Source organism: Pseudarthrobacter sp. YAF2 (genome assembly GCF_052113345.1).
Taxonomy (GTDB): Bacteria; Actinomycetota; Actinomycetes; order Actinomycetales; family Micrococcaceae; genus Arthrobacter.
Genome location: NZ_JBFRDA010000005.1, coordinates 113,201 through 169,823 on the forward strand (window position 1 = coordinate 113,201; position 56,623 = coordinate 169,823).

Genomic DNA, 56,623 nt, shown 5'->3' on the forward strand with positions numbered 1-56,623 from the left:
CCGCGCGCAGATCGCTGGAGCCTACAGTTCTCCTGTCCAAAGGATTCCAGCTGTCCAACTCACCTACGTAGCACGGATGGAACGCGCCTGCCGGACGGGGAGGCTGCGCTCGAAGCAGTTGCCGAGAACTCTGGCTTCGGCATGAATGAACCCGCGGCCATCGCGGTCTACCTTCTCTCGGATGCCGCCAACCGCACTCGGGGTTTCCGTCATCCGCCTCTCCAACGAGTACTAACCGGTTAGCCAGGCCGCGCCTCTTCCGCTGGTGGGCAACCAACGTAAGGCGTCCGTACAGTGTGCCGGGCACCTGCCCCTCGGAAACGCCGCCGTCGATATCAGGGCGAACCAATCGTTGGCGTAACAGCGCTCGAGCTACCAAGGCGTCCAATTCATCCATGAATAGGAAGCTATTGCAGCTACCTATGCTCCGGTGCCGGACGCCGATAACGGATATTCCGTCAAGCTAGGGCGAGGAGCGGCGGGGGAGCGGACTATTCGCTTCTCCAGGTCAGGCCGAGCATCCGGAAGGCGTCCTTGATCGCATCGCTGTCGTGGTGCAGTTCCTCGGGCCTGGAGTGCGTTAGCTTCGGGCTGACGTAAGGGTCGCCTGGCCTTTCGAAGATTGCCCAGAGCCTCAGGTCGTCGCCATGGCGGGACGCGAAGGTAACCCCGGCGAGGTCTGTTGTCTCGTAGATCCAAGCCGCGATTGCCTGGGTCAACCGGCGCGGCCGGGCATCTTTTAGGGCTGCGGCGTCAAGGTCCAAGAGTCCGAGGCTGAGAGCCACTCCGATGAAGTGCGGATGGAGGACAGCGATGGACCGGGAGTCCGTCACCGCGCAGTAGGTGCCGGTAAGTTCGGCTGACGTCGCTGCGCGGACCTCAAGCCATTCCCGGGGCACCTGCCCGGATACCAGTGTCGGGTGCAGCACCGCATCTTCGTCATCCTCGACGATCTCGTCCAGCTCCATTGCTAGCCTCGCGTCACGGCGGAAGGCGGCGAGCACCTCGAGCAGGCATGCCCTCAGGCTGGAGCCGGCGTAGACGGTCCGGAAGTTTCCGTGCAGGTCATCCCACCGGCCGGGGAACCTGCCATCGGTTGCCCACTCCCAGCCACTCCACGCCCAAGGATCCGGGCGGAAACCAATACGCCATACCCGGGTGTCAGCAGTAGCTGTTGCCAGTTGTTGCTCGTCAAGCACCCGTCAGCCTGCTGCCGCGAATGCCCTGGCAGCGGCAAGGACCGCCTGTGCCGCCTCGTCGACCTGGCCTTCGCGCAGTAGTCGCGCTGGCGGCACGTCGTCCAGTTGTGGGTTCATTCCCTGGAACCACGCCTGGACCACCGAGCGGGAGTCCCGCTCAGCCAACAGAGCTGCGACGTGGTAGGCATGACGCAGACGGGTCATGACCTCGGCTGACGGTTTCCGCTCACCGTCGGCCCACTGACGCACGGCCCGGGTTTCTTTGACCGAGCCGATGTAGGCAACGAGCTTCGCCCCCAGGATGTCCCGCAGGTCCCGGACCAGTTCAGGCTCGGCAAGCCGAATGGAATCCTGGTGCGCTTTCAGCCCTCCACGGGCTCCTGCAACGGCTGTCATGCTTTCATGGTGTCACGAAACAGCAGTATGTATCAACGGTCCAATCACACCCGAAATCACTGGCTGGGAGCGCAAAATCCACATCCGGTCCTCCCGCCGCTTCGTGTGGTGGCGTCAGAATAGTGGCGAAATTCCGCTTTATTGACGGTGGCTCATGATGTTCTCTGATCCCACCCTGACAGTCGAAGGGGAAGGAAACGGGGTGGAGTAGCTCGAGAATCGTCGAAATAGTCCAAACAATCTGGACTGAATGAAGTCCGTTCGGGGCAGGGGTGGCTATGTCACATGTCGTGACTGGGCGGGCCGCTGAGAACAAGTAGGAACGTCGCCCCCAGGCCAAAGCCTCCCTGGTCAGGCGGTTTTGACGTCAGGATGGGGTGTGCACTAACAGGACGATCTCCCCACCCACGAGCTCACGGCTCTAATGGGATTTCGAGTAGATCGTGGCCGATGTGAAGAGAACCTGCGTAGAGTTTGCCCACCTCGGCCCAGCGCTCAGTTGGAGTTGAGGGAGGAACGAAATGATGGAGGCCGAGGCTGTGAGCCCCTGCCGCTGTGGCAACCTTGGCGAGCTCCGGAATGGACGTATGTGCTGAAAGGTGGTGCTCCACCATGGATTTTTCTTGGGCTGTCCGTCCTCCGTTGTAGCGGGAGTAGACCCATTCCTCGTCTATGACCTCGTGAAGGAGGAGGTCGGTTTTGTGTGCGAGCCGGATGAGATTCGATGACGGGGCCGTGTCACCGGAGATTGTCACGGAGCCTTTTTCCGTGTCGAAGCGGTAGGCGAATGCGGGTGCCATCGGTGGGTGCCTGACCAAGACGGCTGTAACCCGCACATTATGGTCTTCATGGATGAGCAGGGGTTCCATGGCAGGCTCAGGGTTTGAGTCAGGGTGGAAACCGAGTTCTTGAGGGATTTCTATATCTATTGCCCGGAACAGCTCTTTGGGCGGCCGCCTCAACGAGTCACGAACCCGATCGTTTAGATCGGTGGCATTGGCTCTTAGCAGATGATCCCAGTGCCCGGAAATTCCTGGGGCGAATTCTTCCGGGTACAGCAATTGGGGATTTGTTTCGGCCTGGGGTGAGACCGGCGTGCGCGTCAGACGGGGCCCGGGTCCGTAGATGGGCAGTGGATCGCCAGGCCGGTCGTTTAGTTCGAAGGCTCCAAAGGAGGCTAAACTTCCCAGGTCCACGACATGGTCAGAATGCAAGTGAGTGATGAAGACCGCTTGAATGTCACGGACGGCGATGCCTGCTGCGCGTAACTGGCGCCCAAGGCCCGTTCCGCAGTCGACTATGTAGACGGCGTTACCTACGAGGACGGCGGTAGAGATGCCGGCAGATTCTCCCCACCAGCTGGGACCTCCCGTTGTCCCTAGCATTATGATGCGGGCCAGCGGGTGGGCGGCTGTTTGATTTGAAATTGCTAACTCCTTTTTTCATTGTTGTTGTGTCTGCATGTGCTCAGCCCGTTACAGGCTGCCTGCTGTTCCGGGGGAAGTTTTCAGTAGCCGTAGGACCTTCCGAGGGTGAAGGTTGCGGCTTGGCTGTCGGCTCAGTTCATCCCGCCTTGCAGTTTCACAGTGCTAGCAGGCTTGACTCCAAGAGCTTTCAGGACAGGGTTCCTTAGCGCGTCGACGAGCGGCAGGGGTTTCCTGCCTAATAGCAAATCCAGATCGCGGGAATACGAATTCAGATAGCCGTCTCTGATGTCCGCATCGATCCCGACCAGGAAGCTGGCCACTCCTTCAATTCCGCCTTCATCAAAGGCGCGTTGGCGGAATGTGTGTCGACCGATGTCCGCAAGGGGGCCTTTCGCCCCAGAGGTCATGAGGGCCTTCCAGTGCTCCTCAGGAGTCATATCTTCATAGCTGATCTCCCGGCCGAGAAGTTCAGTCGCTGCGGCAGCAAGATCGGAGAACGTCCAGCCGGGCGCTGGTGCGAGTTCGTAGATCCTGCTCTCGCCCGGCGGGTCACTCAGCACGCGTGCAGCAGCCGCCGCATAGTCGTACCGGGTCGCCGATGCGATACGCCCGTTACCTGCGCTGCCAACGATGCTGCCCATGATGGAGGCCGTGACGACTTGGCTGAGAAAGTTTTCGCTGTACCAGCCGTTGCGGAGCATCGCATAACGCAGTCCGGTTTCGGCGATCTTTCGCTCGGTCACAGCATGGTGGGGTGCGACGGGCAGGCGGGTGTTTGTCGCTCTGATGATCGATGTGTATGCCAGAAGAGAGACATTCACATCTCGGGCTCGCTTGATGATGGCGGTGTGCTGGGCTTCGCGTCGATCCAGTTCATTTCCCGAGATCATGAGGATGCGGTCGCCTGAATTTATTACCGGCTCTAGGGTGTCGGGATCGTTGTAATCGACCCGTTCCAGACGTACGCCACGCTCGGCGAGGTCCTGGATGGACGAGAGTCGCCGTCCCGTCGCCGTGATTGAGGAAACGTCAACGCCCAGGTCGAGCAGGTTTTCGACAACGTATCGTCCGTATTCTCCGGTTGCTCCAAGAATCGTGATGGTCACTCGGCGCGGCCCTTCTGCAAGTAGTCTTGAATGGTTTGTACTGTGCTCGGCCACGATGCAATTCGCCGGTGGTAAGGGGTCCGGGGCACGACGCAACCCATTCACCTGATGGCATGCCGGGGATTTCCGTGTTCAGGCCGGGGGAAGACGAACCCGCCACCCATCTTTACGGGCGAAGATCCGCCTTCCTCCGCCGTAGGACAATCGCAGCCAGAGAATCTGGCCGTCGGCTGTAAAGTCGTCGACTATGCCGCAAGCAATGACCAGCGTGCCATCCAGTACTTCTACCTCATCTCCCCGGGTGAAGCTGTCCCAGTCCCTATTTTCAAAATTCATAGGGTTCTGAAGTCATTCATCCTGAGGTGAGGGACAGCGTCACCGTAAGTGATCGCCTTATGCCGGAGCAGGTTGCATCAATTCTGGTCATCGGAGTACTGCGATTGCTTCGACCTCGACACGAAAATCTCCGACCAGGCGTGCCTGAAGGGTACTACGTGCTGGCCGGGGTAGGGAGAAGCTTTCCTCATAGACTTTGTTGAACGCGGCAATCTGAGCGATATCGCTGAGGAAGCAGGTGGTTTTGACAACATCACTCAGGTCGGACCCGACCGCGGCGAGAACCTGTTCGAGGTTTGTTACGACTTGGCGGACCTCATCTTCGAAGTCGCGGGGGAGGGTTCCGGTGGCGGGGTCAACGCCGACTTGGCCGGAGGTGAAGACGAGGTTACCCACCGTGTATGCGGGGCTGAATGTGGTGTTCCCTTTGCGTGACTCGAGGATGACGGGAGAGGATGAGGGATTCATCGGGGGCCTTTCATGTGGGCCCAAGGGGGGCCGCACGGGTGCTGGAGCGGAGTTTGGAGAGGTCTGGGGCGCTTCTGCCGGTTCAGCGCTTGGGCCGGTCACCGTTGTCCGGGGGTCACCCACCCAGGCATTTGCTGTTGCAGTAGCTGGGCAAGGGGACTGTTCACCATTGGGCTTTGTGGGCTCCGGGAGTGGAAGGTGGCAGTGTCCACTCGGCGGGGGTTTGAGAAAATTTGGTGACTGGCGGCATATGGCGGAGCCGCCCAAAAGGCGTTTCCCGCTCAACGAGCACGGGCTCGGGCAATTCTCCGCCTGTTGCGACGTTCTGTCCAAGTCCCTGGACCCACATGATGGCTCCGGTAAGGGATACTCTGACTTCATAGCTACCGCCGTCCTCGGCTCGCCGCTTCAGTGCTGCCATCGCTCCGGCCGCCCCGAGGTAGGCGCAAAGATAATCCGCCAGCAGCGATGTCGGAACCAGGCGGGGCCGGCCGCTGCCGCCCTCCGCCGCAGCCATTCCCGACACTGATTGGGCAATCTGCTCGAACCCTTTTCGTTCCGCCCATGGGCCAGCGAATCCGAAAGCGTTTACCTGTACGTAGATGAGCCCTGGATGCCTCTTGCAGAGCTCCTCTGGTGAGAGCCCGCGTCGGCCGATACTCCGAGGGCTCCAGGACTGGACGAAGATGTCAGTGTCCTCCAACAGCGCGTCCAGCTTGTCCATATTCCCCGGGACATCCAAGTCCAGATAGGCTGACCTTTTCCCCCAGCCGGTGTCAAGCAGGAACTCTGTTGGATCCGGAAATCGGGGTGCCATAAGGCGGAGGACGTCTGCGCCGTGTTCTGCCAGTGTGCGGGTGAGGGATGGTCCGGCGATGACGTGGGTGAAGTCGATGACGCGGACGCCTTCCAACGGTCGGCTGGCTGGTCCTAGGGGCCGGGGGGCGCTGTCCTCGATTCGGCGTATTTCAATTAGGGGAGCTTGCTTTAGCGCCTTTGCCTGGGGGTGCTGGTCCCATTCTTCACGGGTTCGGACTACCGCTCCAGCAAGATTGCGTGCTGCAACTTCGTCTTCCAGTTCAAAGGAGTTCCACCTTCGTACCGCTGCAGCTATGGCTTCCTCGTTGTTGGGGCATTCGAGAAGGCTGAGCAGCCCGTCCCGCAATCCAGGGTATGGCCCTACGAGGTAGATCCAGCGTCCATCTGCGGTTTCGAATAGGTTACTGACAGCCCCTTTGGCTCCGTTGGTGTAAATGTTCATGTCGTGATCTTCGATCCATTGGAAAAGACCGCTTCGCAAGGCGTTGATCGCCTGGGTCCGATCGATGGTGATCTCCTGGTTTCCGCCGGTGCGCATGTGCCACAGGTGTGCGGCTGCGAGGGCCTGCGCGCCCAAGGCCGCGGAGGCGGCGCACTCCAGGCGGTGGGGGCTGTCGCACGGCACTTCATCGCCTTCAAGGGTCAGTGTCCCGCCGGTTGATGGCATGTCGATGCTCTTGAGCAGTGACTGCATGTGCCATTCGGCAGGGTAATGCTGGTCTTCAGCCATCTGGGGCCTCTTTCTATCGCCGTTCGCGTCGCTGCGAGTACGGACATTCGGTCTGATGTGTGCGGAGCCAGGGCTCGGCTTGCCCAGTTTCAGCTGACGAGGCGGGATCCGGGGATGGCGGCAAGGAGCTCTTGCGTGTATTCCTCGCGGGGCATCTCAAACAGGACCTCGGGGTGGCCTGACTCGACAATTTTTCCCTTGCGCATTACGTGTACTTCATCCGAAATCATTCGGACTACCGCAAGGTCGTGGCTGATGAAGAGGTAGCTCACGCCCAGCTCGCTTTGCAGGTTGCTGAGTAGTTTTAGGATTTGGTCCTGGACTAGGACGTCCAGGGCAGAGACTGCCTCGTCCAGGACGACGAGTTCCGGGTCGAGGGACAGGGCTCGGGCGATGCCAACTCGTTGGTTCTGGCCGCCGGACAGCTCATGGGGCAGTGATTTCACGCAGGAAGATGGGAGGCCGACTTGATCCAGGAGTTCGTGTACTTTGGCACGCCTGCTTATTTGGTCCCCGATCTTGTGAACAACCAGCGGTTCGGCGATGGCGTCACCAATGGACATTCGAGGGTCCAGAGACGCAAAGGGGTTTTGAAAGACCGGCTGGATCTTCTTACGGAAGTGCAGCAGGTCCGAGCGGGAGAAGGACGTGACCTTGTCGCCGTCACAGAGAATCTCGCCCGCTGTTGGCACGTCCAGTGCAAGAACCAGGTTAGCCGTTGTCGACTTTCCTGAGCCTGATTCACCGACGATGGAAACGGTCTTGCCTCGAGGCACTGAAAAGCTTACGTCGTCGACAGCCAGGAAGTGCGACTTCTTCCCGAAACCTGCGCTCCTGATTTCGAAAGACTTCGTGAGGTTTTTGACTTCAAGGATGTTTTCTGTCTGCGGCCCACGCCCAGAGGCGTCTTCAGGCGACCGCATCGGAATCGACATGGCGCTCGACTTGCTTGCGGTGTGAAGGGTTGGCGCTGCGCTGAGGAGTCTTTTGGTGTATTCATGCTGGGGATCTTCCAGGATCTGCGCTGCAGCTCCTGACTCCACGCACTCACCGCGGTACATCACGACAATCCGGTCGGCACGTTCCGCAGCCAGGGCCAGGTCGTGCGTGATGAGAAATACTGAAGTCCCCATCTTGCGGGTGAGTTCTTCGAGTTCGTCAAGGATCTTGCGTTGGACAGTGACGTCGAGGGCGGAAGTGGGCTCATCTGCTATTAGCAGTTTGGGCCGGCAGGCCAAACCCATCGCGATGAGAGCACGCTGCCTCATCCCGCCTGAAAATTCATGAGGGTACTGGTTGCAACGTTTTTCGGCGTCATGAATGCCGACCATGGAAAGGAGGTCTATTGCCGCTTGGCGCCCTGCTGCACCCTTGGCGTGCCCGTGGATGGCAAGTACCTCGCTGATTTGGTCACCGACTCGATGCAGCGGGTTCAGGCTGGACATGGGGTCTTGGGGAACCAAACCGATTCCCGCGCCTCGTAGTCGAACCATGTCCGGTTCCTTAAGCTCGACGAGATCCCGGCCCTCGAAGATGATCTTGCCGCTGGAGACTCGCCCGTTGGAAGGGAGCAGACGATTAATTGCCGCAGCCATGGTGCTCTTGCCGGAACCAGACTCGCCCACTACTGCCAAAGTCTCTCCAACGGCGAGTTCCAGGCTCACATTTCGTACTGCCTTCACGTCCCCGGCTCGGGTCGCAAAAGTCACGGACACGTCCTGCATGGATAGCAGGGAAGTATGGGTGGACATGGGAGCCTTTCGAAAAGCCATGTGCGAAATTTGTGCTTCTAAGCAGTCGGATGAATGGGTCTCGGCTGCGGAACTGATCCCTGCTTCCCGCAAACGAGTGGTGTCATACCTGTGATCAGTGACTTCACTTACTTGGAACAGTCAGGGGAGGCCGGGGCCCGTAGGCCCCGGAGCCACCACAGTTAGTCCTCAGAGAGGTAGAACTTCCACGCCATGCGGCCGTGGGCCATTCCAGCAGAAGCCCGCATGGTGGCTGTCAGCGTAATGGTCTCGGCGATCTCTTCCTTCGTGGCCCCCTGGGCTTTGGCGCCCTTACTGTGCGCTTCGATGCACCAAGCGCACTGGGTGGTCAGTGCAATCGCCAGCGCCATCAGTTCTTTCGTCTTGAGAGGAACCACACCCTCAGGATCAAAAGCGGCCTGGTTCATCTCCAGGAAGGCCTTGTTGGCCTTCGGTGAGCCTTGACGGGTGAACCTGTCAAACTTGCGGTCAGTCGGATGGTGGTAGTGCTCCAGCAGCTCGGTAGTCATTGAACTTCCTCATTTAACTAGATGTCTCATGAATGTGCGGACGTATGCAACGTCCTGTTGAACTATGCCCCCCGCTACCCCAACAGTAAAACAGATTTCCACATCCGGTGGAAGAGTCGGGGTTTTCGGCGTGCTAAATGTCACAGAAACGTGTGCATTTTCAACAGCTAGTTGATATAGTCAGGATCACGGAGCTACTAGATGTTGAAGTTCTCACTCCGTTCCCGTCACCAACCTCTCTTTGGAGCTGCGCAGCATATGACTCTCATCTCTACGGCGGCCAGCACGTTGGCCCCGCAATTTGACTCCTCACGGCTTCAGGCCATTCTTGACCGAGAAAGTGTCTCGGCGCTGATCGTTCTCAGTGGCACCAATATCTACTACGCGACCGGCACATCCGGTTTCTACGGGATGATCGCTGGCGGGGTTTCCACCGCAATTCTTACTCCAGGCCACACCGACCCCCGGCCGATGATGGTCGTCGTTGAATCCGAGATTCCGGGTATGGACATGAACTCAGTGGACGTCCGCCCCTACCCGACATTCATGTACCTCGAGGATCCCTACAACCAATCGGCCGTGCCGCTGAATGATCTGAAAACACATGGTTTTGGACTGGAGACGTCGGCGCCCGTTGTGGCGGATGCCTTACGGTCCCGCGGCGTCACGGGAAAGCTGGCCGTGGAATGGAGTGCGCTGGATGAACCTTCCGCACGCTTCCTTCGTGACGCTCTTTCCTCCTGGGAGACGATTGACGCAGGGAAGATCCTCACGGAGGCCCGGAAAATCAAGTCTCCGTGGGAGATCGACCGCTTGTCCCGTGCTGTATCCATTACCGAAGACGTAATCAGCAAAGTCATCTCGGAGGTTTCGGAAAGCAGCACCCAGCGGAGCATCACCAGCAGGTTTTTGGAGTACTCCTACGCCCACGACGATGTGGACGGCATCAGACTGTGTCTGGTCACGGTCGGACCGAACTTTGCCCCGGCAGCGATCGCCCGTGACGACCGGGCGACACCAGAATCAATTATCAAACTTGATGTCGGTGTGACCGTGGGGTTCCATGGTGCGGACATTGCACGTGCTTTCTGCGTGGGGGAGCCGGCTCCTGAAATGCAGCGACGTTATGATGCATTGCTTGCAGGCCACACCTACCTGCAGGAGACCATCGCACCAGGTGTTCCCATCTCAGACGTCTTCAACAACGCAATGAACATCATCCGGGATGCCGGATTGCCTGATTACTCCCGCGGACATCTCGGTCATTCCGTTGGCATTGGGCCCAGCCCCGAAGAGCACCCGGTCCTCGGAGAAGTGCCCGATGTATTCGAGGAGGGCATGGTGTTTTGTATCGAGACTCCCTACTACGGATTCGGTCTAGGCAGCCTCCAAATTGAGGACATGGTGGTCGTCACCAAGGACGGCATCAGCAACCTCAACAAGTTGTCGCACGAGTTGGTCCGGCTGTGACCAGCACTGAATACGCGCCTTCACCTATTAGCGCACCGATGAAAGCAGGACTGATGTACAAGAAAGCCCGACGGCTCTTTGCAGCCTCAGCAGCTGTAGCACTGCTCCTTAGCGGCTGCAGCAGTACTCCGACAGCCGATGCACCTCCGGCCGACAACATTCATTACCCCCTGAACGCCACCTTCCCCAGCCTCGACCCTATGATGTCCACTTCCAACGCGGCAGGAATTCCCGGCCACCACATCTGGGAAACTCTGGTTGCATTCGACGACAACTTCGTGCCGCAGCCCGAGCTCGCCGAGTCATGGGAATTCAATGCCGACGCTACTGAAGTGACGTTTAAACTTCGCCAGGGCGTAACCTTTCACACCGGCCAGGAAATGACCGCAGACGACGTAGTGGCCTCGCTGAACCGCTGGGCCGGTCTTGCCGCCAGAGGCAAGGCCATGATGGAAGGCCAGCAGTTCGTCGCCGCTGATAAATACACCGTCAAGGCCAATTTCACCAAGCCCCATGCCGATGTCCTCGCCCAGCTGGCGAATCCGCTGCAATTTGCCGCGATCATGCCGGCCAGTGTCATTGCAGCGGCCCAGCCATCGGGTGTGACTGAGTTCGTCGGCACCGGGCCTTACAAGTATGTGGATTACAAGACGGACCAGTCTGTGCACCTCACGAAATACGACGGATATAAGCCCCTCCCCGGAGAACCGAAAGCTTTCAGTGGTGAGAAGACTGCGCCGACCAAGGACCTCTACTTCGATGTCGTCACGGACGGGTCGACCCGGTTGTCCTCTTTCCTGAGCGGGCAGTCAAACTTCACGGATGTCTCACCGGACAACTTTGCCCAGGTCGAAAATCAGGAGGGCGTGGTGACCCAGAAAGTCTTGGCAACGTCGCAGATCCTGGTTTTCAACATGAAGTCTCCTATCTTCAGCGACCAGAAGGCCCGGGAAGCTGTAAACGCTGGCATCAAACCGGAAGAGATCCTGCTCGGTGTTGCATCGTCTCCGGATCTCTACCGGCTGAACTCCAGCTACGCATTTACTGAAAATACTGAATGGCACAGTGAGGCGGGTTCGGAGGCGTACAACAAGCCGGACGAGTCCAAAGCAAAAGATCTGTTGGGCGAGTCCACTTACAACGGCCAGACGGTGCGGATCCTCACGAGCCACGATCTTGGCGGCGTGTTTTACAAGCCCGCTGTGGTCCTTCAGTCCCAGCTCGAAGCGCTGGGCATGAAGGTCCAGCTTGATGTCTCCGATTACGCCACATTGATCAGCAAGCGCAACAACCCTGAAACTTGGGACATCTACATCGGCGCTTTCCTGGTACCGTCAACGCCCTCGCAACTGATCTACTTCGGACCCAACTACGGACATAACTCCGACCCTGAAATCCCGAAGTTAGTGGGAGCGACGGCGGCCGCCCAGACAGAAGCCGAAAAGCGCGAAGCAACTGATGCCCTTCAGTCTTACGTCTGGAAGACGCTTCCCGTCATCAACATCGGGGACACCTACAACTACCACGCAGTTCGTAACGGTGTTAAGAACTACGAAAACTTCGCAAACTGGCCGATCCTTTGGAACGCCGCCGCGCCCGCCCAATAGGGCAGTCCCCAACCGAGTCTGGTCCCGGGTGCGTGTATCCAAGGATGCACGCACCCTGGGCAGCCCCAAAATAAGGGAATCGCTACCGTGCCACGCTATCTACTAAACCGCCTCTTCCAAACAGTGCAGGTGCTTCTCGTCATCTCGCTGGTTGTCTTCCTGCTGATCTACTTGATCCCCGGAGACCCCGCGACCGTCATCCTCGGGGACAACTACTCCGAGGCCGCCTATAACGCCCTCCGAACCGAGCTGGGTTTGGACCAGGCTCTGCCTGCGCAGTTTCTCACCTGGCTCGGGCATCTTCTGACGGGCGACTTGGGGTACTCGTACTTCCTGAATGACGATGTCTCCGCTGTTCTGCTGGAGCGATTTATTCCGACCCTGCAGCTCGCCACCCTCGCGCTCGTTATCGCGCTCACGATCTCCGTCCCATTGGGTGTCGCGGCTGGTATGCGGGCCGGCGGGGTGAATGACAAACTGCTTACTGTCGTAGCAATGCTCGGCATCGCGGTGCCCGGCTTCGTTCTCAGCCTGTTCATGATCCAGCTTTTCTCACTCCAGCTGAAAATACTTCCCGTCAGCGGCTATGTCGATCCCCTGCGTAACTTCGGAGACAGCCTGAGGCACCTGATCATGCCCGCTTTCGCACTGGGCATCGTTCAAGCATCGTTTATCGGACGAATCACAAGGGCTGCCGTGGCAGATGTGGTCGGATCCGGTTTTATCAGGACAGCACGGGCAAAGGGAGTCGGCGAGCGTCGGTTGACATATCACCACGTCCTCCGGAACGCGCTCCTGCCCATTCTCACCGTCTCGGCACACTCCTTTGGCACCCTCCTGGCCGGCGCTGTGGTCATCGAAACGATCTTCAACATCCCGGGAATCGGACAGCTTCTGGTCAGCTCAATAAGTAAGCGTGATTACCAGGTGATCCAAGGCGCGGTGCTGCTCACCGCATTTCTATACGTTGCTATCAACTTCTTCGTCGACCTGATGTACTCGGCGATTGACCCACGGGTGCGACTTGCAACGAAGGGAGCGAACTCATGACCAACGCCGAACCAATCACTTCCCAGGACCTCAAGGTTCGCCCACCAATGGAGAAAGGGACCCTGCCGCGCTGGATCCGCCAGGCGCTCGGGAACTCCAAGGTCCTTGTCGGCGGCACGCTGACGCTTCTCATCCTTGCCCTGGCGTTCATAGGTCCAATTTTCTTCACGTCTGATCCGAACGCCACCGCCGTGACCCAGCAGCTGCGTCCGCCCTCAGGTGAGCACCTGTTGGGCACTGACAACTTCGGCCGGGACATACTCGCCCGCGTAATGACCGGAATCCAAATTTCGGTGGGTGTGGGCTTCTCTGTGGCAACCATCTCCGCAGTCGTGGGCGTAACCCTTGGGCTGCTGGCAGCTTACTACCGGCGACTTGACGGTGTACTCATGCGGATCTGTGACGGGTTCATGGCTTTCCCTGATATCTTGCTAGCCCTTGCCATCGTCGCGACCCTCGGGCCCAGTATTCCTAACCTGATCGCCTGCATGACCCTAGTCTTCTGGCCAGCCATCGCACGACTGATTCGCTCGGCGGCTTTGTCCGCGAAACAGCAGCCCTACGTTACGGCTCTGCGCGCCATCGGCGCACGCGACAGCAAAATAATTTGGCAACACATCCTGCCAAACACGATTTCCACCGTGATCGTCCAGGTGACCGGTTATTTCGCCGCCGCCATTGTGATTGAAACAGCACTAAGCTTCCTGGGTGCCGGGGTGCCTGCACCTACCGCCAGCATCGGCAACATGATCGCAGACGGCAAGGAGAACATTTACACTGCCTGGTGGATGACCGCGGTCCCCGCCCTGGCCTTGGTCGTACTCGTGTTGGGTGTGAATCTCCTCGGAGACGGGCTTCGGGACTCTCTGGATCCTAAATCCGGTATACGAAGCGGCAGACCCTTTAGCGCAATAACGGGTCTCATCTGGAAAAAGAGGGAACCTGTTCCACTCCGGTAAGTGCTGGCAGGTGCGACCATTGTCAAGCCGACTCCTTGCACCGCAAGGCCAGACATTTCAGACACAACGCACTACTGCAGAATGGACATGATCGTGACATCCCTCCCGGACGATCCGCAACTGTACCGTCGAACAGTTGATGGCGAGCGGCTCATAGCCGTGTTTTCCTCGCTGGTCGAACCGATCGGTCGTGCGCTGCCGGCCACGAGTGAAGTCGTCCTGCACGACCTAAGCCTCCTTCCTAACTCCCTCGTTGCTGTCTATGGGGATGTCACAGGCCGCCGCGTCGGAGACCCCGCCACTGACCTGCTGCTCGAGCAAGCCGTGAAGGGGTTCCCGGACCAAAACCTGGGATATGAAACAAAGCTCGCTGACGGACGCAAACTCCGTTCTTCAACAATGATCATTCGCGACGTAGCCGGCGTTCCCGTAGCGGCCCTTTGCATCAACACCGACGTTTCCACATGGCAATCCGTCATGAACATCGCCCAATCAATGATGGGTCGGCCCGCCACGCCTGATTCCGCGGAGCAGCTCGAAGCCACCGCAGCAATAAGACCTGTTCAGCAGTTGGCATCTGCCGAATCGGACAAAGGCGCCAAGCCCGCCGAGGTCTTCGTGAAGGATGTGGACGAACTCGCTGCCTATCTCATCCGCAACGCCATCACCGCCGAGGGCGTGCCAGTGAAGCGGATGAAAAAGGAACATAAGATCCAGGTCGTCCGAGTGCTAAAGGGACAAGGCATGTTCCTGCTTCGGGAGGCTGTCGAAATGATAGCTGAATCTTTGGAAGTATCTCGTTTCACCATCTACAACTACCTCAACGAAATTGAGGAATCCGACAATGCGGCGGACACGTCCGTCGTTGCGGACCGAAAGGCTTGACCGTGGCACTGGACCAGTTCCTACATCTGGCAGAACGTGATCTCAGGGAACGCGGCAGTAAGAAATGGACTGCTTACCCCGATTGCTTGGGCGCTTTCGTCGCCGAAATGGACTTCGGCGCTGCCCCCTGCATCATCCAATCCTTGACTGCAGCTATCCAAAACCAGTCGTTCGGCTACCTGCCCGCGGCAGTGTCCCAAAACATGTCCCAGTCGTGTGCCGGATGGTACAAAGAGTCGTTTGGGTGGGCGGTTCAGCCAGAGTGGATCTACCCGGGCCCCGACGTGCTGGGCCTGTTGCAGTACACGCTTGAATTTCTTTCCGACCAGGACAAACCGATCCTGGTGCTGACACCGACGTACGCACCGTTTCTTCCGATCGCAGCGGCTACTGGAAGGCAAGTCGTAGAGATCCCGCTGGCAGCCGATGGCTTGCAGTACGCCCTTGACTTTGATGCGCTGGAAGCGGCCTACGCCAGGTATGGTGGGGGCCTGTTGTTGCTGACAAATCCCCACAATCCGCTTGGCCGCGTCTTCACCAAGGCCGAGTTGCTGCAGCTCAGTGCAATCGTTGATCGCTACAACGGCCGTGTCTTTGCTGACGAAATCCACGCACCGATTGTGTACAGCGGGTCACGGCACGTTCCATACGCATCTATTTCTGACGAGGCAGCCAATCACTCGGTTACTGCAGTGTCTGCATCGAAGGGCTGGAATCTTGCGGGCCTGAAATGTGCCCAGATCATTCTGACAAGTGCCGCTGACCGTGAAGAATGGACCCGATCGGGCTACCTCACCATGCACGCCGCGAGCATCTTGGGAGTGGTAGCAAACACTGCCGCGTACGAAAGCGGCGGAAAATGGCTTTCAGATGTTCTCAACGTACTGGAGGACACTCGGTCCAGGCTTCAGTACTGGATGCAGGACATGCTCCCGGAGATCGGGTTCCGAGCACCGGAGGGGACATATCTCGCCTGGCTGGACTGCCGTGAGCTGGGACTTGAGTCCCCGGCCGCGTTCTTCCGTGAACGCGGCCGCGTGGCCCTCGTGGAAGGTAAAGACTGCGGCTTAGGCGGCGAAGGATTCGTCCGCTTGAACTTCGCAATGCCCCAGCCACTGGTCAAAGAAGCCGTAGAGCGGATGCGTTTAGCACTTGACAGTCGATAGAGCGCCTTCAGTGCCGGCACCACAGGTAGCGACATCCAGAATAAAGCCAGAGGTGGATGGTTTCTTGAAACTCGACACGATTGCTAACCTGTCAGGCGCCGAACTCCGTTCCCGGGCCCGCTCAGGTGCTTTTACAGGCTCTACGGCTGGCACTTGCCGGGGGATGACTCAAACTGGTCTGGCTATCCTGCCGAAGTCCGAAATGGCCGAATTTCTCGGATATTGCTCCAAGAATTCTGCAGCCCTGCCAATAATAGAAATCTTGGATATGGGCGCAACTGAGAGCTCCCTCGCCCCTGGCTCTGACATACGGACCGACTTACCTGGATACCGAGTCATTCGGGATGGCCTCGTTGTGGATGAACCACACAACATCCTCGCGTACTGGCAAGAAGACCTCATAGCCGTCCTGCTGGGTTGCAGCTACACTCTCGAATGGGCGCTGGAGGACGCCGGCGTCCCATTGCGCCATAAGACGTCCTCCATCAACCAGACAGCGATCTTTCTCAGCAATAAGCCTGCCAGCACGCCATATGGCCGGTTCAAGGGACCTGTGATGTACACGATGAGGGCCGTTCCGGCCCGGCTGGTGGCCCCTGTCGTGGAACTCACGTCACGAATGCCGCATAGTCATGGCGCCCCCCTCCATATCGGCAGCCCCGAAATGCTCGGCATCGATCTTAAAACAGACAGCATTTCCACGCCGCCGCGGATGGAAATCGGCGACGTGCCTCTCTTCTGGGGCTGTAACGGAATCTTGGAACAAACTTTTGCTTCTTCCAAAATTCCGTTCGCTATCTATCATTCACCCGGAAAAATGTTCGTCACGGACCACTTTTATGCTGCTCCGCTGCCACGCGGATGAAGTTCAGGGCTATAGCCTCCCTTGGCAACCCGGGCTTCCGCCTCTTCTGGTTAGGGCAACTGGCATCTAATATCGGCACCTGGTTTCAGAACCTTGCGCTCTCCCTGGTCGTCCTGGACATCACGGGCAGTGCCTGGACGCTGGCGCTGGTGACTGTCGCCCAGTTCGCTCCGGTTTTTTTGCTGAGCACGGCCGCGGGATACGTTGCAGACAAGGCCCGTCCGCGGACTGTCCTCTTATGGACAAGCTCTTGCTCCGGTGTTGTCATTGGGCTTCTCTGCCTCGCAGCTTCCCAGGACAATCCCTCGCTTGCAGTGATTTACTGTCTCCTCGGCCTTAGTGGCTGCATCCAGGCGTTTGAAAGGCCCGCTGCTCAAGGTTTTACTTACGAACTCGTTGGAAGCCACTACCTTCAAAACGCCGTCGCACTCATGACTGTGGCAGTCTCATCCGCACGGTCTGTCGGTCCAGCCGCGGCCGGTCTCGCCTATATTTCTTGGGGTCCTGTTGCCTGTCTGGCAATCAACGCCTGTTCCTATTTTCTGATTCTGGCTGCACTGCTCTTTATCAGGACAACGGCACTCATTTGCAGGACCAGTGTTGGCACCGGGTTGGGACCGGAATCCCTCTTAGGGCAGCTACGCGCGAGTCCGGCTCTTAGGCAACTGCTGCTTGTTGCCGCAATCATCACGTTGACTGCCATCAATTTCACCGTATCCGTGACATCCACGGTCACGATCACTTTCGCTGGGAGCGCCGTGTCGGTGGGTCTGGCTCACGCGCTAAATGCTGTCGGCGCGATTGTCGGCGGACTCATAGCATCGAGCTCCCGCGGAAGGATGCAGGCCTCTTCGCTGGGTCTGCCCTGCACCGCGTTGGCCGTTACGCTCATGTTGTCCGCCACCGCACCGTCACTGGAGCTCTTCCTCGTGTACGCGCCGCTGCTGGGGCTAGGCCTTGGGCTATACCAGGGCGTGCTTTACAGTGCTGCCCAAGCGTCCTCGCCTCCAGAATTTTTAGGGAGGGTGATGTCACTTTTCACCATGGCCACTTTCGGATTGAGCCCCTTGAGCGCCCTCCTTGCCGGCTTTTTGACAGATATCAGCTCGTCGCGCACACCACTCTTCGTCGGTGCCTGCGGCTGCGCGCTCTGCGCAGCAGTCGTCTTCTGGAGAAGGGCGGGCAGGCCCGGCAGCTAATAATTTCAACGCTGCCGGGCTCCTGCATGATGAAGTGATCAGCCGGTGTGGGAGGCGTGCTTCCGCAGATCGCTTTTGAGAATCTTTCCGCTGGCCGTCCTGGGCATTTCATCCACAAAAACTATGGATTTGGGAATCTTGTACCGTGCCAGCCGGCCGTCGAGATGGGCTTGGATTTCTTCCTCGGAAAGGTTAGATCCGGACCGCAATACGATGACCGCCCGCGGCACTTCTCCCCATTTTTGATCGGGGATTCCTATCACCGCGACACTGTATACTTCGGGCAGTTCGTTGATTATCTGCTCAACTTCGGCAGGATAAATGTTTTCACCGCCGGAAATGATCATGTCCTTGAGTCGGTCGGAAACGAATACAAACCCTTCCTCGTCAGCAAACCCGATATCGCCCGACTTGAACCAGCCATCGACAGTATAGGAATCAACCGATGCGTCGGGCCTCTCCCAGTACCGCCTGATGACGTTCGGGCCCTTAATCTGGATCTCTCCGACAGTCCCGGTCGGAACTGAAGTACCGGAGCCCTCCGCGATGCGTACGCTTGTGAAAAAGTGAGGCAGGCCCGATGAGCCCATCTTGTCCCGGGACCGGTCGGCCGGAAGCGTCGTCACTCCCGCCGCGGTCTCCGTCATCCCGTACCCGTTGGAGAAACGCAGGCCCCTCTGTTCATAAGCTTCGAGCACCCGTTTCGGGACGGCGGAGCCGCCACAGGTAAGCTTGTTGAGCGAGCTTAAATCGGCAGTATCCCAATCAGGATGCTCGCAAATCATCTGGAATGTAGTGGGTACACCGCTGAGAGTTGTGACTCGGTGCTCCCTGATCAGGCCCAGGGTGCGGGCCGGATCGAATTTCGTCTCAAGGACGACTGTTCCGCCCTTCAGAAGAGTGGGCAGGACGCCCATGGCCAGCGATGCGACGTGGAACAGGGGGGAAATCATGAGCGCCACATCGCTGGAGGAAAAGTCGAAGTCGACGATCACGTTGAAGCAGTTCCAGGCGATATTGCCATGCGTCAACAGGGCACCCTTCGGTCTTCCTGTCGTACCGGAGGTGTAGAGGATCATGGCCGGGTCATCCAGACCGACCTTTTCATCTACGTGATGGTTGCTGGCGGAGCCCAGCAGCTGTTCGAAGTCCGCGACGTGGACTGTACTTCCGTTGCCGACAGGACGGGAAGGGTGGCCGGTTGTATCATCCACAACGACTCGTATCGAGACCTGGGTGCCTTGAACAGCTGCAGATGCGAGCCGCTCGAGGCTACCGGCGTGGATAAGTGCGACCGCGCCGCAGTCCTGGATCTGAAACTGTAGTTCCGGGGGCGCAAGACGAGTGTTAAGCGGTACGAATGTGGCGCCTAAAAGCCCGCAGGCAAAGAGAACTTCCAGGAAAGCCGGATGGTTCTCCCCCAAGTAGGCAACGCTGTTGCCCTTGCCCACCCCGCAGTCCCGGAGAGCGTTGGCCAGCTTTGCGGAGCGGTCGTCGAGTTGTTCATAGGTTCTGACTTGGTTTCCGCTGATCAGAGCGACCTTGCTCCGGGACTTCGGGCGGCGTCGTTGCGGCCACGAACCAATGCCATTGTTTTCCAAGGCGTTCCTTTTCCTATACGTAGGATCCGAGGCAGCGGGAGAACAAATCTGTGAGTTGTCTGCTCACCCGCGCCCGGTACAGCTGATGACTTGAGAAGATGCGGCGCCTACCTCGACGGTCTTACTTGTAGAAGCGGGCGAGGAATTCGGCAACGACGGCGGGGCGTTCTTGCCCCTCAATTTCGATGGTGCTGGTGACTTTGATCTGGGCGCCGCCCTTGACTTCGGTAACCTCGGCGATAGCGGCTTGCATACGGATGCGGGATCCCACTTTCACCGGTGAAGTGAAGCGGACCTTGTCCAGCCCGTAATTGACCTTGGTGGTGACCCCGTCGACGTCGAACAGCTCGCCCCAGAACGGAATGATGAGGGAGAGTGTGAAGAAACCGTGTGCGATTGGCGCGCCAAAAGGGCCGTCCTTTGCCCGTTCGGGGTCCACGTGGATCCACTGGTCATCGCCGGTGGCGTCAGCGAACTTGTTGATCTGTTCTTGGGTAACAGCCCGGTACTCGGTTGCGCCGAGATCGGTTCCGGTGAGGGTGAGCAGTTTGTCAAAATCGACAACAAGGTTGGGCATTATTAATTCCTAGTTTGGTTGTGGGGTTGGCAGGTTTGAGGTCAGGGCAGCGTACTGTCCAGTCCGAGCAGTCGAACGGCGTTGTGCTTTAGAATCTTGGGCCGGATCTCGTCCTTGAGCGGGAGGTCCGCGAAGGCCCCCAGCCACTTCTCCGGCGTGATGAGTGGGAAGTCGGTTCCAAAGAGGACTTTGTCCTGGAGTACTGAGTTGGACATACGTACAAGCGACTCCGGGAAATATTTGGGAGACCAGCCGGAGAGGTCAATGAAGACATTGGCCTTGTGAGTGGCAATTGAGTTGGCCTCGTCCTGCCACGGCACCGACGGGTGCGCCATGATGATTTGAAGGTGGGGAAAGTCCGCCGCGACCACGTCAAGGAGCAGAGGATTGGAGTAGGCGAGCTTGATCCCATACCCGCCTGGAAGGCCCGCACCCATGCCGTTTTGTCCGGTATGGAAAATTGCGGGCAGGCTCAGTTCCTGGAGTGTTTCCCACAGGGGATAGAACTGCTCACTGGATGGATCGAAGCCCTGCAGGGACGGGTGAAATTTGAAGCCGCGGGCGCCCAACTCCAAGGCTTGATGCTTCGCTCCGGCAATCGCATCCTCCCCGGTGCGCGGGTCAACACTGCCGAACGGGATGAGGACGTCATTGTTCCGGGCGGCGCCGGCGATCAGTTCCGGAATGCTGTTCGGTTCGTGCCTGAGCTGGGTGCGGGCGTCTACCGTGAACACGACGGCAGCCATGTTCAGTCCGCGGTAGATGTCCGCGATACGGTCAAGCGAGGGCGTTCGGTCCTCCGCCTTAAAATACTTCGCTGAAGCTTCGGTGAGCGCGGGCGGGAGGGACTCATGACCGTGACGGTCCACTTCGAGATGGACGTGCATGTCGATGGCGGTAACCTGGGCGGCGTTGATGCCCAGTTCATAGCGTGGGGTGGACACGTCAGTGGGCCTCGACAGGCTCGGGCTTCAGTTCCTCGGGCAGCGGAAGGAACTCTTCGCCGACGCTTTGGAGCTTGTCTTCAAACAGGGAAGTGAAGGTCTCCTGGAGATCCCCGTAACTCCAACCGCCTTTACGGTATTCCGTTGCGGCCGCATGGGGGTGCGTCCAAAGCTGCAAGCGGTCACCGCCAGCGCCTATCACCTGCCCTGTGATACCGCCGGCGGCATCCGAAGCGAGGAAAGCTACAAGTCCTGCGACATCATCGGCCGTTCCGAACCCTAGGTCGTGACGGAAGAAGTCCGGCATTGCCTGGCCGCGGTCGTCCGCCTGGACGGCTTTTTGAAAGTACGGCACGGTCCTGGTCATGGCAGTAGCCGCGACCGGAATAACAGTGTTGGCAGTGACGCCGGACTTCTTCATCTCCAGCGCCCACGTTCTGACCATTCCCACGATGCCGGCCTTGGCGGCAGCGTAATTGGTCTGGCCGAAGGTTCCACGCTGTCCGGTGGGGGAGCCGATGGTGATGATGCGCCCAGCGATCCCTTGTTCCTTGAAGTAGGCGTATGCCTCGCGGACGCACGTAAAGGTGCCCTTCAGATGCACGTTGATCACCAGGTCGAAGTCCTCATCCGTCATCTTCAGCAGCGACTTGTCCCGCAGGACGCCGGCGTTAGTAACGAGGATGTCAAGTCGGCCGAAGGCCTCGACAGCCCCTTCGACCAGCGCTCTGGCAGCTTCAGTGCTGCCCACAGGAACGACAACAGCTGTGGCCCGGCCGCCATCACTTTCGATTAATGCCACTGCCTGGTTCGCGGTTTCGCCGTTGACATCGTTGATGACGACGGCGGCTCCTTGCCGGGCCAGTTCTCTGGCATAAGCCAAACCCAGGCCTTGGCCGCTTCCGGTGACGATTGCTACTTTGCCTGAAAGGCTCATCGTTACTCCTTTGTTAGCCGCTGTAAGGCGGGCTATGTTGTTTCCATCTGGAGGGTTAAATCGGCTGCGCGGCCCCAAAGGGCTTTACCCAAAAGTGTCTTGAGGGTGGAAGCCTCTTGCGGGTGGAGAGCAGCAAGTGCCACAATTCGGCTTCCCTGGCTGCCATCCGGGCTGCTTCCAGGACGCGGGCACCCTGATCAGTGGCCGTTATGGTTTTGACCCGTCTATCCCGCTTTCCGGGTGCCCGCTTCACCAAGCCCCGATTTTCCAACTCATCTATGAGCGAAACGATTTGGCTGGGGTCGAGGCTTAGGAATTCCGCCAGCTCCCGTTGTGTTGGTTCCAGCCCGCTGTTGGCCAGGGCTACCACAGCGTAGGAGCGCTCCTTGAGACCAACGCCAGCAAGTCCTCGATTGTTCAGCACCGAACCTAGCGTGTGCAGCTTGGCCAGCAAGAATCCAAGATCCTGGCATATCGCCGCTGTGGATAGCCTTCCGGCTGGCCCGATTCGTGAGTCATCCAAGGTAACTATTGGCATTTCCAACTCCAGGTAGTGTCGCTAGTGATAGACAGTTTTGGAAGTACTCCCGGGCCGCGGACGCACGGACGCAACGGTGCAAGGCGGAGGTCCTAATGCTCGGCTTCAGTCCTCTGCAGTAAAGAACTTCCAGGCCATGCGGCCGTGGGCCATGGCAGCCGAAGCCCTCATGGTGGCAGTCAGGGTTATGGTCTCAGCTATCTCCTCCCTGGTGGCGCCCTGGGCCTTGGCGCCCTTGCTATGAGCCTCGATGCACCATGCGCATTGGGTAGTAAGTGCAATGGCTAGGGCCATCAACTCCTTGAACTTCAACGGCACTGCACCTTCGGGATCAAATGCGGCTTGATTCATTTCGATGAAGGCCTTATTTCCCGCCGGAGCGCCTTGGCGAGTGAGCCGGTCGAATTTGCGGTCGGAGGGGTGGTGGTAGTGCTCGACAAGTTCCTGAGTCATTTTGAAAGTCCTTTATATTTTATAAAAAGATGGTCTTTAAGAAGGCATAGGTGTGGAGTACGGCTGGTTATCGGGACAACTTGGAGGAGTCTGCTACCCGACTAAACAGCGTCAAAGTCCGTTCAACGGTCCGCCGCGTAACATGCTCGGCCATGTCCCCATTTCTGTCTCTGGCGGCACTGATGAAATCCAGGAAGTCATGCGACAGCTGGGTTTCGTATTCGCCACCATAGGGACCCATGCGGAGGAATCGCTGATAGCGCTCGATGCGGCTGCGCCAGTTGACTGCCTCCTTCATGAGATGAGGCCGTTGTGCACGTTGGGCAATCAGATCCCGTGCATGCCACGCCGCCCGGTAGAGTTCGTCGACATTCCCGGCAGCCCCGGCGGCCGTCCGCAACTGCTGCAACTGTTGAAGTTGCTCCAGGTCGTTGTCCGTTAGGGCCGTAACTCCAAGGCGTGAAAGGCGCGATTCAACGGCCCAGCTCACTGTCACGATCAATTCGAGGTCTTCAACCGAGAGAGGGGCAACGTAGCTTCCCTTGCGCGGTACGAAAGCCACTAAACCCTCCGTCTCGAGGCGCCGGAGCGCTCCCCGCGTCGGGGTAAGGCTAGCCCCATAGCGCTCGGCAAACTCCTCTAGCCCAAGCCGGCGCCCCGGCTCGAGGCGAAGGTGCACAATGTCCTCCCGCAGGGCATGAATGACATTGTCTTCGACCGAAGGGTGGAAGTTTGATTGCTCCGGAAGATCGGTGACCTGGAGGGGAAACATACTATTTACGGTATCTGAATAATTTATCAAAGGCCTAGCTACCGGTTCCATTTCGTGCGTGTTCTTGGCCTCAGACTGCTGCTCGGGTTCCGGAGCGATTGCCGGCCACTCCTTCCGTTGCTCCATACGCCGGCGTGAGACCTCGACACCCATTTCAGCGCGATTCTAGGTCTTTGCTTGCGGTGGTGAGGACCTGTGACTCCTGATCCCTGACAACGATCATGTCTTCGATATTGAAGGCCCCTACCCCATAGCCGTAATAAGGCAGCTCCAAGGACAGGACCATCCCAGGCTGGAGGATTTCCTTATCATCCAAGCTGACGTGCGGGTTCATCTCGACCTCGAGTCCGGTGCTGTGTCCCAGATGCCCCCGCTTGTAACGCGGGAGGCCCGTGTTGGCCACCTTCATGGCATCGCTGTACAAGTCAGAGAACGGACGCCCTGGCACGGCCCCTGCCACAAGGACCTCATGAGCCGCTTTCAAGGCGTCATGTATATCGCTAGCAAGGCTGGAAGGTGCACCGATGACGAAATTCCTGGCGATATCTGCCCCATACCCGTTTACCTCCGCACCCAGGTCGAACTTGACGATATCTCCCGTGGTCCCCTCGACACGTCGGTGCGTCTGGGCCGAAGGCGAGAAATCTGCGCCAACGGTGATGAACGAGAACCTAATTCCAGTCGCATCCGGATGTGCCCACACCTCTTGGGCAAATCGGCGGTTAAGGGCTTCCACAGTGATTCCGGGCTCGATGTCCAAGGACGCCTGAAGCACGGCGGCCTGTGTAATGTCGTGGGCCGAAACCAGCTGCTCGATTTCCCATGGTGACTTAATGGCCTGGGCGGCGGAGAACACTGGTGAGGCGTTCACGAATTCTATTCCGGGCATCAGCTCCTGGAGCCTGGTCCAGGCGATGGCATGCATCTGCTGGACGTCTACACCGACCCGCCTAATACCCGGGCGGTCCCGCAGAAGTTCGGAGAGCTTGGCCAGCGCTTTGTCCAGGCTGGCCTTGCTCGTCAACTCCGGGTCCAGCTTCACGCCTGGCAAGTTATAGGGGTTATCGATGTACGTCCAGGTGGAGTAGGTGCGAATATCGAGGTCGGGTGCGGGAGTATGGCCGGGGGCCATGAACTCCATCTCCACGAGTCCTCGGCCATTTTCAGGGTCTGCGAAGAGGACCGCCATGGCGCACCCGGTAGGTACACCGTCATACAGCAACGGATGAATCATTCCTGAGACGTAGTAATGGTTCCGTGGCCCAAAGGCGACCACAGCGTCCAGTCCCTGACCGTTCATCAAACCCCGAAGCCGCTGCGCGACGTGCTCGAGGTGCCCGGATGGGGGAGCGGGGAGCGGATTAGCTGAAAGCTGTGAAGCTGGAACAGTCATCGTGATTTTGTTCTCCTTAGTGGAATAACTACGTGTGAACGTCTATGGACCGGAACCGTTTAGGAAACGGAGTGATGCTCGACGGTGATTTCGCTTGCCTTGGTGGCGTGGGTTTCCTTCATGTCACCGCGGCTGGTTTCCCGCGCGGCCGCTATTGCAATGATGCTGATGAGGCTACAGGCGGCGATTACCAGGGAGACTCCAAGGGAACTGCCCGTGCCTGCAATGATCGCGGCCGCAGAGGCGGGGCCGAAGCCGGCTGCGATCGAGCCGAGCTGGTAGCCAAGGGAGGCACCCGTGGACCGTACGGAAGCCGGAAAGAGCTCCGGAAGGATTGACCCCATGGTGCCCCACATAATCGCGTGTCCAATACCCAGATACAGGATGTATCCAAGTACGAGGAGGAATACATTCCGGGTATCGATCAGCGGGAAGAGAGCGAAGGCGAAAATCGCCATGAGAACGGCTCCTGTGATGAAGACCGGGCGCCGTCCCCATCGGTCAGAGAGCATCCCGGCGGCCAACGAGACCACAACGGCGATGGGGGTTGCAATGAGCGTTCCCAGGAGGACGTCGTTGTTCGCGTAGCCCAAGGATTTGGCGTAGCTGATGGCAAAGACGTTAGAAATAACGCTTCCAAAGAGCGGTGCGATGCAGACTCCGACTGCCAGGAGCAGGCTGATGGGCGACTGTCGCAGCATGCCGATGAAAGAGGAACCAATACGGGCGGTCTTCGGCTTGACCTCTTCAGCGAATACCGGGCTCTCGTCGATGTTTTTGCGAATGTAGAGTCCAACTGCAAGCATCACGAGGCTGAACGCGAAGGGGATCCGCCAACCCCATACCAGGAACTGGTCCCCGGTGAGGAGCGAGGAGAGAGCTACCATTCCGGTCGCCAGGAGCGGGCCTACAGGACCTCCGAGCTGGGCGATACCCGTCATAAATCCACGCTGCTTATTGGCTGCGTGCTCGGCAGTAAGTGTTACCGCGCCGCCCCATTCCCCGCCTACAGAAACGCCCTGCAGGAGGCGAAGCACGAGGAGAAGCATGGGTGCCCAGAGTCCGATGGACGCGTATGTCGGCAGCACTGCAATCACGAAAGTCGAACCGCCCATCAGCAGCAGACTCCAAACGAGCATCGTCTTGCGGCCAAGTCGGTCGCCCACGTGCCCGAAGATGACGGCGCCAATAGGCCGGGCGACATAACCGACGGCAAAAGTCGAGAGCGAGGCGATGGTCGCCGCAACTGGCGGCAGATCCGAGAAGAACAAAGAACCAAAAACGAGGGCGCTCATCGTCCCGAACAAACTGAAGTCGTACCACTCGATCGCGCTTCCAATGAAACTGGAGACAGCAGCGCGCCGCGAATTCCGGCTTGACGCGCCGGTGGGTTGAGGGTTCATCACTAGTACCTCATTTACAGGAGTTGGAGATGGGCCGCGAAGGCCCTAATGGGGAGGAGAAGCTTGGCAATGTGAGGCAGATCATCTTTGACGTTTTATAAAAAATACATTGTCAACCATCGAGAGGCAATACCTTTGCAAAAACTGAACGTTCCGATGACAGACCGCAAAGCTGCGGTGGCGGCGGCTACGGGTAGCGATCTGGAACCAGGACCACGTTGATCGGAACGGTTGGCATCCTGGTTGCTAGACCCTACCTAAGCCCGGGGCAACCTCGTTACGCTGGCCTCGCCTCTAGCCTGGCACTGATGTCTCACCAGCCGCCGCCCGTCCAGGCGGAGTACCTTGGGCAGCTCAAGGATCCCGCCGGAAAGTGACTGTGGGGAAACCTCCGCGCACTGCTCGTCGAAGCAAGCCACTTGGGCTACGCCCAGTTCGCCGGCGTCATCGACCCCAACACTTGGGGGATCGCGGTTCCCGTACTGGACGCCAAGAAGCGCGGTGGCGGCCCTCGGCGTCGTCGTTCCCCTGAAGGAGGTGCGCCTTCAAGTGCTGGTCCCTGCGCTGCAAACGTCCGGCCAAGGGACATCGCACGGCGCCTTGGCGAGATCGAGGCCAACAGCGCATTCCGTTCAACGGAATATGTGTAACGGGTTCACATTCTCCCGCGCACACTGTTAGGCAGAAACAACGCCGGCCCCGTATTCATGCAGAGGGCCCCGCAACGAAGCGAGGAACATCGTGGCAGCACGCCAGATCATCAAAACCCAGGTAGCCATCATGGGCGCCGGCCCGGCCGGCCTCATGCTCTCCCACCTGCTGGCCAAGGCCAGCATCGAATCAACCGTCATTGAAGTCCGCAGCCACAAGGAGATCTCCGAGACGGTCCGGGCCGGAATCCTCGAACATGGCACCGTTAACATGCTGGTGAACAGCGGCGTTTCAGACCGCGTGCTGCGCGAAGGCGACCGACACGACGGCATCGAACTGCGGTTCAACGGCGAGAGCCACCGCGTCGACTTCAAGGACCTGGTGGGCGAGTCCGTGTGGCTGTACCCGCAGACGGACGTCTTCCTGGACCTCGCCGCACGCAGGAAGGACGACGGCGGCGACGTACGCTACAGCGTCACAGAGACTTCGGTCCATGATCTTGAGGGCAAACCCAAGGTCTGGTTCACCGACGCCGACGGTGTGGAGCATGAGATCCAGGCGGACTTCCTGGTGGGCGCGGACGGTTCCCGCAGCCACTGCCGGTTCCAGATCCCCGAGGCGCACCGCAAGTGGTACTTCCACGAGTACCCCTTCGCCTGGTTCGGCATCCTCGCCGAAGCCCCGCGCAGCTCCGATGAGCTGATCTACGCCAACTCAGACAACGGGTTCGCCCTGATCAGCCAGCGCACCGAGACCGTCCAGCGGATGTACTTCCAGTGCGACCCCAAGGAAAACGTGGCGGAGTGGGACGACGACCGGATCTGGGCCGAGTTCCGCAGCCGGGTCAACGGCAACGGCTTAGAGCTCAAGGAAGGCCCCGTCATCGAGAAGATGGTGCTGCCGTTCCGCAGCTTCTTCCACACTCCCATGCGGTACGGCAACCTGTTCCTTGCCGGCGACGCCGCGCACACCGTTCCGCCCACCGGGGCCAAGGGCCTGAACCTGGCCATCAATGACGTTAAGGTGCTCTTCGAAGGCCTCGACAGCCATTACAACTCCGGCTCCGACCGGCTCCTGGAGACCTACAGCGACCGCGCTTTGGAGCGCGTATGGAAGGCCCAGCAGTTTTCCTACTGGATGACCACCATGCTGCACACCCCCGCCGACGCCGACGATTTTTCCCGCGCCCGCCAACTGCGCGAACTCCACTCCGTGGTCTCCTCAAAGCACGGCATGGCCTACCTCGCGGAGGCCTACACCGGCTGGCCCGGCGCCCTGTAATCCCCTGGTGGAACTCCGCGAACTGTCCTGACCGACATGGGGTAATCTCCGCCTGTTTCGCCCCGCGCCACAAACGTTCGGGGACGTCTAATGGCCGGTCATGCCCTCACCCATCCATGTTTGTGCAGAGGGCCGCCTGGGACCCTCCCCCGCCCATTTCCAACTGGCCGATAACCGAGATTCCGTAAACTTGTCTCTCTCGGCCACGTCGGCCGGCGACGACGTCGCGCGGGAGTTGGCAGAGGCCTTTCCTCTCCCCGATTGATAGGGGAGGGGGAGGAACAGCACCGCTTTTTGGGGAATTCTTCCCGTGTCCTGTACGTTGCAGGACCGGTAACCCACCCCAACAGAGAAGAGATGCACCGCCGTGGCAACCGATTACGACGAACTGCGCACCGACATTAAGGAGTCCCAAGAAAATTCGCTGGAGGCCCTGAAGTCCGCCAAAGCACCGGATGCGAAGTCCGTGGTTCAGGAACTCGACGAGGCTGACACCCTCGACGGCCTCACCCCGGGCGGCGAGTTCATTGCCGAAGAGCTCGTTGTCCAGGTCATTCCGCAGGCTGATGATGAGTTCACCTGTTACTCGTGCTTCCTGGTCCGCCACCGTTCGCAGAAGGCGCGCGAGAAGGACGGCCATGCCTATTGTGTCGAATGTGAGGGCTGAGCCCCGCTACTGGCCGGCTGTCCCGGAGCGGGTCTGGGACAGCATCCGCGAAGAATTCACCCTGCCAACCGCGGCAGCATGGAGACGCACTTGCTCTCTCTTGGCGAGCCCGACGGGATGCGCCGCACCGTCCGGGTATTTATCGGCGAGGAAACCTGCTGTCCGGGCTTCCAGCTCAAAGACGGGGCTCTCCACGAACCCGTACTGCGGCTCTTCGACCACGCCATGGCGCTGAAGGTCCCGCACAACGTGTTCGCCGCGTGGATGGTCAGCCCGCTGTCAGCCGGGGCGTGCTCCAGACCCGTGGACATGCTGGACAGCATGACGCTGCTCCAAAGCTCCCTCGCTGCTTTCGCAGACAGATACCGCCCGGTCGAAAAACGACGCTGACGCCTTAATGGCGACTCTCTTGGCCGCGGGTGCATGATTCCAGGTCTTCAGCCGGTTTAGGGTTCTGATCTTCAGCCGTGCCACGTGAGGCTCAACTCTCTTAGAGCGAAAAAGGAATAGGGAAGCCTTCCCGTGCCTTGTTGCTGATGGGGCCGCTGACCGCTGGCTGCCTCATTCGAAAGGACCCTCTTGCCCACAGCTTTCATTCCCTTCACCATGCGCGCCTCAGCCCGTAATGACCACCGCGGCACCTTCCGCACTGACATTGAACGACTGAGCGCCGGACACCGGCACTGGGCGCCCCTTGACGTGCTCAGGTCCACGAATACCCAAGCTGTTTTCCGCGGTGCCGTCCCCAAGGGCGCACACACCGCGACTGATGCGAGTCTCGCACGCTTCCTCCAGGACCGTCTCGCCACTGTTGACATCCATCTGGACCTCAGCGTCAAGATCGAGCGATAGCCCGGCCCCAAAAGCCCCGGACCATGGTCCGGGGCCTTTCGTGTGCCCGCTAAAGTCGCGAGTCCGGTCAGGCCAAAGGAAGGCCAAAGGGAGCAACGATCAGCCGTAGCGTCAGAATAGGGCGAAATTTCCGTTTATGGACAGCGCTCATGATGTTCTCAAACCCCACCCTGACAGTCGAGGGGCAGGAAACCGAGGTGCAGTAGCCCGAGAATCATCAAAACAGGCCAAAAAATCGGGACCTGATGAGACTCGCGTGCGGCAGGAGCAGGAGCGGACGAATTCCCCTGGTGCGGCTCGACAGGTGTCTGAGAACAAGAGCGAAGCCCAACCGGCAGGTGAATCCTCCCTTACGAGACCGCCTTTACGTCAGGCTGGGGTGTACCCCAGCCGGACGGTCAAAAACGCTCCCCACACCTGTTGACCAACTTTGATATCGAACTCGAGTTCTGACCCATCGAGCCGGTTCATACCCCTTGGTCAGAGCTGCCGGCCACTATGGCGCTTTGCCAGTGAGCGACCGGCCCCCAGCCGGCCCGGGACCCCTCAGTCAAAATGTGACCGGATGGCGGCTTGCGTCGCACAGGCTGGGTGACGGAACATCAGAAAAGCCGGGTACCTTCTCAATTTTTGAGAACACCGCATCTCGTCTAACGGCGTGAGTCCTATCTTTGGATGTAGCTGGCATCACATCGTCAAGCACCATTCGGGACCTTCGTCCCTCCCCATTAGCACAGGAGATGCTATGTCTTCAGACAGCACATCGGCACCCGCGACGGGTGCCGATGGCCACGGCAACACGCCGGGCCGCCAAGTGCACCGGCTCAAGGCCAACTCGATCGGCCCGATCGGTGTTCTCTTTCTCTCGGTGGCAACGGCCGCCTCCGATGCTTTCACATTGCAGTCGTAGAACGGGCCGTGGGAATTGGTCGTGACGCCGAGATAGAGCCATACAGCTCAGGACGGCGGTCGCCGAAAGCGTCGCAAAGCTGAGTCAATGTCTTATCGCGTGCGAGTCTTAGATCCAGATCCGCGGTAGTGACTCCGTGCTCGTCTGCAGTCGCGACGATCCAGCCTTTCTCATTGATTATGGTGGCCATTTCGTTCCATTCCTGGCCACGCTCGAGGCCGCTTCGGTCACAGCATGCGATAGCGACATGGTTCGTATTTGCGGCAGCCATCGCCTTTATGATCACTCCGGCTCGCTCCCCTTTAGGGACAGCCTCGCGCGCCCAATTCGTAGGGACCACGATGAGATCAGCTCCATGAAGAGCAACAGTACGTGTCATCTCGGGAAATTCGAGGTCGTAACAAATCAACAGCCCAAGGCGGCCCTGGGGAGTATCGACTACAGGGGGAACTGACGTTCCAGGAGCAAAGAACAGCTTTTCCTTATCCCAGAGGTGTGTCTTGCGATAGACCGCGAGAATCCCTGATCCGTCGACAACAGCAGCACTGTTGTAGAGCAACCCGTCCTCACCCTGTTCCGCAAAGCCACCAATCACTACTCCATTCACACGCTTGACAAGGCGACTCCATTCAGCGAAAACCGGATGATTCGCTGTAATAGCCACCGTCCGCGCCTCGGCGGTGGACTTGAACATGTAGCCCGAGAGTGCCAGCTCAGGCAGAACGATGATGTCTGCTCCAGCATTCACAGACTGTTGAACGGTTCGAGTCGTCAGGGTGACATTAGCCTCGAGGTTGGCAATGATGGGGGCAATCTGGTGGCACGCGATGACGCTCAAATTAGTTCCCTTACCTTTCAGACGAGGATTGGATTCGGATCAAAGAAAGTGACTTGCCTGAGTCAGCACATCGTTGACTAATGGCCCGATACAGGCGTGGGGTTAAGACCACGAAGGCACGAGCCCCGGTACTGCCTACCCACCACCCGCCGGCATTCCCGTACCGGGAAGCGTTTCTCCAGGGCTAGTCCGTGTGAGCGAGGAAGGCTCGGATGCGAGGGTTGGTTGGGTTATCGAAGAAGTCTGCGGGAGGGCCGTTGTAGAGCATACGGCCGTCGGCCATGAATACGATTCGATCGGCTGCTTGGCGGGCGAATCTCATTTCGTGGGTGACAATCACCATTGTCATGCCGCCGGCTGCGAGCTTCTCGATGACAGTGAGGACTTCGGCAACGAGTTGAGGGTCGAGTGCACTGGTGGGCTCGTCGAACAGCATCAGCTTTGGCTTCATTGCCAGTCCTCGAGCGATCGCCACTCGTTGCTGCTGACCGCCTGACAGCTGACCAGGATACCGGTCTGCTTTGTCCGCGAGACCGACCGTAACCAGAAGTTCACGAGCGTGAGCTTCGGCCTCCTTGGCCGGGACTTTCAGCACCTTTTTTGGACCGATGGTGATGTTTTCTAGGACTGTCTTGTGTGGGAAAAGGTTGAAGTTCTGGAAAACCATCGCGATCTCGCTGCGGCGGCGGCAGACTTCGCTTTCTCGAACTTCGTAGAGTTTGCCGTTGCGCTCCCGGAACCCGATAAGCTCGCCGTCCAACAGCACCTGTCCCGCATCCAAGCGAACGAGGTGGTTGATGCCTCGTAGCAGTGTTGACTTTCCTGAACCTGATGATCCGAGAAGGCAAACTACCTCGCCTTTTTCGACCTCGAGATCGATGCCCTTTAATACAGTGGTTGCCCCGAAGGATTTTTGCGCACCGAGCACACGCAGCAAGGGCTGAGGATGCGTTGGGTCTGTGAGCGCGTTTAACTGGGTCGATTGCATTGATGTCTCCGTTGAAGTGGTGCTGTTAGTTCTCAAGCAAGGTGGACGCGATCCTGCGGGCCTAGGATTTTTGTCGTCCGAGCCGATCCATCAGGGCTTTCACGACACGGGACTCACGGTTTCCGCCGCTGAGGGAAACGTTGTATCGGCGCTCGATGCGTGACTGGATGAAGGTCGCGATGGTTGTCATGATCAAGTACCAAATCGCCGCGACGATCAGCAGCTCCACGGTCAGGTAGTTCTGCGAGTAGATGTTCTGCGCGTTCGTCATCAGGTCGGGTGCGGCAATGACGCTCACCAGGGATGTGGCCTTAAGCATGCCGATGAACTGATTGCCGGTAGCAGGGAGGATGACCCGGATTGTCTGAGGCAGGATGATCAACATAAAAGCAGGCAACGGTCGCATGCCGATGCTTTGTGCCGCCTCAGTCTGACCGCGGTCCACGGACATGATGCCACCTCGCACAATTTCGGCCATATAGGCAGCCTCGTTCAGAGCGAGCGCGAGGAAAGCTGCAGCCGTTGCAGTGACGATTGCGTTGGTGTCCGCTGTCCATCCGATGTTGGTGAACGGAATACTGATACCGAGGCGCGGAAACACGATGGCAATGTTGAACCAAAAGATGATCTGGATAAGCAGGGGAGTTCCACGGAAGAACCAGATGTATGCCGACGCGATCGCCTGAAATACGGGGTTTTTGGACAGCCTCATCGTCGCGAGCACGATTCCACCGATGGTTCCCGCCAGCTGGGTCGCAAACGTCAGAACTACGGTGTAGCCCGCACCCTGGATGATAGTAGGCCATGTGAGGTAGCGGAGAACTGTTGGCCAAGCGATATTAGGGCTGGCCGCGAATGAGTACACCGTGAACAACGTGACAACCAGCACGATGAAAGCCAGGATCCAACGACCAATCCGCCGCTGGGGCACTACGACCATCGGCGCGCGGGAGCGCGCCGGAATGTCGCCATCCTCGGTGGTATGCGCCATGTCATTAGGGCTCGTGGACGGATGAGTCATTGGATTAGCTTCCTTGTTGTGCGGTCTTGCGGGGCGTCAGTTTGAATCTGGCGAGGGGCGGCCTCTGGAGGCGCCGACGATGGATTCGTGTCGGTGCCCCCAGAGACGGGAATGTTACAGTTCGGGCTTGCCGTTAATGGTGAAGTCGTGGATGGTGAGATCTCCGATGTTGCCTGTATCCCAGATCTTCTGGAAGGTGCCGGCCTTGTCCAAGCCCTTCAGCGCTTCCTGGAGGGCTTTAGCGATCTGGGGTTCCTTATTGTTGACCCCGAGCCCGTATTTAAGGGTGGCGTCCTGAATGTTATTGAGGACAGTGGCGTACTTCGGAGTACCGTCCTGCTTGAGGTTGGCCCAGTAAGCGACCGCGGGTGAGTCCAGGGCGAGCGAGTCGATCTGGCCGCTGATCAGTGCGGGGAAGAGTCCCTTGAGATCAGACAGCGACTTGATATTGATCGGATCCTTGCCGGCGCACTCCTTAGCCGAGATATCTTCCAGCATTCCTACCTGTGCGGCGCCGGTCTGAGTGCCGATCGTGGTACCGCACATATCGGCTCGGGACTTGTATTTTGCGGCGTTCTTGTCTAGCACAAGCAGGCCGGTTCCGGTCTTGCCGTAGTCGACGAAGTTGATGTTCTGGCGCCGCTCCGGCTTGTCCGCGATGTTGCTGATGATGACGTCGTATCGTCCCGCCGTCAGGGCCGGCATCAATCCGTCCCACGCCTGGTTCGTGAGTTCCACCTTCAAGTCGAGGGCTTTTCCGAGCGCCTGAATCATGTCGTATTCCACCCCGGAGAACGACCCGGAGCCACTCGTGTCGATGTACCAGAACGGCGGGCTCGGTGCATTGAATCCCGCGCGGAGGACGCCGGAGGCTTTGATGCTGTCCGGGAGCAGGTCACGGGCCGCAGCATTGACCGTGACATCGGCCAAGCAATTGCAGGATTGCGTTGGCGTGGTATCGCCAGATGAAGCGCCCGCAGACGCGGTGCCCGTTGCGGCGGGAGCTGTGCTACAGCCGCTCAGAGCGAGCAGCATAGCTGAGGCGGCAAGGGCAACGACGTATCTGTTGCGGGGAGTTCGTATCTTCATTGATGCGTCCAATCATGTGATTAATCGGGAATTCTGGCTTCGATCCTGAGAGACGTCGAGACGGGTCCCGGATAACCAGGCCAGCCACGGCTTTTATGCGCCGATAGTCGTACACCTGGAATGTTCTTGTGCCTCTTCTGATGTGTCGCCGCTTCTGAATGTTGCTAGCCCGACAGAAATGTATGTCGTGACGTTCGCTCCAGGACCGGCTGATTTACTCGATGAGGTGGACCAAGTATCTTTTTTGGGAACGGACCCAACATGGAGTCTCATCATCATGGCAAAGCCGTGAGGGCCATGTCAAGGGAAATTTGTACTCTTCGAAGCTCGGCGCCGAAAGCCATATGGGAGCGATCTCAATAGCGGTCACAGAATGATGGCTAGGCGCCTTTGCAGAGGCGCTGGCTGCGGCTCCAACCTGCGCCTTTCTGCTTCGTTCGCAGAAGTGGCTTGTCCGCCCTGTGGGCATTCGACAGCGGTGCCGCGACTGTGCACGAGCAAGCCCGTGCCCGGCAAACAGTGAGAAGGTGCACCAGGACCAAAGAGATGCCAGCAAGCGTGGGCGGAACGGAGGGGTGCTAGTGCCCTAATTGCTCGTCGTCACTGGCCGAACGTTCCTAGCGCCGTAGGTGTTGGTACAGCGAGGCCCGGTCCACGAGATCACGGCATACAGCATGCATGGCTTTCAGCCTGGTCTCCTGATTACGGCCTTCTTCGTCGGAATATCCCTTTTTGCCGGCGCGTTCGAAGCAACAATTCCGCCATCCACACGATGTTGGTGTCAGACCTTGCCCAGGCTATGAACATTTCCGCTAGCAGTCCACGGTGGCAAGGTGCATGAACTCGGACTGAATTGAGAGGGAGGAGCCACTCTGGGACCGTACCTCAAGACGGACTCTTCTTGTCTGGTGCTGCCGGTAGAGCTCAAACTGACTGCCTGCTGCTGTTAGCCGCGATATCGTCAAGAGACTGAACCACCCATTCGGTGACGCGACATCCAGGACAAGAGCGTCTCGAGTCATACCGAGCCGACTGACGGCAACCCTCAACTTGGAAATTGGTACTTCAATTCCGGAGGCAAACCAAGGCAGGTTGTCTTCGCTAGTCATCGTGGCTTTGTGATTCAGTCGTTGTTGGACGGTTAGCCTTGTCATCTCTGTGCACGAGGGTTCGCCCTCGACCGTGGTAACACTTCAACCAGATCATTCGTTGAGGGTGAGCAGGCCGGACAGGTGGCTCGGTCCAGTCACTGCGAACCGGCTGTTGTGCTGGAAGCGAAAGAAAATTTGTCTTGTTCTAGAGAGTGAGACCGAATGGGACATCCGGGCTGACTTCAAATGTAAATCGCTGATACTCGTGGCGGGTGATGAGTACTCCATGCCTTCCTTGCGCCGAAGCAATGCTCTCCACGAGGGTTAGGGCGGCATCAACGGCTGCTGTTAATTCAGAAGCTGCGGAGCAATTAACTTCCAAGGTGAGTTGCATGGTCATACTTTCTGTGGAGACGGGTAAGTGTGGCTCGCACTTATTTGTGTGAAGCCAGACAAAAGGCATGGATGCGGCCTCAGATGAGGAGATAAATCGAACTAGATCAGTCAGTTTCCGGCGCCCTGGCCGCTTCGGCGCAAAAAGTGCGTCGATTGGGAGCCGACCCACTGGCCAACCGCGTCAGATTCTCAAATAATGCAGCGATGTTTAAATGCTATAGAGAATCCTCTTACCGGAACTAGGAGATCACCGTGTGGGAGCGGACCCAAAAGTTGGCAATGGTTGACGACGTTGCCGAGCTTGCAGGGTATCTAAGTCGACAGCCGCGAACCCGGTGCCGAAGGATCGGCCGTTCGCAGCTGAGCTTGTGCTCCGAGGCAGTGTTGACGCCGCGGCTAGACAAGTTGTTCAAAGTATCCGATTGGTCTCGGTAGGCAACGTCCCTTGTGGCTCGAGGCCGACGTGCGGCCACTGCTAGAACTCCAGAACTGAGAACCCAGTATCCCAGGTTCTGCGGAAACACTGTCCCTGGTCGCATACCTTTGTTAGTCGATGACACGCACGGAATTACATTCCCGGAAGTGAAAAAGTCTTCTTTCGTTCAGATTGTCTCTTATCCAAATAATGAGGCCATCATTCGTCTTGGATTCGATGGTTCCTACGAATTCGCGGCTGTCTAGAACACGAAGTGACACGACGTCACCTGAAGCGAGGCTTGTCCAAATCGATAGGGGGTGTCTCTTTAGCTCGTTGGGATGTACCTGTGCTGTTCGGTTGCGCTCTAGAAGTTGCTCTAGAGCGGGCTTTCGTTTCCGCGCCATCAGCTATCTGCACCAACGAATTAAGTTCACTGAACCCGCGAGGAGAACTGTACTGATATTTCTCAGCAATGTCGCTCCCGTGTGAGTCCGAAAGGAACTTCTGGATGGGCTCGTACTATGTACCGCCCCGCGTCGAGACGAGTGATCATAATTCCTATCCGATTGTTGGTGGCCGCTGTCGTCACCTGGGCGATAGCATCGATGAGTGCTTCGTCTACCTGGCTGGGCCTCTCAACGTAAACTTCAACCATTCCCGGTGGGCGCTGACTTGAAATCACAGGGTTGACTCCGTCGGATTCCATAAGCGAGGAAGAATGGCTTTTCCTCCTTCATAGGTAGATTGGACTTCTACCCAGACTCCTTTTTCGGCTGCCTCCTCAATTGAGAGCAGTACATCCAGAACGTGACTTGCAAGTTCGCCGGATGCTCGAGGCTCCTGATTCCGTCGAATTGCACGTGCCATTTCAACCACCCCTCGACCCCGCCGGGCAGTTGCGTCCTCCACGTGGACAGTGTTCACCTCATGCCCGTCCTGATGCACAGTTATGTCCCCGCCAAACTGGTTCGGATCAGTCATGGTCAGTGTCCCCGTCGTACCTGTCACCTCAAGCAGACGACGCTGATGAGGCGAATCGAAACTGGTGGTTAGTTGAGCATGCGCGCCGCTATCGAAGGCCAAAACCGCCTGCACGGTAGTAGGAACTTCGACTGGAAACGTCTCACCGGCTCTAGGCCCCGATCCGATGACCCTGATGTCCGAGGAGGTGCAGGATGCCGCAGCAACGGCGCGGACCCGACCAAATACTCCTGTTAGGGCGGTGACGTAGTAAGGGCCCATATCCAGTAGAGGACCCGCTCCTTTGGCGAAAAGGAAGTCAGGATTTGCGTGCCATAGCTGCGGTCCGGGCGTCTGAAAGACGGCCATCCCGGATAGCGGTGTACCAATGACGTTTTCTGAGATCATTTGGAGTGCCGTCTGAATGCCAGGGCCAAGAAGTGTGTCTGGTGCCACCCCTATGTGTAAACCTCGGTCAGCAGCTTTCGTCAGAAGGGCTTCCGCCCCGGGCCGATCCAAAGCTATTGGCTTTTCGCTCCATACATGTTTACCTGCCTCAAGTATTTGCAGGCCAACATCTACATGCGCAGCAGGGACCGTTAGGTTAACGACGATATCTATTGCCGGATCTGCCAGTAGTTCCCCGAGCCCTCCAAATCGAGGAACTCCGTATCGTTCGGCTTGGGCTTGTGCACGCTCTATATCCAAGTCGGCGATGAAAGTAACGTCTAGATCCGGCATTGCCGTCATGCTCTCGAGGTACTGCCGGCTTATCACCCCGGCGCCCACGACTCCCACAGATACTGGATTGGAAGCATTCTCCCGACTCAAGACTGGCTCCCGTCCCGCAGGTAAGCCGCGCTGCGCTCGATAGCTTCAAATACATCTCCGTCAGTAGCGTCGAATTCGATGACGCGGAGTGCCTGAGGTGCAGCCGCAAGGATGGCCGGAATATTAAGCGTGCCCTCCCCGAGTGGGACTTGAGACGATTTGTCTAGAGTAGCGGGTCCATCTTTAAGATGGATTGCGATCACCCTCGATCCAAGGGCCTCGAGAAGTTCCGCGGGGTTGATACCCCCGGTCGCAGCCCAATAGGCGTCGACTTCGAGAACGACCCCGGCTTCTAGGGACCCAGCAAACTTTAGGAGCGCAGGCGTTCCGCCAGACATCACCACTAGTTCGTGGTGATGATTGTGATAACCCAACCGGATGCCGAATCGTGCCGCACGCTCGGAAAGCGAGTTCAGGAGGTCTGCTAATCGAACCGGTGAGTCATGCTGAATCCAGTCTTCGACGGGAACTCTGGGTTCAATAAGAGTTTCAACACCGAGGCTTGCGGCCAGTTCAAACACACGCTCGGGATCTGGATCTCCCATGAAAGTGGTGTGAGCTGTCGGAACACCGAGGCCGCACTCAGCGAGAGTCTCGCCTAGCTCCGGGTACTGTTCAAGTCTGAATGGCTCAACCTGTTCAAAGCCCATTACCGACAGCTTCTTAAGTGTGCCGACGAAGTCTTCAGCTAAAGCATCACGAACGGTGTAGAGCTGCAACGATATGGACGAAGTCATTGGTAGTCCGTTCGGGGTTTGTATATGGGAGCGGCTAGAAGTTGAGGACTGGTTCGTCGCCGACGGGTGCTGCCGATGTAGACGTGGCGTTGACGATTCCATGGCTTAGTAGCCGACGCCAAATCCCTTTGCAACATGAAACAATGCATTAGGTTCCAGTGCTTGAATCAGGCCGGTGACAAGTATCCACGTAGCGGATTCGCCCTGGTTCGAAGGCATGATCTCTCCCTCCGAGATCACGAGTCTATTTCCATTCAGGTCGGCTGGCGCCCAGAAGCCCGTCATCGGGCAGTGCTCACCAGTCTTGGCTGTTCTGGTTTGGAAGGCGTTCTTTCCCGCAGGCTGCGTATGAAGGAGCCGTTTCTTCATTGATACTTCATCTTTCTTTCTGCGTAATGCGATCTTGGATACGCCGATTACTCTCTTGGGCGGATAGGGTTGTTTCTGCATCAACAGGCCGATCGATTCCGGAGCTACTTGAGCGAGCTCGTCCACCTCACCCTTGATGGGCCTTTGTTTTTTCAGGTCTCACCGCAGGTCGTGAAAGCTCTGTTAGTAGCGCCGTGAGGTCGCCTTTGCGCATGTCATTCAGCGCCTGTCGCAGGCTATTCTCTTGATGGGATACGAGCTGGGTGGAGGCTAAGGCGTGGAATTTCTCAAACAATGCGTCCCATCCCATCGGGTTGCTGGGTTCACCAAGTGGAGTCATTACCGTTTCGGAGTAGCTAGCATCCCGGCAATTGACAATAACTGCAGACGGCACGGCCGCTGGAAAGTGGCTGTCCATTCCGGCGTCGAGGACGACCTCGACGCGGGAAGCAAATGAAAGAACCTCAGGATCATTGAGGAGGGCGGGGTTCGTCATTGGCACGAGGGCCTCAGTGCCATGAATTGCGAGAACGCCCAAGCAGAACGGAATACTGAATTGGGCAGCTTCAAGAGTTTTCGGTGCTACCTGATTATTGAGACCAACTGCCGCCCTCTCAAATGTTTCTACCCTGATTCCTATGACGTCCTGGGGTGATAGTTTCTCCTCTGTCATGACTTTTAGCAGTCCGTCGACAGCAGAATGGATCCAGCGGCAGCAACTGTAGGGCTTGAAGTAGCAAGACTCGATCATCCATGAGTCACCTAATCCATCGAGCAGCGTGTGAGCGTCGAATGCCCGAGAGTCATCCAGGAGATCAAGTGGAGCAAGGAACCCCGCTTGGGCCAGTTCTAGAGAGGCTAGACCGTTAGCCGTCGCGTGGGGTATGGCTTCTTTAACGTGATTGCCGACCTCGGTGAATTCTGCAAAGCCCATGAAAGGTGCGACCGCTCCGGCGGCAGTCATCGCCTCGGCGATGACGCGCGGCGACCGTCGCTTCAGCCAGCCGACGGCAGCCGCGACCCCTTGCCCGCACCAACGCCCTGTATTAACGGTGTCGAGTGTTCGCAAGTCCCGTGCCGCAGCAATCCGCAGCCCGACTTCGTACCCTATGGCAATGGCTGTCACGGCGCGTGGAGCAAGGGTTGGGTCATTTTGGACTTCCGTCAGAACTGCAGGCACTATCGATGCCCCGGGATGGCCGGCTGCGGCCCGATGCCCATCATCGATGTCAAGCATGCAAACGAAGGCTGAGTTTGCGAACGCCGCCCCGATCACTGTAGAACGCGCCGAGGTCAGCCAAATGGGACAAGAACCGTTTCCCCAGACTGCAACCGCCCCGGATTCAGCGGATTGGCCACCGGCCGTCCCTCGGCCCGGGACAGCCGCCGAGACCGCATCTAAAATGCATCGGCGGGTCGCCGCATCAGCTGACGGCGGCAGAGTATCAATTGCGGAGATCGCTTCAGCGATCTTTTCGGCGATGTACATTAACATTCCTTCAATACCATGGGCGGCCTCGTGGCCTGCTCGTCTTCACTGCCTTGGGGCGCCTACCGGAACCGGTCCGGTCGCATAAAGGCAATGTCAGTGAACAGTTCTTCTCCCGAAACAATTTGAGCCAAAAGTTCACCCACAGCGCTTGCATGTTTGAACCCGTGACCGGAGCATCCTCCTGCGAGCACTATGCGTGACCGATCGGGGTGTCGGCCTATTACAAATTGCATGTCGGGGCTTTCGGTTACTAGGCAAGGTGCTGCCAATACAGGTGCGCTCTGTAGGCCAGGGACTGCCCAAGGGAGGATCGATCCAACAGTCGCCCAGTCGACTCCGGGCCGTACGCCTCGCAGGGTCTGGTCGGGGTCGACCACCATACGGGAGTGTTCGTCGAACGATGGCCCGAGCTTGACAGGCGCCTCAGGTGTTGAACCGTGGCCCCAAAGCGTGTGCTGATCGTCATAATGACGGATAAAGGCTGGAAAATTCTTAAGGGAAAACTCCTCCGGCGCGTCCTTGGCTTCCCACCAGAGCATGGGTGCGCGGACAGCCTTGAGCGGGACAACGTCCTGCATCTTAGTCATCCATGCGCCGGAAGAAAGGATCACCTGACCAACACGGAAGTCACGAGCACCGGTCCGAACGATTACGGCGTCGCCGTCGTCGATTACATCAAGGACAGCCGTACGGTCGAACAGGCGCGCCCCTCGTGCCGTAGCGGCCGCGACGGCTGCTCTGATAGACGCCTCGGCGCGCACGAATCCGGCCTCGTGGTCCATGATTCCAATGTAGTGATCGCCGAGGTTAGCGTGCTGCGGGAACTTCTCGCGAACCTCGTCAATCGTGTAGGTCGTCACGTCGACGCCCGCGTAGGCCACTGCTTTGCGAACGTTTCGGATGGCGCGGCCGTCTTCCGGACCGATCGACAGCACTCCAGTCTCGTGGAGGAGGTCTGCGCCCTGGTCGGCGGACAAATCCAGCCAAAGTTCCTTGGCGCGTCGGGCAACCGGGGTGAGGTCGACATGTTCGTGACAAGCAACGCGGAAAAGCCTAGTGTGACCGTGGCTCGAACCGTAAACGTTAGGAACGCTCTGAGCGTCGAAAGCGATGGCATTGACTCCGCGTTCGGCGAGCCGCCAAAGCGCCGAGGAGCCCCACGCGCCGGTGCCGACGATTGCAACGTCGGCATCTTTCACTGCCATGACTGTTCCTTCGTTTCGTTGCAGAGGTGCCGCACACCCTGCTGTGAGGCGGTCGCCTGATCGGGAGATTTCATCTTTGGAGCATTTGTTCCAGAAACCGTTCCGTGCGGGTCCCCGGAAGCCTCCAGGCCTGCTAGCGGCGCAGGATTGGAAGCGATATTCGAACTCGTAGCTGCTGGTTCGTCACCACCGCATCTGGCAAGGACGAGGGGGAGGAGCGGGATTGGCAATGCTGCCACAGCCCGCAGAGAATGTCGTGTCGACATCAGAAAGCCTTTCTGGAGGACGTGGCAGTAGGCCACGTCCCAGCCTCTAGGTCGCTATGGGACCGTTCCCAATAAATCTGGTGTTCAATACATTTCCCCAAATTTCTCTTTAAGTCAACGGTCATGAGATCATCTATTCTGAGAAGGAGGATCAAATGTGGGAGCGATCTCAAAGACCGCCAACCGTTGACGATGTCGCCCGTCTTGCTGGGGTGTCAAAGACAACAGCGGCTAGGGTACTTGGTCAGTATGGCTCTGCCAGTGTGGCCACCCGCGCTGCCGTGAATTCAGCTGCGGCAACCCTGAACTACCGGCCGAACCCATCAGCGAAGTCCATGATCACCGGAAAAACCGAGACGATCGGGGTGGTCAGCCGAAACGTCGCGAATCCTGGTTTTTCGCTCGCTCTTGACGGCATCATGTCAGTCGGCGCGCGGGCGGGCGTAAGCGTCATTGTGGCGGGCAGCGAATACGACACTGACCTGGAACGAGCGGCGGTAGACGTGCTGCTTAATCGGCGTGTTGATGCCTTGATTGTTTCACCGGCCCACGCCAATGATGCCGAGCATCTGCACGCCGCACATCGTGCCGGGGTCCCCCTGGTTCTTTTGGAACGCCGTGTCAACGGACTAGATGTGCCAGTTATTGAATCTAATCAATTAGGTGCTGGCCGAGCAGTGGCTGAGTATTTAACAGGTCTCGGTCATAGTCGAGTTGGTTATGTCTCGACATTCCCGCATCGGAATCAGTACAGGCTGGGAGACGAAATCGGCTCCTCTGTGATCGGTGATCGTTTGCGAGGGATATACGGAACGTATGCGGAAGCAGGCATCCGGCCATCTACGGACCTTGTCAGGTTTCCGTCCCGGGTACCCAAAGCGATACAAGAGGCAGTCATCGAACTCCTCGACCATGAGCAGCCGCCAACTGTGTTGATCGCATCCGATGGGCAAATCGGCATTGAGGCGCTGACCGCTTTACGTTCGCGCGGCATTCGCATCCCGGAACAGCTCTCGCTGCTCATGTTTGAGGACCCGCGCTGGTCGACCCTCGTCGATCCCGCTCTGACCGTAGTGGTACAACCTACTTATGAGATGGGTCGCACTGCTGCCGAAGTCGCGCTGTCCATGATCGACCCTGACCAAGAGTTGCAAGTTCCGTTTTTTCCCGCTGAGCTTGTGACACGGGAAAGCGTTGGCCCTGCGGGCGGCCGGTCGGCGACCGGAATGCATTTGCTCGGTCCCCGACGACACACCGATTGACCAACTTTGGTGATTCTCCTTCTGGGGAGTTCGTCAGGAGACGGGAGTTCTCGCATCCACTTCTACTCCCGTTGTTTTAACGCCGATAATGTACCTTCCGTCAACCTGAGCTGGGGGAGAGGCTCCGTGCTGGCACATCTTTCCGTGAAGTTCGGCTAACGCGGTTTGTAGACGTCGGATCGGTGTTCGATGCGGTGGACGTACAGGATTTGGTCTTCGACGTCGAGGGTGAACAACACCCTGTAGTCACCGCGGCGTGCGGTGCGCAGGCCGAGGAGTTCGTTCGTCAAGGGTTTACTCAGCCGGTAAGGATTATCGGCCAGGACGCCGGTGACGAATTCCACGATCGCTGCCGCTGCCTTTTCCGGCAGCCGCCGAAAACCCCTCAACGCCGGGCTGGTGACTTCGACCTTCCACGGCACGTGATCGGCGGCCTGTGCATCAGTCACCGCGGCGGCAGCCCGAACTCGCGGCGGAGATCATCACCGCTGGTCGTCTTGCCGTCCGCGATGTCGCGCCGGGCCTGGTCCAGATCCTCGCGAATTCCAGGCTGCGAAAGCCAATGGATTGTTTCCTGCAGGGACTCCAGGTCCGCCGCGGAGATCAGCACGGCCGACGGGTGGCCGTGGCGGGTGATCTGGATGATCTCGTGGGTCTTGTCAGCTTCCTCCACCAAGGCGGAAAGCTTGTCCTTGGCCTCACTGAGCGGTACCGTTCTCATGAGGTTATTCTAGCCCGAACTAAGGCTAATCACTAGCCAGACATTTAGCCGATAAGGTAGGTTATGTAAAGCTGAATGGTTGAAGCTTCAATTACGCTTCTTTTCAGTCTAACATCGGCTGGCCTTTAAACCCTGACGCTGCGTCCGGGTTTCGTGATGCTGATCCAGGGGTCGCGCGGCTTGAACCCCGCTTGGACATGTCAATTGGCGAAGCTCCGGCCAAATAGCGGTTGACCGAGGCTTCGGTCCATTGTGCGCTTGAAGCTGAGATTTCCCGGCGAACCGAACAGGCTGGGACTAAAAGCCGACGTTATGTAAAGCTAAGGCCGGGAACGGGCTCTCGCGCGGAAGCCCGGCCCTGTATCGCCCGTCCCCCAAAGGTGCAGCGCGGACTTGAGCCCGATCGGCCGGGGCGCGCGGGACTCCCGGTCATACAACGGTCGACCGGACATTGGGTTTCACCGAACCTGAATTCCTTAGGGAATTGGTGGATATTCGGGAACCATTCCCTTTTGGCTGGCAGTTCTTCGGTGCGGTCATGAGGCTAGGCGTACGGCAACAGGGTTGGGTGAAAACAGAAAAGCTGGCCGGTTTTGCGGCCGGCCAGCTTCCTGAGAACCGCTTAGAGCGGCTGGATGTTCTCCGCCTGCGGACCCTTAGGGCCCTGCGTGATGTCGAACTGAACCTTCTGGTTCTCGTCCAGGGAGCGGTAACCGCTGGAGGCGATTGCTGAAAAATGTGCGAACACGTCAGCGCTTCCGTCGTCGGGGGCGATGAAACCGAAGCCCTTTTCGGCGTTGAACCACTTGACCGTACCTGTTGCCATGCTGTTTTCCTTCACGGGTCGCGGGCCGGATCCGCTTGTCGGATTGCCGTCCCCGCCACTCACATGTTGAGCCTATGTGCCAGCGCGGAGTGGGGGCAACAGATTGGTCAGAAAACGGAACCTGGATGAAGTTGCCCAGCGGATGCCGGCAGCCCCGTCGGTGGCCTCACCTAAACACTGGGGCTGGCAGGATAGTGCTGTGACGATACGTGCTGCAGGTGAAGATTCCGGTGCGGTGTTGCTGCGGGTGAAAGTCTCGATCGTGGGCAGCGACCCGGCCATCTGGCGGCTCCTCGAGATCGACTCTTCCCTGCCCATGGACAGGGTGCATGAGGTCCTGCAAACGGCCGTTGGCTGGAGGGATTCACACCTGCATTCCTTCACGGATATCGACCCCTATGTCCGTCTGCGCGCGGTCAACGGGATCGTGCGCGAACCACGGCGCTGGGTGCCCCAAGACCTGCTGGAAGACTCTGACGAGGACCTCCCGGAGACGGATTGGGCCCTGGGCCAGATCCTTACCCCGGGATCGGGTCCGCTGTTCTATGAATATGACTTCGGAGACGGCTGGATCCACCGCCTCGAACTCAGCGGAACCGTCCCTGCCCCGGGCGACGCCCCGCGGGTACGGCTGCTTGACGGGGCGCGGCGGGCGCCGCTGGAGGATTCCGGCGGCATCGGTGGCTATTACGATCTGCTCGACGCCCTCGCAGACCCCGGCCATGACGAGCACGAAGATGTTCAGGCCTGGGTCGCTTGGACGGCCGGGCCATGGCAGGAATTCTACCCGGAACAGCTGGACATCGATGCCGTGAACAACGAGCTCGCCCTGATGTTCCCTTCTCCCTCTGCCAACGAACACGGCTCCGGAAGCGAGTCACTGACCCAGGAACTCACGAACCGGATACCTCCTGGCCTGCGACGCGAATTCCGTTCATACCTGCACGCCGCCGGCCTCGACGGACCCGCAACTGTCGAAGCAGACGTCTCCGCGGCGATGACCGCCCCCTATCTTTGGCTCACCCGCCGCATCGGGCCCGAGGGTCTGTCCCTCACCACTGCCGGCTGGCTACCGCCGGCCGTGGTCCGCGAGGCAATGACCGAGCTTAACTGGGCCAAGGACTGGATCGGCAAAGCCAACCGCGAGGATCAGACCCTGCCCGTCCTTCAGCTGCGTGAAAGTGCCCAGCGACTCGGCCTGATCCGAAAAATCAAAGGCAGGCTCGCCCTTACATCCGCCGCCAAACGGCTGCTCGATGATCCGGCAGGCCTATGGCTTTTCCTGGCGCGCGCCTTTGCCCACCGGCACCGTCACGACTCCGAGCGTGACGCGACGCTGTTACTCCTGCTCGAGGTCGCGGCAGGGAAACGAACCGGCTGGGAGAACTACCTTGAAGCCGTCGCCTTCGGTCTCGGCGCACTCGGATGGAGGACCCCCACAGGATCCGACGTGGAACCGAACGCCGTCCAAGCACTCCTGGCCGACGCCCACGAAGCCCTGGTTAACCTCGGAGTCCTCGACGACCGCTTCGAACTCAAAGCCCACGCCGTCAAGGAGCCAGGGCAAGCCTTCGCCCGGGCAGCACTGCATTCATAACTACTCAAAACCAGACAGATCACCGACCCCGAGACCCACGTCTTCCGGAGGCCAGCGCAGCTTGAAGCTCGCTCCCAAGGCGGGCGTTCCCGCATGAGAGGCCTTCGCCGGACCACATAGTCGTCATACACCTCGTCATCCCTGAACGGTGCAAGCCCACCCCGACATCAGTAACCGCCCGGGTCTTGACTCTCTTCTGGGACAGGCCTAGAACTCAACCTGACAGGGTAAGGGTTGGAGGCGCAGAATGGCTGGACAGCGGATCGGGTACGTGCGGGTAAGCACGCTGGACCAGAATGAGAAACGCCAGCTCGAAGGCCAGGTTCTGGACCGGGTCTTCACGGACAAGGCCTCGGGCAGGGACACCGCCAGGCCACAGCTCACGGAACTGCTGCGGTTCGCCCGCGAAGGGGACACCGTGGTCGTGCACAGCATGGACCGACTCGCCCGCAACCTCGACGACCTGCGTGCCCTCGTCCAAGGCCTCACGCGCAAAGGCGTACGCGTGGAGTTCGTCAAAGAGAACCTGGTCTTCACCGGCGAGGACTCCCCCATGGCCAACCTCATGCTCTCCGTCATGGGCGCCTTCGCCGAATTCGAACGCTCCCTCATCAGGGAACGCCAGCGGGAGGGCATCGCCTTAGCCAAGCAGCGCGGCGCCTACACAGGGCGGAAAAAGACCCTCACACCTGAGCGGGCCGCCGAGCTGGTCCAGCGCGCCGGCAACGGAGTCCCGAAGACCCTACTCGCCCGTGACTACGGAATCAGCAGGGAAACCGTCTATCAGTACCTGCGCCACGCCAAGCTGAGGTGAACACCGCTCCCCTGCCCGCCGCGCCACTAAGCCCTAGCCAAAACTGGAATCTGATTTACAGTGATTTGACCACCGTGACCGTGAAGACCCGTTGATCCCCGGATGGTCTAGATTCCGGGGATTTAGGGGTTCGGACCGGTGCGCCGTCACCGTCTGGCTCCGCCCGTGTCGCGGAGTGTGTGCTCACACGGTGATCACGTACGTCAGGAAAACAAAGCGCCCGCCCTCTGATGGGGGCGGGCGCTGCAGTCATCTGTTTCGCTAAGGAGTCTTGAAAGCCATCGACATGACGCTGACGATCTCTTCCTTCATTGGAAGGTCTGACTGCATCTTGAGGCGTGCCATTGCAATCTCGTACACCTCGTCATCGGCCCGTTTGCCGATAACCCAGACAACGCATACATCCCCATTCGGCTCAACCCGGAAGACAATACGGTAATCACGGTCGCCCACGACTAGTTTCCGGAGACCGGTCAGGTTACCGGTCTTCTTGCTTCCGAGCGGCTGGCCACGCATCTCAGGCTGGTCTTCCAGTTTGATAAGAGCCTTGAAGACAAGCTTTTTGGCAGCGCCGTCGAGGTCCCTTAGGTCCTCTTTGGCATCGTCGGTGAGATGTACTTTGGCCATGGGTCTGTACTAGTCCTTTCTGAGCTCATCCAGGTCGATCCCGAATTCTGCTGCGACGTCGTCGAGACTGTGACGGGTGCCATCGTCAGTGACGAGTCGAACCAGGGAGGCGGCCATCAGTTTGAGGTCGTCTTCGAGTTCGTCAAGGTGGGCAAGTCTTTCGGCGGATTCCATGTCGATGACTGCTGCTGTTGGCCGGTTATCTTTGAGGATGACGTGTGAGGTGCCGTTAGCAGCGGAGTTGATGTAGCGGGATGGGTGCCGACTGAAGTCGGTAACACTTACTAAGTTCTTGGTATCTGTGCGCATTGTGTGTGGCGTCCTTTTTCTTACAGGTCAACTGAGCAATATTCCTGTACGTAGAACTATACGCACATCTTTGTGCAGAGTTCTACAGGTTTGCTCAGAGCTTCATCTCGAAGGCGACGCGCTGGTCCATTGACAGGCATTCATCGGTTGGCCCGTGGTTGCTTAGCCCGGTACGCCTCAACATCAGCCCACGGGATCCGGACAGGCGAGGTCCGCCCGTTGGTCTTGTACGCGTTCGGGAAGTCCCCGGAGCGGGCAATGGTCCGGACCGTCTCCGGGTGCATGGACAGGAACTCCGCGACGTCCTTCACCCTCGCGTCCCCGGTAATGGTAAGAATGCCTAACGATGGGTTGGCCTGATTCGATCAAAGGAACGTGCATGGAAAATCTGACTTTCGCCAACGGACTCCACATAATGCCCGTAAGCGCGCTGCACAGTGGATACCTGGGCGAGAAGGTGTATGTGAGTACGGGTGACAACGCAGCGGTTATTGGTGAACTGGCGTCATTTAGGATGCGGATTGCTGCCCCAACCGCAAACTCAGAACCTAGGACTGACGTCCGAATCAAAGTTGGCGAAAGCGTGCTTGACCTCGATGGAAGCGCCGTAGTCCTGTTCTTGGATAGATTTGCACCGGAGCCATATTCCGAGTCGTGACTCGTACACGCAAATTGGCGAGAGCTTAGGCGGGCACGAAAGGCCCCGGGACTGCCCCGGCTTTTGTTGACTCGGGGTCTTAGGCCGCTGTGAGCGCGGTCCGGTTGATTGTTTCATATTCGATTGGCGTGAGTTTTCCCAGCCGTCTTTGCCGTCGCCGGCGGTGGTAGGTCCGCTCGATCCAAGTCGTAATGGCCAGCCGGAGGTCCTGCCTACTGAGCCACCGCCGACGGTCCAGAACGTTCTTCTGCAGCAGCGAGAAGAAGGACTCCATCGCGGCGTTGTCCGCGCACGCACCGACCCGGCCCATCGAACCGGTCAGCCCGTGGTGCCGGAGTGATTCAACGAAGCGGCGAGACCGGAACTGGGCGTATTCAACCGGTCGAAGCAACAGTTGCTTTCGGGACTGAGCTTAGCTGGTCCGCGAAGGCTTCCGCTGGAGTGCGCCATCCTAGGACGCCGCGCGGCCGGTTGTTGATGATGTCGGCGACAGCTTGGATCCCTGGCGTGCTCCAGCGAGAGATGTCGGTGCCTTTCGGGAAGTACTGCCGGAGTAGCCCGTTGAGATGTTCGTTGCTCCCGCGCTGCCACGGGCTCTTCGCGTCGGCAAAATAGACCGGCAACCCGATTTCCTGCGTCAGAAGGGCGTGCGCGGACATCTCCTTCCCGCGGTCCCAGGTCAGGGAGCGTCGCAGGTCCGTCGGGAGCGGCTCGAAGGTCCGGACGAGTGCGTTCTTCATCGTGACCGCCCCGTAGCCAGCCAATGCAGGCCCATTCTTTGTCGGCTTGACCAGCCCGTAGCCCTTCTGCCGAGGCAGATGGACAAGCATGGCGAAACGCGTCGTGCGGTCGATCAGAGTCGCGATCGCTGACCGGTTGAGACCAATGATGAGATCTCCTTCCCAGTGGCCTGCGACTTTCCGCTCGTCGGCTTCGGAGGGTCTCTTCTTCAAGGTTGTGGCGTCGGTGACATGCGCCCAGGCTTGCTGGCGTGTTCGGGCTCGTGGCGTGCGTTTCGTGCGCCCTCGGCGCAGATGCCACGCCTGCTGCCTTGTGAGTCCGCCTCGGCTCGGAACGTAAAGGGCTTGGTAAATCGCTTCGTGCGAGATCCGCATCGTTGGATCATCCGGGAACTCGACTGGCAGGCGTTTCGCGATCTGCTGAGGGCTCCACCCCCTCACCCATTCGCGGTCTTCCCTATGCGGCTTGTTCTTCCCGTCCCAGATCGGGCCGACCGGGCCCAAGCGTTCTCCTCCGCCCGATCTGACGTGTCCGCTGAGCTTGTCGTTGACGTAGTCGCGGAGGTCACCGTTCGTGAGCAGCTTCGCGGTCTTGGGGCGGCGGGCTCGTCGTTCGGCGTGCCACTGCGCTGTGGACGCCTTGTAGTCCAAGCGATACGTTCTCGTCGACGCGTTCCGACGCAGCTCCCGCGAGATCGTCGACGGGCTTCGGCCCAGCCGGCGAGCGATCTCTCGCACCCCACAGTCCTGCGCCCGCCACAACGCGATGTCCTCACGGTCGCTCGAGGACAGATACCGCCCGGACAGTGTCGGGGCCAGCTGAGGATTCACACCGCCAGCGTGCAGGAACCAGCGATGCGCCACGGGCTCTGACACGCCCGCCGCGACGCCGGCGTCCCGGGTCTTCGCACCGGAAGCGATGGCCACCCAGAACCGTACCCGGTCCTCGCGCCAAGCCACCGACGGCCGACCCGGTGAAGGGATCTGCCCTCGATACGCCCGTACCTGCTTCTGACGATTTCGAACCGACATCCAACACCTCCGTGATCCGGTGTTGCTTCGACCGGTTGAATACGCCCTGGGAGCCCCGGTCCGAATGCACCACGGTCCCTTCCGGGCGGCGTGCCCGCACGGCGTTCTCCAGCGCGGCCACCGCCAATGAGGATTTCATCCGCGAGTCCATCGAGTAGCCGACGATCCTGCCGGAATAGACGTCCTTGATCGCGCAGAGGTAGAGCTTCCCCTCAGCGGTGGGGTGCTCGGTGATGTCTGTCAGCCAGAGCTCGTTCGGCGCAGCAGCGGTGAAGTCCCGCTCCACCAGGTCATCATGAACCGGCGGCCCCGGCTTCCGGTTCAGGCCCCGCTTCTTCGAAAACACCGACCAGATGCCGTGGTCCCTGCACAGGCGCTGGACCCCGTTCTCACCGGCTCTGATGCCCTTCTCGGGGAGCTCATCGGCGAAGAACCGGTATCCGAACGCAGGATCGTCGGTGTGGATGTCCAGGGCGGCGTTGACCAGGTGCGCGTCGACCCAGTCCCGTTCTGTCACCGGGTTCGATCTCCACCGGTAGTAGCCTTGCTTGCTGAATCCCAATACCCTGCAGGTCACCGCCACGGGAACACCATCGGCAGCAAGATCCGTGACCAGCGGGTACATCTGTCATTTTGGGTTGATGTCCCTCGCCAGATAAGCAGCAGCCCGGCGCAGAATCTCATTCTCCTGCTCCAACAAGCGGTTACGCTTCTTCAGCTCCCGCATCTCGGCCGACTCTGCCGCTGCCGGGCCGGCGCCGGTTTCCTTGCGCTCGGCGAGGGCGATCCAGCGTTTCAGCGTCGTGACCGAAAGCCCGAAGTCCTTCGCAATCTGCGCCAGCGGCGCCTCGCCCTTGCGGGCCACATCAATAACATCCTGGCGGAACTCCGCCCCATAAGCCGTGGGCATGGTCAACATCCTTCCACGAGCACCAGCTCGCTAGGTCAAGGAGTCAACAAAACCGGGGGCAGTCCCCCCGTCCTCCGGAGAGGATGGGGCCAGACGTAGGGCTAGGGCATGTCCGACAAAGGACAGGAAGCTGCCCGGCACTGGCCGTAGGATGCAGGGATGTTCTGGGGAATTTCCGAAGCTTGGTGGATGCAAATCTGGAGTGGCGTCATCGGCGCCATTGTCGCCGCCGTTGTGAGCGTGGCAGTCGCACTTATCGTTGTTGGGAAAACCAATGCCCATCAGTCAGTCATTGCCGGTAGGGCCATGGCAGAGCAGCGGATGAGGGACGCGTCGGCTCTTGCACAGCAACGCCTTAGGGACGCGGAGGCGCTAGAGCTGCAGCGAGCGGCTTTGCGGGAACAGCTGGACCTGCAGCGCTCTGAAACATCCCGGCTACGGCTGATGGACATCAGGGCTGACGTCGTTTCTGCGACTTCTGGATTGATTGACGCGGCCAGGGAGTCATCTGGCGCTGTGAATGCGGCGACCCGCCCGCTCGAGCATGCGATAAATAGATGGCGAGTCGAATCCGAGGACGACAGTCTCGTGGAGGAGCTGATGTACTGGCCAGGCTTCTTGAGGCGGTTGGCATTGGAGTACGCGCTATCGCTGAAACAGAAGAAAGACGAGGAAGCGTCTTTCGACCGCCTGGGCCATGCCGTCTCGATGCTGAGTGTGATGGCCCTGCACATGGCCCGTAGCGACTACTTTCAAGTGCAGTACATGCCAAAGGGACTCGCGGACTGCCGGAAGAACCTAGAGGCCGAGCTGGACGCCTTAGATGCAAACCTGACAGACGCAACCAACTAGACGCGATCTGATTCCGTATCCGCTGCCACGGCTGAATCCCTTGTTGTTACCCGGCACTTTAGGCTGTGAGCACCAGGTGATCACATTCCCTTAGGCAAGAGCGCTCAGCGCTTGTTCCGACGGCGGCCCTCCCAGCTGCTCACGGGAGGCTCCGCGGCGCGCTTCGCGTAGAGCTTCTCAGAGGCAACCCGTGTGCTTCTTTTCAGGCGAAAATGAAGGCAAGAGCTCTTGTGGTGTGGCTGCGCTGGGGCAGGCACACTGCCGCCACGCCGGGGTGTCACTGCAAAGCCGCTTCGCGCTGGCGTCGCCCTTCCCGGGGAATCATCGGAGAGGTTCCGTTAAAGTCTGGAAGTAAAAATGCGTGTGGGCGGCACACCGCTCGTTCAGTCGAGCGGCACAGTTGGGGCACGATGTGGTTGCCAGATAAGCGCTTATGGACATCTCACCTTTGCATACACCGCACAGAACTGCTGGCTCTGCCCAGTCGTTCCTTGGCCAAGTTTGGGCCGGGTGGTCTGCCTCCTCCTCGTGACAGAGATGGCAGGGATAGTACCGAAGACAGCACTTGAACTTTATGGCTACCACATCTACGGCGGTGTGATAGTGAATGCAGCGGGTTTGGTCGTCTACAGTTTCCCCGAAGATCCTCATAGCCATGCTCCGGCCTCACTTACTTCACCCGGCGCACGAGGATGTCCGGGAAGGCCCGGTGCACGGCCACAGCCGCAACGGATGCCACGGCGTCCTTCAGGAAATCGCCCGGGTAGAAGATGAGGTCACTGGCGAAAGCAGCCTGCCATGACAGCTTGAGGTTGACCATCATGCCGAGCACGCCGAGCAGGTGCGATGCGACCACGGTGACCACGACCGCGGCGAGGAAGAACCAAAGGCCGCGCCGCATGGCGGGGAGACGCCGGATGATTTGCTCGGCGGCTATGCCAACGAGCAGAGCGGCGAGGAGGAACCCAACGATGTAGCCGGCGGACCCGCCGGCGAGGACGGCCAGGCCCGCCCGACCCCCCGAGAAGATCGGCAGCCCGGCGAACGCAAGGAGCAGGTAGAGCGCCACCGCTGCGACGGCACGTGATCCGCCCAGGACGAGGCCCGTCACCATGATGGCGAGGGTCTGCAGCGTGATAGGCACCCCGAAGCCGCCGACGGGAATGCCTGGGACGATCGCCGAGGCTGCGATCAACGCGGCGAACACGGAGATAAGGGCCAGCGACTGCGCATCCCACAATGGACGCGGCGTGCAGGGGCTGTTCTGGTCCGGGCGTCGCGGCGCCGAAGTCGTCTGGTGGCTCATGGTTCCCCCTGTGAATGGTGATCGGGTCCCCCGAAGAAGGCTACAGAGCCCCGTCTACGGCCATTTTGTAGCGAAGCCACGACTGCACCGACGATCTATGGATCAATTGCCACAAACCAGCGATCTGCCCTGCAGAGCTCTCGATCCAAGGCCTCACGCGCAAAGGCATCCGCGTCGAGTTTTTGAAGGAAAGCCCAGTCTTCACCGGCGGGGACTCCCCGTGGCCAACCTGATGGTCTCCGTCATGGGAGCCTTCGCAGAGTTCGAACGTTCCCTGATCAGGGAACGGCAGCGGGAAGGAATGCCCTGGCGAAGCAGCGCGGAGCCTAGGATGGGCGGAAGAAGACCCTGACCTTCGCAGAGTTCGAACGTTCCCTGATCAGGGAACGGCAGCGGGAAGGAATGCCCTGGCGAAGCAGCGCGGAACCTACGATGGGCGGAAGAAGACCCTGACCCCCGAACGGGCAGCCGAACTCGTGCATCGCGCTGAGAACGGTGTTCCGAAGGCCGTCCTGGCCCACCACTACGGCATCAGCCGTGAAACGGTCTATCAGTACCTCCGTCAGGCCAGGGCCACCTAGAACTCCTGGCAGACGGGCACACGCTCTCGTGGCAGCGCCAAGACTGCCAGTCCAAACGTGTGGGGCGAGGCCTGAAATAGGCCCTCCTTTACCCGTGTCCTGTCTCATCCAAGTTGAGGCAATCTCACTACAGATGATGCATTAGCTGCGGTTGTCTCATTACAGTTGAGGTAGGGCGCCCGATCTCGCGTGATTCCAAGGTTCCTGGACCATCCGCTGATGCCGGAATTCTTCGATTTGCCTCAACTAAAGTGAGACAAAACCCGGCATTTGTCTCATCCAAGTTGAGGCAACCGCGCCAATTCGCCGTCGTCTGCCTCAAGTTAAGTGAGACGAGACAACCCGCATTGGTTCGGACATGCGCATGCATGCATGGACAAGCCCGGGAAGGGCTATAGCAGTCAACGCTTACGTGAAGCCTGCAGCCGCCGCAAATTTCCACCCGTAAATGACCTGAATTGACCCAGCCATGGACGGAGCAGAGTCGCCACCAGTTCCGGGTCGTGTGATCAGCAGGCGCGACGCCCATCGAGTTTTTTCCCGAAGACGCTGGTGGATCCGGATGTTGGGCTGTCCGGAGGCCGAGGGCTTACAGTCGGCCGGTGGTGAGCATCCGGGTGATGTGATCCGCTGCGCTGACAACTTGGGCGGCGTGTTGGGTGACGTCGCTCATGCTCGCGATCGCCACGACCGCGACGACATCACCGGAGGGGTCAAAGATCGGGGCCCCTACCGCGTGGACTCCTTCAACCACTTCTCCGTGGGAGACGAGATACCCCTGGTCCTTGAGCTGATCGAGGTAGCCCGTATCGACAGCTTCCCTGACGCGATACAGATAACGCCTCCGCGCCTCAGCCGGCAGGTGCGCTAGAACGAGCCGTCCAACTCCGCGTGACAGCGGAATGCGTTGGCCCGTTGGAAAGCTTACCGAGAGCCTGTCCTGGGGCGTGCAGACAAGTGCCGCTACAAGTGAGTCCGACTGACGAAGGTGCAACAGCGCGGTCGTGTGGGTGCCTTCCATCAGACCCTGGATGACAGGTTTAGCCAGCCGGGCGATGTCGAGGCGTTCGCCAGCGACGTTGCCGAGCCAGGCCAGGGTGAAGCCGAGGTCATATTCGAGGGAGGCAGGATCCCGGCGCAGGAGTCCTGCCGCTTCCAGGGAAGACAGGAGCCGTCCCACGTTCCGCCGCGGAAGCCCCAAGTCACTGATGATTTCGGACAGCCGCATCGGTCCGCGGCGGCCGACTGCGATCAGCACCTCGATGGCACGGTCGACCGATTGGGAGCGGTCGCTGTGTAGTGGCTGAGCCTTGGCCGTGCCGCCGGTGACTTGGTCGGTCTGGATTGCCATTATTCCTCCTGAGAAAAAGGCTGCAGCCCCTTGATTGCATCGTGGTGTTTCGGGCATCATATCAATAGTCGCCCATTGATAGGCGATTATCGCCCACAATATTATGGAGTGTCAATGTCGACAACCGATTCAGGCGCGGCGGCCGTGTCGCCCGCCCTAAGCGAAGCGGCGGTGGCCGCACGGATCGAACGGCTGCCCAGGGCTCCCTGGCAGGTACGTGCCCGCATGGTCATTGGTGTAGCAACGTTCTTCGATGCGTTTGATGCGCTGTCGGTCGCCTATGTCCTGCCGGTCCTCGCGGTGGCCTGGGGGCTGCAGCCCACTCAGATCGCGCTGGCTATTTCTATCGGCTTCTTCGGCCAGCTTGTCGGCGCCCTGGCCGTCGGCGTGGTCG

56 protein-coding genes and 4 pseudogenes (2 of these 60 cut by a window edge) are annotated in these 56,623 nt (G+C 59.0%); 21 read left to right on the plus strand and 39 right to left on the minus strand.

The features are described from left to right. On the plus strand, nt 1–71 hold the final stretch of the coding sequence (locus AB4Y79_RS07155) for a malic enzyme-like NAD(P)-binding protein (RefSeq protein ID WP_441860060.1). 916 nt of this gene lie to the left of the window's left edge; only the last 71 of its 987 coding nucleotides appear in the window; its start codon lies beyond the left edge, outside the window; its stop codon occupies nt 69–71. Nucleotides 72–491: 420 nt separating this feature from the next. Here the strand turns inward: AB4Y79_RS07155 and AB4Y79_RS07160 are convergent, their stop codons facing one another. From AB4Y79_RS07160 to AB4Y79_RS07200, 9 genes and pseudogenes are all read right to left on the minus strand, one after another. Beyond that, nucleotides 492–1,199 (minus strand): RES domain-containing protein, encoded by a 708-nt coding sequence (locus AB4Y79_RS07160; protein WP_441860062.1) that lies wholly within the window; start codon nt 1,197–1,199, stop codon nt 492–494. Between the two features lie 3 nt (nt 1,200–1,202). Beyond that, entirely contained in the window at nt 1,203–1,595 is a 393-nt protein-coding gene (locus tag AB4Y79_RS07165) for a hypothetical protein (protein WP_441860064.1), read from the minus strand. 413 nt (nt 1,596–2,008) lie between these two features. Then, nucleotides 2,009–2,656 (minus strand): hypothetical protein, encoded by a 648-nt coding sequence (locus AB4Y79_RS07170; RefSeq protein WP_441860234.1) that lies wholly within the window; start codon nt 2,654–2,656, stop codon nt 2,009–2,011. A gap of 72 nt (nt 2,657–2,728) precedes the next feature. After that, a pseudogene (locus AB4Y79_RS07175) lies at nt 2,729–2,980 on the minus strand (MBL fold metallo-hydrolase); the annotation flags it as partial. Nucleotides 2,981–3,153: 173 nt separating this feature from the next. Further along, nucleotides 3,154–4,128 (minus strand): NmrA family NAD(P)-binding protein, encoded by a 975-nt coding sequence (locus tag AB4Y79_RS07180; protein WP_441860066.1) that lies wholly within the window; start codon nt 4,126–4,128, stop codon nt 3,154–3,156. A gap of 423 nt (nt 4,129–4,551) precedes the next feature. Beyond that, complete coding sequence (locus tag AB4Y79_RS07185; protein ID WP_441860068.1) at nt 4,552–4,932, minus strand: RidA family protein; 381 nt, start codon at nt 4,930–4,932, stop codon at nt 4,552–4,554. Between the two features lie 163 nt (nt 4,933–5,095). Next, on the minus strand, nt 5,096–6,481 hold the full coding sequence (locus AB4Y79_RS07190) for a CoA transferase (protein WP_441860070.1): 1,386 nt from the start codon (nt 6,479–6,481) through the stop codon (nt 5,096–5,098). An 89-nt stretch (nt 6,482–6,570) separates the two neighbouring features. Then, nucleotides 6,571–8,232 carry a dipeptide ABC transporter ATP-binding protein gene (locus AB4Y79_RS07195; RefSeq protein ID WP_441860072.1) on the minus strand — a complete coding sequence of 554 codons (1,662 nt, stop codon included), beginning with the start codon at nt 8,230–8,232 and terminating at the stop codon, nt 6,571–6,573. A 182-nt stretch (nt 8,233–8,414) separates the two neighbouring features. After that, nucleotides 8,415–8,762, minus strand: coding sequence for a carboxymuconolactone decarboxylase family protein (locus tag AB4Y79_RS07200; RefSeq protein ID WP_441860074.1), 348 nt, complete (start codon nt 8,760–8,762; stop codon nt 8,415–8,417). Nucleotides 8,763–9,020: 258 nt separating this feature from the next. On the opposite strand from AB4Y79_RS07200, the gene AB4Y79_RS07205 reads away from it, so the two are divergent. The 8 genes from AB4Y79_RS07205 (at nt 9,021) to AB4Y79_RS07240 (ending at nt 17,963) form a co-directional block, all read left to right on the plus strand. Next, nucleotides 9,021–10,232, plus strand: a complete 1,212-nt coding sequence (locus tag AB4Y79_RS07205) for a M24 family metallopeptidase (protein ID WP_441860076.1) — start codon at nt 9,021–9,023, stop codon at nt 10,230–10,232. Further along, nucleotides 10,229–11,839, plus strand: coding sequence for an ABC transporter substrate-binding protein (locus AB4Y79_RS07210; RefSeq protein WP_441860077.1), 1,611 nt, complete (start codon nt 10,229–10,231; stop codon nt 11,837–11,839). Before AB4Y79_RS07205 ends, AB4Y79_RS07210 begins: the two co-directional genes overlap by 4 nt. A gap of 87 nt (nt 11,840–11,926) precedes the next feature. Then, a complete protein-coding gene (locus AB4Y79_RS07215) occupies nt 11,927–12,889 on the plus strand; it encodes an ABC transporter permease (protein WP_441860079.1) in 963 nt (320 codons plus the stop codon). Beyond that, nucleotides 12,886–13,848: an ABC transporter permease gene (locus AB4Y79_RS07220; protein WP_441860081.1), complete on the plus strand. Its 963-nt coding sequence runs from the start codon at nt 12,886–12,888 to the stop codon at nt 13,846–13,848. The genes AB4Y79_RS07215 and AB4Y79_RS07220 overlap by 4 nt, the downstream gene beginning before the upstream one ends. 87 nt (nt 13,849–13,935) lie before the next feature. Then, nucleotides 13,936–14,733 (plus strand): helix-turn-helix transcriptional regulator, encoded by a 798-nt coding sequence (locus AB4Y79_RS07225; RefSeq protein WP_441860083.1) that lies wholly within the window; start codon nt 13,936–13,938, stop codon nt 14,731–14,733. 2 nt (nt 14,734–14,735) lie between these two features. Next, a complete protein-coding gene (locus AB4Y79_RS07230) occupies nt 14,736–15,899 on the plus strand; it encodes a MalY/PatB family protein (RefSeq protein WP_441860085.1) in 1,164 nt (387 codons plus the stop codon). A 355-nt stretch (nt 15,900–16,254) separates the two neighbouring features. Next, nucleotides 16,255–16,764, plus strand: a complete 510-nt coding sequence (locus tag AB4Y79_RS07235; RefSeq protein ID WP_441860087.1) for a D-glutamate cyclase family protein — start codon at nt 16,255–16,257, stop codon at nt 16,762–16,764. Continuing rightward, nucleotides 16,761–17,963, plus strand: a complete 1,203-nt coding sequence (locus AB4Y79_RS07240) for an MFS transporter (RefSeq protein ID WP_441860089.1) — start codon at nt 16,761–16,763, stop codon at nt 17,961–17,963. The genes AB4Y79_RS07235 and AB4Y79_RS07240 overlap by 4 nt, the downstream gene beginning before the upstream one ends. Before the next feature lie 38 nt (nt 17,964–18,001). Here the strand turns inward: AB4Y79_RS07240 and menE are convergent, their stop codons facing one another. The 9 genes from menE to AB4Y79_RS07285 form a co-directional block, all read right to left on the minus strand. After that, the gene (gene menE / locus AB4Y79_RS07245; RefSeq protein WP_441860091.1) at nt 18,002–19,564 is read right to left on the minus strand and encodes an o-succinylbenzoate--CoA ligase; all 1,563 of its coding nucleotides are present in this window, start codon (nt 19,562–19,564) and stop codon (nt 18,002–18,004) included. Between the two features lie 121 nt (nt 19,565–19,685). Next, entirely contained in the window at nt 19,686–20,141 is a 456-nt protein-coding gene (locus AB4Y79_RS07250) for a MaoC family dehydratase (RefSeq protein ID WP_441860093.1), read from the minus strand. 41 nt (nt 20,142–20,182) lie between these two features. After that, nucleotides 20,183–21,028, minus strand: coding sequence for an amidohydrolase family protein (locus AB4Y79_RS07255; RefSeq protein WP_441860226.1), 846 nt, complete (start codon nt 21,026–21,028; stop codon nt 20,183–20,185). 58 nt (nt 21,029–21,086) lie between these two features. Beyond that, nucleotides 21,087–22,022 carry an SDR family NAD(P)-dependent oxidoreductase gene (locus AB4Y79_RS07260; RefSeq protein ID WP_441860095.1) on the minus strand — a complete coding sequence of 312 codons (936 nt, stop codon included), beginning with the start codon at nt 22,020–22,022 and terminating at the stop codon, nt 21,087–21,089. Between the two features lie 55 nt (nt 22,023–22,077). Next, complete coding sequence (locus AB4Y79_RS07265; RefSeq protein ID WP_441860097.1) at nt 22,078–22,560, minus strand: MarR family winged helix-turn-helix transcriptional regulator; 483 nt, start codon at nt 22,558–22,560, stop codon at nt 22,078–22,080. A 105-nt stretch (nt 22,561–22,665) separates the two neighbouring features. Next, the gene (locus AB4Y79_RS07270; RefSeq protein WP_441860099.1) at nt 22,666–23,013 is read right to left on the minus strand and encodes a carboxymuconolactone decarboxylase family protein; all 348 of its coding nucleotides are present in this window, start codon (nt 23,011–23,013) and stop codon (nt 22,666–22,668) included. A 67-nt stretch (nt 23,014–23,080) separates the two neighbouring features. Next, nucleotides 23,081–23,785, minus strand: a complete 705-nt coding sequence (locus AB4Y79_RS07275; protein WP_441860101.1) for a GntR family transcriptional regulator — start codon at nt 23,783–23,785, stop codon at nt 23,081–23,083. Nucleotides 23,786–23,939: 154 nt separating this feature from the next. Beyond that, entirely contained in the window at nt 23,940–25,178 is a 1,239-nt protein-coding gene (locus tag AB4Y79_RS07280) for a M24 family metallopeptidase (protein WP_441860103.1), read from the minus strand. Between the two features lie 59 nt (nt 25,179–25,237). Continuing rightward, entirely contained in the window at nt 25,238–26,581 is a 1,344-nt protein-coding gene (locus AB4Y79_RS07285; RefSeq protein ID WP_441860105.1) for an MFS transporter, read from the minus strand. Nucleotides 26,582–27,322: 741 nt separating this feature from the next. On the opposite strand from AB4Y79_RS07285, the gene AB4Y79_RS07290 reads away from it, so the two are divergent. The 5 genes from AB4Y79_RS07290 to AB4Y79_RS07310 all read left to right on the plus strand — a co-directional run bounded on the left by AB4Y79_RS07290 (nt 27,323) and on the right by AB4Y79_RS07310 (nt 30,942). Next, nucleotides 27,323–28,513 carry a 4-hydroxybenzoate 3-monooxygenase gene (locus AB4Y79_RS07290; RefSeq protein ID WP_441860107.1) on the plus strand — a complete coding sequence of 397 codons (1,191 nt, stop codon included), beginning with the start codon at nt 27,323–27,325 and terminating at the stop codon, nt 28,511–28,513. A 367-nt stretch (nt 28,514–28,880) separates the two neighbouring features. Continuing rightward, entirely contained in the window at nt 28,881–29,180 is a 300-nt protein-coding gene (locus AB4Y79_RS07295; protein ID WP_350004239.1) for a DUF4193 domain-containing protein, read from the plus strand. Between the two features lie 90 nt (nt 29,181–29,270). Beyond that, nucleotides 29,271–29,570 carry a hypothetical protein gene (locus AB4Y79_RS07300; RefSeq protein WP_350004240.1) on the plus strand — a complete coding sequence of 100 codons (300 nt, stop codon included), beginning with the start codon at nt 29,271–29,273 and terminating at the stop codon, nt 29,568–29,570. A gap of 189 nt (nt 29,571–29,759) precedes the next feature. Then, a complete protein-coding gene (locus AB4Y79_RS07305; protein ID WP_350004241.1) occupies nt 29,760–30,032 on the plus strand; it encodes a hypothetical protein in 273 nt (90 codons plus the stop codon). 745 nt (nt 30,033–30,777) lie between these two features. Then, on the plus strand, nt 30,778–30,942 hold the full coding sequence (locus AB4Y79_RS07310) for a hypothetical protein (RefSeq protein ID WP_441860109.1): 165 nt from the start codon (nt 30,778–30,780) through the stop codon (nt 30,940–30,942). On the opposite strand, the gene AB4Y79_RS07315 is transcribed toward AB4Y79_RS07310, so the two are convergent. The 9 genes from AB4Y79_RS07315 to solA form a co-directional block, all read right to left on the minus strand. Beyond that, nucleotides 30,926–31,780 (minus strand): nitrilase-related carbon-nitrogen hydrolase, encoded by an 855-nt coding sequence (locus tag AB4Y79_RS07315; protein WP_441860111.1) that lies wholly within the window; start codon nt 31,778–31,780, stop codon nt 30,926–30,928. The genes AB4Y79_RS07310 and AB4Y79_RS07315 overlap by 17 nt on opposite strands. Nucleotides 31,781–31,964: 184 nt before the next feature. After that, nucleotides 31,965–32,768, minus strand: a complete 804-nt coding sequence (locus AB4Y79_RS07320; protein WP_441860112.1) for an amino acid ABC transporter ATP-binding protein — start codon at nt 32,766–32,768, stop codon at nt 31,965–31,967. 61 nt (nt 32,769–32,829) lie between these two features. Then, nucleotides 32,830–33,789 carry an amino acid ABC transporter permease gene (locus AB4Y79_RS07325; RefSeq protein ID WP_441860114.1) on the minus strand — a complete coding sequence of 320 codons (960 nt, stop codon included), beginning with the start codon at nt 33,787–33,789 and terminating at the stop codon, nt 32,830–32,832. 114 nt (nt 33,790–33,903) lie between these two features. Beyond that, nucleotides 33,904–34,878, minus strand: a complete 975-nt coding sequence (locus AB4Y79_RS07330) for a transporter substrate-binding domain-containing protein (RefSeq protein ID WP_441860116.1) — start codon at nt 34,876–34,878, stop codon at nt 33,904–33,906. A gap of 2,583 nt (nt 34,879–37,461) precedes the next feature. After that, nucleotides 37,462–38,541, minus strand: a complete 1,080-nt coding sequence (locus AB4Y79_RS07335; RefSeq protein ID WP_441860117.1) for a Gfo/Idh/MocA family protein — start codon at nt 38,539–38,541, stop codon at nt 37,462–37,464. Between the two features lie 29 nt (nt 38,542–38,570). Next, nucleotides 38,571–39,311, minus strand: coding sequence for a sugar phosphate isomerase/epimerase family protein (locus AB4Y79_RS07340; protein WP_441860118.1), 741 nt, complete (start codon nt 39,309–39,311; stop codon nt 38,571–38,573). Between the two features lie 105 nt (nt 39,312–39,416). Beyond that, the gene (locus AB4Y79_RS07345) at nt 39,417–39,806 is read right to left on the minus strand and encodes a hypothetical protein (protein ID WP_441860120.1); all 390 of its coding nucleotides are present in this window, start codon (nt 39,804–39,806) and stop codon (nt 39,417–39,419) included. 1 nt (nt 39,807) lies between these two features. Further along, on the minus strand, nt 39,808–41,169 hold the full coding sequence (locus tag AB4Y79_RS07350) for an MmgE/PrpD family protein (protein ID WP_441860122.1): 1,362 nt from the start codon (nt 41,167–41,169) through the stop codon (nt 39,808–39,810). 62 nt (nt 41,170–41,231) lie between these two features. Next, entirely contained in the window at nt 41,232–42,377 is a 1,146-nt protein-coding gene (solA, locus tag AB4Y79_RS07355) for an N-methyl-L-tryptophan oxidase (RefSeq protein WP_441860124.1), read from the minus strand. Between the two features lie 421 nt (nt 42,378–42,798). Here solA and AB4Y79_RS07360 point away from each other — a divergent pair, with 421 nt between their 5' ends. After that, nucleotides 42,799–43,905, plus strand: coding sequence for a LacI family DNA-binding transcriptional regulator (locus AB4Y79_RS07360; protein WP_441860126.1), 1,107 nt, complete (start codon nt 42,799–42,801; stop codon nt 43,903–43,905). Between the two features lie 155 nt (nt 43,906–44,060). Here AB4Y79_RS07360 and AB4Y79_RS07365 read toward each other — a convergent pair whose 3' ends face one another. From AB4Y79_RS07365 to AB4Y79_RS07375, 3 genes are all read right to left on the minus strand, one after another. After that, the gene (locus AB4Y79_RS07365) at nt 44,061–44,354 is read right to left on the minus strand and encodes a type II toxin-antitoxin system RelE family toxin (protein WP_441860128.1); all 294 of its coding nucleotides are present in this window, start codon (nt 44,352–44,354) and stop codon (nt 44,061–44,063) included. Further along, entirely contained in the window at nt 44,351–44,626 is a 276-nt protein-coding gene (locus AB4Y79_RS07370) for a type II toxin-antitoxin system Phd/YefM family antitoxin (protein WP_441860130.1), read from the minus strand. The genes AB4Y79_RS07365 and AB4Y79_RS07370 overlap by 4 nt, the downstream gene beginning before the upstream one ends. 622 nt (nt 44,627–45,248) lie before the next feature. Further along, nucleotides 45,249–45,452 (minus strand): cold-shock protein, encoded by a 204-nt coding sequence (locus tag AB4Y79_RS07375; protein WP_142036849.1) that lies wholly within the window; start codon nt 45,450–45,452, stop codon nt 45,249–45,251. A gap of 199 nt (nt 45,453–45,651) precedes the next feature. On the opposite strand from AB4Y79_RS07375, the gene AB4Y79_RS07380 reads away from it, so the two are divergent. After that, nucleotides 45,652–47,049 (plus strand): plasmid pRiA4b ORF-3 family protein, encoded by a 1,398-nt coding sequence (locus AB4Y79_RS07380; protein ID WP_441860132.1) that lies wholly within the window; start codon nt 45,652–45,654, stop codon nt 47,047–47,049. Nucleotides 47,050–47,296: 247 nt separating this feature from the next. Beyond that, on the plus strand, nt 47,297–47,863 hold the full coding sequence (locus AB4Y79_RS07385; RefSeq protein ID WP_441860134.1) for a recombinase family protein: 567 nt from the start codon (nt 47,297–47,299) through the stop codon (nt 47,861–47,863). A 261-nt stretch (nt 47,864–48,124) separates the two neighbouring features. Here the strand turns inward: AB4Y79_RS07385 and AB4Y79_RS07390 are convergent, their stop codons facing one another. The 3 genes from AB4Y79_RS07390 to AB4Y79_RS07400 all read right to left on the minus strand — a co-directional run bounded on the left by AB4Y79_RS07390 (nt 48,125) and on the right by AB4Y79_RS07400 (nt 49,110). Continuing rightward, nucleotides 48,125–48,490 (minus strand): type II toxin-antitoxin system RelE family toxin, encoded by a 366-nt coding sequence (locus AB4Y79_RS07390; RefSeq protein WP_349033951.1) that lies wholly within the window; start codon nt 48,488–48,490, stop codon nt 48,125–48,127. A 9-nt stretch (nt 48,491–48,499) separates the two neighbouring features. After that, nucleotides 48,500–48,799 carry a type II toxin-antitoxin system prevent-host-death family antitoxin gene (locus tag AB4Y79_RS07395; protein ID WP_441860136.1) on the minus strand — a complete coding sequence of 100 codons (300 nt, stop codon included), beginning with the start codon at nt 48,797–48,799 and terminating at the stop codon, nt 48,500–48,502. Between the two features lie 140 nt (nt 48,800–48,939). Continuing rightward, nucleotides 48,940–49,110, minus strand: coding sequence for a helix-turn-helix transcriptional regulator (locus AB4Y79_RS07400; protein WP_441860138.1), 171 nt, complete (start codon nt 49,108–49,110; stop codon nt 48,940–48,942). A gap of 68 nt (nt 49,111–49,178) precedes the next feature. Between AB4Y79_RS07400 and AB4Y79_RS07405 the strand changes: the two genes are divergently transcribed. Continuing rightward, on the plus strand, nt 49,179–49,457 hold the full coding sequence (locus AB4Y79_RS07405) for a hypothetical protein (RefSeq protein WP_441860140.1): 279 nt from the start codon (nt 49,179–49,181) through the stop codon (nt 49,455–49,457). 79 nt (nt 49,458–49,536) lie between these two features. Here AB4Y79_RS07405 and AB4Y79_RS07410 read toward each other — a convergent pair. From AB4Y79_RS07410 to AB4Y79_RS07420, 3 genes and pseudogenes are all read right to left on the minus strand, one after another. Beyond that, a pseudogene (locus AB4Y79_RS07410) lies at nt 49,537–49,827 on the minus strand (integrase core domain-containing protein); the annotation flags it as partial. Nucleotides 49,828–49,831: 4 nt separating this feature from the next. Beyond that, nucleotides 49,832–51,229, minus strand: a complete 1,398-nt coding sequence (locus tag AB4Y79_RS07415) for an IS30 family transposase (RefSeq protein WP_441860141.1) — start codon at nt 51,227–51,229, stop codon at nt 49,832–49,834. Nucleotides 51,230–51,275: 46 nt separating this feature from the next. Further along, a pseudogene (locus AB4Y79_RS07420) lies at nt 51,276–52,139 on the minus strand (IS3 family transposase); the annotation flags it as partial. Between the two features lie 159 nt (nt 52,140–52,298). Here AB4Y79_RS07420 and AB4Y79_RS07425 point away from each other — a divergent pair. Beyond that, nucleotides 52,299–52,991, plus strand: coding sequence for a hypothetical protein (locus AB4Y79_RS07425; RefSeq protein ID WP_441860143.1), 693 nt, complete (start codon nt 52,299–52,301; stop codon nt 52,989–52,991). A 321-nt stretch (nt 52,992–53,312) separates the two neighbouring features. On the opposite strand, the gene AB4Y79_RS07430 is transcribed toward AB4Y79_RS07425, so the two are convergent. After that, nucleotides 53,313–53,648: a CHY zinc finger protein gene (locus AB4Y79_RS07430; protein WP_441860145.1), complete on the minus strand. Its 336-nt coding sequence runs from the start codon at nt 53,646–53,648 to the stop codon at nt 53,313–53,315. Between the two features lie 13 nt (nt 53,649–53,661). After that, nucleotides 53,662–54,297: a biotin transporter BioY gene (locus tag AB4Y79_RS07435; protein ID WP_441860147.1), complete on the minus strand. Its 636-nt coding sequence runs from the start codon at nt 54,295–54,297 to the stop codon at nt 53,662–53,664. Between the two features lie 143 nt (nt 54,298–54,440). On the opposite strand from AB4Y79_RS07435, the pseudogene AB4Y79_RS07440 reads away from it, so the two are divergent. Continuing rightward, nucleotides 54,441–54,878, plus strand: a pseudogene (locus AB4Y79_RS07440) (helix-turn-helix domain-containing protein); the annotation flags it as partial. A gap of 589 nt (nt 54,879–55,467) precedes the next feature. Here the strand turns inward: AB4Y79_RS07440 and AB4Y79_RS07445 are convergent. Next, entirely contained in the window at nt 55,468–56,229 is a 762-nt protein-coding gene (locus AB4Y79_RS07445; protein ID WP_441860149.1) for an IclR family transcriptional regulator, read from the minus strand. Between the two features lie 114 nt (nt 56,230–56,343). Here AB4Y79_RS07445 and AB4Y79_RS07450 point away from each other — a divergent pair, with 114 nt between their 5' ends. Beyond that, nucleotides 56,344–56,623 carry the 5' end (the start) of an MFS transporter gene (locus tag AB4Y79_RS07450; protein WP_441860151.1) on the plus strand. The gene runs 1,112 nt beyond the window's last position, so 280 of the gene's 1,392 nt are visible here — the first part of the coding sequence; the start codon lies at nt 56,344–56,346; its stop codon lies beyond the right edge, outside the window.

Bases quoted from the DNA above. Each gene is read 5' to 3' on its own strand.
- AB4Y79_RS07250 (WP_441860093.1), bottom strand. From the start codon at position 20,141: ATGCCCAACCTTGTTGTCGATTTTGACAAACTGCTCACCCTCACCGGA.
- AB4Y79_RS07385 (WP_441860134.1), top strand. From the start codon at position 47,297: ATGGCTGGACAGCGGATCGGGTACGTGCGGGTAAGCACGCTGGACCAG.
- AB4Y79_RS07395 (WP_441860136.1), bottom strand. From the start codon at position 48,799: ATGCGCACAGATACCAAGAACTTAGTAAGTGTTACCGACTTCAGTCGG.
- AB4Y79_RS07435 (WP_441860147.1), bottom strand. From the start codon at position 54,297: ATGAGCCACCAGACGACTTCGGCGCCGCGACGCCCGGACCAGAACAGC.
- AB4Y79_RS07330 (WP_441860116.1), bottom strand. From the start codon at position 34,878: ATGAAGATACGAACTCCCCGCAACAGATACGTCGTTGCCCTTGCCGCC.
- AB4Y79_RS07255 (WP_441860226.1), bottom strand. From the start codon at position 21,028: ATGCACGTCCATCTCGAAGTGGACCGTCACGGTCATGAGTCCCTCCCG.
- AB4Y79_RS07375 (WP_142036849.1), bottom strand. From the start codon at position 45,452: ATGGCAACAGGTACGGTCAAGTGGTTCAACGCCGAAAAGGGCTTCGGT.
- AB4Y79_RS07320 (WP_441860112.1), bottom strand. From the start codon at position 32,768: ATGCAATCGACCCAGTTAAACGCGCTCACAGACCCAACGCATCCTCAG.
- AB4Y79_RS07240 (WP_441860089.1), top strand. From the start codon at position 16,761: ATGAAGTTCAGGGCTATAGCCTCCCTTGGCAACCCGGGCTTCCGCCTC.
- AB4Y79_RS07195 (WP_441860072.1), bottom strand. From the start codon at position 8,232: ATGTCCACCCATACTTCCCTGCTATCCATGCAGGACGTGTCCGTGACT.
- AB4Y79_RS07205 (WP_441860076.1), top strand. From the start codon at position 9,021: ATGACTCTCATCTCTACGGCGGCCAGCACGTTGGCCCCGCAATTTGAC.
- AB4Y79_RS07340 (WP_441860118.1), bottom strand. From the start codon at position 39,311: ATGACTTCGTCCATATCGTTGCAGCTCTACACCGTTCGTGATGCTTTA.
- AB4Y79_RS07165 (WP_441860064.1), bottom strand. From the start codon at position 1,595: ATGACAGCCGTTGCAGGAGCCCGTGGAGGGCTGAAAGCGCACCAGGAT.
- AB4Y79_RS07225 (WP_441860083.1), top strand. From the start codon at position 13,936: ATGATCGTGACATCCCTCCCGGACGATCCGCAACTGTACCGTCGAACA.
- AB4Y79_RS07390 (WP_349033951.1), bottom strand. From the start codon at position 48,490: ATGGCCAAAGTACATCTCACCGACGATGCCAAAGAGGACCTAAGGGAC.
- AB4Y79_RS07285 (WP_441860105.1), bottom strand. From the start codon at position 26,581: ATGAACCCTCAACCCACCGGCGCGTCAAGCCGGAATTCGCGGCGCGCT.
- AB4Y79_RS07325 (WP_441860114.1), bottom strand. From the start codon at position 33,789: ATGACTCATCCGTCCACGAGCCCTAATGACATGGCGCATACCACCGAG.
- AB4Y79_RS07430 (WP_441860145.1), bottom strand. From the start codon at position 53,648: ATGGCTATGAGGATCTTCGGGGAAACTGTAGACGACCAAACCCGCTGC.
- AB4Y79_RS07350 (WP_441860122.1), bottom strand. From the start codon at position 41,169: ATGTACATCGCCGAAAAGATCGCTGAAGCGATCTCCGCAATTGATACT.
- AB4Y79_RS07415 (WP_441860141.1), bottom strand. From the start codon at position 51,229: ATGTCGGTTCGAAATCGTCAGAAGCAGGTACGGGCGTATCGAGGGCAG.
- AB4Y79_RS07190 (WP_441860070.1), bottom strand. From the start codon at position 6,481: ATGGCTGAAGACCAGCATTACCCTGCCGAATGGCACATGCAGTCACTG.
- AB4Y79_RS07265 (WP_441860097.1), bottom strand. From the start codon at position 22,560: ATGCCAATAGTTACCTTGGATGACTCACGAATCGGGCCAGCCGGAAGG.
- AB4Y79_RS07445 (WP_441860149.1), bottom strand. From the start codon at position 56,229: ATGGCAATCCAGACCGACCAAGTCACCGGCGGCACGGCCAAGGCTCAG.
- AB4Y79_RS07280 (WP_441860103.1), bottom strand. From the start codon at position 25,178: ATGACTGTTCCAGCTTCACAGCTTTCAGCTAATCCGCTCCCCGCTCCC.
- AB4Y79_RS07425 (WP_441860143.1), top strand. From the start codon at position 52,299: ATGTTCTGGGGAATTTCCGAAGCTTGGTGGATGCAAATCTGGAGTGGC.
- AB4Y79_RS07185 (WP_441860068.1), bottom strand. From the start codon at position 4,932: ATGAATCCCTCATCCTCTCCCGTCATCCTCGAGTCACGCAAAGGGAAC.
- AB4Y79_RS07360 (WP_441860126.1), top strand. From the start codon at position 42,799: ATGTGGGAGCGATCTCAAAGACCGCCAACCGTTGACGATGTCGCCCGT.
- solA (WP_441860124.1), bottom strand. From the start codon at position 42,377: ATGGCAGTGAAAGATGCCGACGTTGCAATCGTCGGCACCGGCGCGTGG.
- AB4Y79_RS07260 (WP_441860095.1), bottom strand. From the start codon at position 22,022: ATGAGCCTTTCAGGCAAAGTAGCAATCGTCACCGGAAGCGGCCAAGGC.
- AB4Y79_RS07200 (WP_441860074.1), bottom strand. From the start codon at position 8,762: ATGACTACCGAGCTGCTGGAGCACTACCACCATCCGACTGACCGCAAG.
- AB4Y79_RS07275 (WP_441860101.1), bottom strand. From the start codon at position 23,785: ATGTTTCCCCTCCAGGTCACCGATCTTCCGGAGCAATCAAACTTCCAC.
- AB4Y79_RS07270 (WP_441860099.1), bottom strand. From the start codon at position 23,013: ATGACTCAGGAACTTGTCGAGCACTACCACCACCCCTCCGACCGCAAA.
- AB4Y79_RS07405 (WP_441860140.1), top strand. From the start codon at position 49,179: ATGGAAAATCTGACTTTCGCCAACGGACTCCACATAATGCCCGTAAGC.
- AB4Y79_RS07310 (WP_441860109.1), top strand. From the start codon at position 30,778: ATGTCTTCAGACAGCACATCGGCACCCGCGACGGGTGCCGATGGCCAC.
- AB4Y79_RS07370 (WP_441860130.1), bottom strand. From the start codon at position 44,626: ATGAGAACGGTACCGCTCAGTGAGGCCAAGGACAAGCTTTCCGCCTTG.
- AB4Y79_RS07220 (WP_441860081.1), top strand. From the start codon at position 12,886: ATGACCAACGCCGAACCAATCACTTCCCAGGACCTCAAGGTTCGCCCA.